Below are 55758 nucleotides of genomic sequence, written 5' to 3' on the forward strand. Positions count from 1 at the left end.
ACGATGCTGAAGATCTCCCGCAGCCCGTCGGCGTCCACGACCGCCTCGGCCTCCGGGTGGCACAGGATCGCCTTGGGCTCGGACCCGAACAGGATGCCGTCGTCCGTCTCGTAGTAGTAGAGCGGTTTGACGCCCATCCGGTCGCGGACCAGGAGCAGTTGCTCGGTGCGTGGGTCCCACAGCGCGAACGCGTACATGCCGTTGAGCCGCGCGGCGAAGTCCTCTCCCCACTCCAGGTAGGCGTGCAACAGCACCTCGGTGTCGCTCACCGTACGGAACCGGTGACCGAGCCGCTCCAACTCCCCGCGCAGCTCGCGGAAGTTGTAGATCTCGCCGGTGTAGACGACGACCGGAGCGTCGGGTACGTCCGGGACCGCGCTCATCGGCTGTGCCCCGCCCTCCAGGTCGATGATGCTGAGCCGTTGGTGGCCGAGGAGTGCGTGTTCGGACGCCCACACCCCGTGCGCGTCCGGGCCCCGGCACTCCAGGGTGCGTGTCATCTCCGACGCAATGCCGGTGTGCCACGTCAGATCACGCCCGAGACTCACCCATCCCGCGAGACCGCACATCGTCGATCGGTTCCTTTCATTAGGGTCCACGGGCAGCATGTGCGGGCGACGGGACATGGGACCACCGGTCCGTGCGTACCTCGTCAGGTCCCGGGCGCAGGAGCGCCGCGCACGCTGCCTGACCTGACGAAGTGGTGCCCGCGCGGGCGCCCGGCGGCTGCCGGCTGCCTAGAGTTGTCCTTCTGACGACGAGGGAGAGGCCGCGCGATGAACGCCCGCGACACCACTGGCCGGCACCTCAAGCGACTGCGTGCCGAGGGTGTCTCCGTCTGGCTGCGCGGCTGCCCGGAGCCCGGCGAGGACGGGGCGTTGGCGCGGCTCGCCGCGGACTGGGATCTGAGGGGGGTGACCTGGACCGTCGAGGACGTTCTGGCGGCGGGCGGCGGGACGCGGTTCGCGGCACTGCGCGAGCGGGGCCACGATCAGGCGCGCGCCCGCCGCGGACTGTCGGCGCTGCCCGCCCGGGCGGCCTGCGATGCGCTGCTGCCGCGCTACGAGGCGAGCCGCGGCCGGGTGGGCCTGGTGTCGGCGGACCTTGCTCCCACCGGTGCCCCGGAGCAGGAGGGGCTGGCGACCTGGTGGGCGGTGGACCGTCCGAACCTGCTGGTGAAGGTGCCCGGCACGCCCGCCCATCTGGACGCGGTCGCCGCCCTGGTCGCCGCCGGAGTCGGCGTCGACGTCACCCCGGTCTTCAGCGCCGCGCACCACGAGCGGGCCCTCGCGGCGCTGTCGACGGGACTTGAACGGGCTTGGGAGGCGAACCGTCCGCTGTCGGCCATCAGTACGGCGGTGACATTGCCGGTCGCCCCGATCGACCGGCTGGTGGACCGGCGACTGCGGGAGCGGGGACTGGCCGCCGGACGCTATCCCATCGGCGAGTCGGCACGGGCGCACGCGCGCCTCGTGTACCACCTCCACGAACAGGTCACGAGCGCCCCGCGCTGGCAGCGACTCGCCTCCCGCGGGGCGCAGTTCCCGCATCTGGTCTGGACGGAGATCGCCCCGACCGGCCACCCTGCCCCCTACGCGGACAGTCTCGTCGGCTGGGGCGTGGTGCACGCGTTCGGCCGCGCCGAACTCGCGTCGATCGGCACCGGTTCCGCCCTGGTCGGCGACGCCCTGTCGGGCCGCCACATCACCGCGCGTCAGGACCTCGAAGCCCTCTACGCGTTCGGCCTCTCCTACGAGGAGTTGGCGGCGGAACTGGAACGGGCGTGGCTGGCGGCCGACGCGCGGCGCTGGCAGCAGGTGTGGGAGGGTACGCCGGGACACCGGTCCGCCTCCTGCCCGGCCTCGTGACGCGGGCGTCCGCCAGTCAGACGAAGAAGGCGTTCATTGCGCGCGTCGGCGCCGGCGAGGATCCGGCCTCCCCGGCGGAAGATGTCGAGGACCTGGCGGACCTGAAGTGGTGCCGATGTCGTCGCCCGCTCCTGGGTCGGAGAAGGCGAGGGGATTCTGAGCGGCGTAGCCGCACCCGTTCAGGGTCTGGGCCCTGTCGGTCTGTCAGCGGTGCATGGCGAGGTCGCCGAAGAGTCCTGCCACGAGGAAACCGGCTCCGAAGATCGTGAAGCTGACGACAGTCATGAGGAGGAGCTGGGTGCGGCTCGCGGTGGGTTGCATGTGGTGGTGCTCGTGGCCGGTGAGTGCGGCGCCGGCGAGGGCGACCGCGGCGGCCTGGGGGACGGGGGCGTCGTCGTGGCGGACGGTCATCATGCCGTGCTTGAGGCCGTGGTCGACGAGCCACCAGTTCATCGGCAACGCGACGAGGAAGCCGGCACAGAGGGAGATCGACATGACGAACTCAAAGGCGACGGCGTCCACCATGCGATCCTCGGCATCGCCCGCCTCCACAACCTCGCGCTCACCGGATAGGTCAACGGACGGCACCGCGGTCGACCCTGCCCTCACCAGGTCCAAGATCAGTTACGGGACAAGCCTTACGAGCTCGTGCATGGTTGGCGGTGGCGCGTCGAGACAGCGATCGTTGATCATGGTCCGTGTGGTGGGGGAACCGGGCACGTGGTGCGATCGTTCGAAGCCAGCGGATCACGGGGCTGACGCCCGATGTGATCGCTGAACTCGTCGCCGGAGTCGGCCCGTTGTGGCACGAGCGGCACCAGGCCGCGCTGGCGTCACGCCCTCGCCGCCGGGCCGTTGGTGCCGGGGCGAAACACAAGCTGGTCTTCGTCGACCGCCTGTTGGCCACCCTCGTCCACCTCCGACACGGTGCTACCCACGACGTACTGGCCTGCTGGTTCGGTGTGGACCGCTCAACCATTACGCGCGCAATCGGCGAAGTACGGCCGCTGCTGGCGAGTCGGGGCTGCACCGTTGCGCCCGACATCCGACTGCGCACACTCGCCGAGGTCGTCGACCATCTCGGTGCGAGCGGGCAAACCGGAATCATCGACGGCACCGAGATCCGGGTACGCCGCCCGGCCGCCGGGCGCAAGGACCGGGAGAAGTTCATCTCCGGCAAGAACAAGCAGAACTCCGTCAAATCCATGGTCGTCACGGACGCTGACGGACGCCTGCTCTTCTGCAGCCCGGCCGAGCCGGCCAGCTGCGCGGACATCACGCACGCCCGGAAGTTGGGCCTGGTCGAGCTCCTGGTCGACGGGCCCACCGTGGAGATCCTTGCCGATGCCGGCTACCAGGGCCTGGGTGCCCAGACCGGCGGTCGGGTGGTGACGCCACCGCACCGCAAGTTCAAGAAGAACCCGCCCGAGTGGTACGAGGAGATGTACGGGCGCCAGCGCAAGGCGCACTCCTCACGACGCATCCGGGTCGAGCACGGCATCGGCCATCTGAAGAACTGGCGGTCCCTCGCGCGGCACCACGGCCGCCGTGAGCACATGAGCGACATCATTCAAGCTGTCGCCGGACTACTCTCCCACCAGCAGGTCGCCACGATGGCCAGCGGTACGCGAACGTGAACACAACGGCCAACCCGCAGCCCGTGACGCGCCACCGCCAACCATGCACGAGCTCGTTAGACGACCGGGCGTTCGCCTCGCTTCCAGCGGATCCGGCCCCTACAGCTGATGTCTGGCGACCAGGAATCGGGCTCTCACAGAAGGGCAGGCCCCGCTCCTGCCGGCGTGTTGTCCGACTTCTGGTCGGTGACACCGTCTCCGTCGAACGGCCAACGGGTCACCGGCGCCAGCTGCTTCCGGTCAGCCGACGGAATCGGCCGCCGCGAGGTCGAGGGCGATGTCCGTGATCATGTCTTCCTGGCCGCCGACCATCTTGCGCCGGCCGACCTCGACGAGGATCGCGCGGGTGTCGAGGCCGTGGCGGCGAGCGGCGGCCTCGGCGTGGCGCAGGAAGCTGGAGTACACGCCCGCGTAGCCGAGGGTGAGGGTCTCGCGGTCGATGCGGACCTCGCGATCCTGCAGGGGACGTACGACGTCGTCGGCGGCGTCCATCAGGGGGAACAGGTCGCAGCCGTGTATCCAGCCCATCAGGTCGGCGACCGCGACGAACGCCTCCAGCGGGCAGTTTCCGGCTCCGGCGCCTTGGCCGGCGAGGGAGGCGTCGACGCGGGTGACGCCGTTCTCGACAGCGACGACGGAGTTGGCGACACCCAGGCCGAGGTTGTGGTGGGCGTGGATGCCGATGCCGGTGTCCGGGTCGAGGACGTCGCGGTAGGCGCGGACGCGGTCGCGGACGCCGTCCATGGTGAGCCGGCCGCCGGAGTCGGTGACGTAGACGCACCCGGCTCCGTAGGACTCCATCAGCTTGGCTTGGCGGGCCAGTTCGGCGGGTTCGGCCATGTGGGACATCATCAGGAACCCGGCCACGTCCATGCCCAGGTCGCGGGCGGCCGCGATGTGCTGGGCGGAGATGTCGGCCTCGGTGCAGTGGGTGGCGACGCGGACCGAGCGGATGCCGAGGGCGTGGGCCTGCCGCAGGTCGTGCAGGGTTCCGATGCCGGGCAGGAGCAGCGTGGTGGGCACCGCGTGGTGGACGCTGTCGCAGACGGCTTCGATCCACTCCCAGTCGGTGTGGGCACCGACGCCGTAGGTGATGCTGGAGCCGGACAGGCCGTCGCCGTGGGCGATCTCGATCGCTGCGACCCCGGCGTGGTCCAGTGCGGCGGCGATGGTACTGGCCTGGTCGACGGTGTAGCGGTGGCGTACGGCGTGCATGCCGTCCCGCAGGGTCACGTCCTGCACGTACAGGGCGGGGGACTGGTTCGCGGTCATCGGGAGAGCACCTCCGTGAAGGGCTGCGCGGCGGCCATGCGTTCGGCGGTGCGCAGGGCGGCCGAGGTCATGATGTCGAGGTTGCCGGCGTAAGCGGGCAGGTAGTGGGCGGCGCCCTCGACCTCCAGGAAGACCGAGACCTTCGCGGCGCCGGTGGATGGCGTGCCGGCGGGCAGCAGCGTGCGCAGGGGGTCGTCGGCGGCGACGCGCTCAAACTGAACCTTCTGCTTGAGGCGGTATCCGGGCACGTACGCCTGGACGCGGGCCACCATGTCTTCCACCGACGCGGTCACCGCGGCGTCGTCGCACTCGCCGACCAGGCAGTACACGGTGTCGCGCATGATCAGCGGCGGTTCGGCCGGGTTCAGGACGATGATCGCCTTGCCTCGGGTGGCGCCACCCACCTTTTCGATGGCCGAGGAGGTCGTCTCGGTGAACTCGTCGATGTTGGCCCGGGTGCCGGGACCGGCCGAGCGGGAGGAGATCGAGGCGACGATCTCGCCGTAGTGGACGGGTGTCACGGCCGCGACGGCGGCCACGATCGGAATGGTGGCCTGCCCGCCGCAGGTGACCATGTTGACGTTCGGTGCGCCGAGGTGGTCGTCGCCGTTGACCGGCGGGACGACGTACGGGCCGAGCGCGGCGGGCGTCAGATCCACCACCCTGCGCCCCAGCGAGCGCAGCACCTCGTCGTGGCGGCGGTGCGCACCGGCCGAGGTGGCATCGAAGACGATCTCGACGTCCGCGAACTCGTCCAGCTTCACCAAGCCGTCGACGCCCTCGTGGGTGGTGGCGACCTTCAGGCGGCGGGCGCGGGCCAGGCCGTCGGAGTCGGGATCGATCCCGGCCATCGCGGCGATCTCCAGGGAGTCGGAGAGCCGCAGAACTTTGATCATCAGATCGGTGCCGATGTTGCCCGACCCGATGACGGCGGCCTTCGTGCTCATGCTCCGGCTCCTTCCGTGGCGGCGGACGCGAACGTGGTCGTGACCGTGCCGAGCCCTTCGATGCGCGCGGTGAACTCGTCGCCCGCGGCTGCGACGGCCATCGGGCCGAGCGCACCGGTCAGGACGATGTCGCCGGCCCGCAAAGGGTCGCCGAGCCCGGCGAGGGTGGAGGCGAGCCAGAGGGCGGCGGTGAGCGGGCTGCCCAGGCAGTCGGCGCCGGTGCCCTCGGAGACCGTCTCGCCGTTCTTGGCGAGGGTCATCGTCACGGCCCGCAGGTCGACGCGGTCCAAGGGGACGGGGGTTCCACCGAGGACGTACAGGCCGCAGGAGGCGTTGTCGGCGACGGTGTCGACGATGGTGATGTCCCAGTCGGCGATGCGGCTGTCGACGATCTCCAGTGCGGGCAGCGCGAACGCCGTGGCGCGCAAGAGGTCGGCGACGGTCGGGTCGCGATGCGGCAGGTCCGTGCCCAGCACCAGGGCGACCTCGGCCTCGACCTTCGGCTGGAGGAGCCGGCCGGGGGCGATCGGCTGTCCCTCGGGCACCGCCATGTCGGCGAACAGCACACCGAAGTCCGGCTGGTCCACGCCGAGCTGCCGTTGCACGGCGGGGGAGGTCAGGCCGATCTTGCGGCCCACCGGCCGCCGACCGGCACTGATCCCGCGCTCCACGTGCAGGCGCTGCACGGCGTACGCGGCTTCGATGTCCGCCTCGGGCAGGAGCGAGCGCACCGGGGCGCACGGGACGCCCGCGCGGGCGGCCTCCTCCAGGACGGCCGCCACCTCGGTGACGGCGTCAGCGGTCTCGTGGGCGCTCACGGCCGCTCCCCGCGGGGACGGGGGCGGCGGTGTGGAACGAACATGCGGGTTACCTCCGGACGGAGAATGGCGGGGCTGTCGGAGAGGCGGCGGTGGCCGTCCGTCGATCCACGACAGGTATAGGCGTACGGTTCGAGCGGCGGCAAAATATGTTCCATGACACGGAACAGCGCGCAGGGGAACATGCTCGACAAGGCGACTGCCGTCCTCGACTGCTTCCGCCCGGACGGCGGTACGTTCCGTCTAACGGAAATCGCCGCCCGCACGGGGCTGGCCAAGACGACCGCGTTCCGCCTCTGCGCCGACCTGGTGCGCCTCGGTCTGCTCGAACGCGACGGCGAGACTTACCGGCTCGGCGGCAAGCTCTTCGAGCTGGGCTCGCTGGTGCCGCGCCGGCTCGACCTGCGGGAGGCGGCGCTGCCGTTCCTGCAGGATCTCTTCGAGGCCACTCACGAGACCGTGCATCTCGGCATCCGGGCGGGGCACGACGTGGTCTACATCGAGCGGATCCACGGCCACCAGACCCTGACGCTGCCCTCACGTATCGGGGGACGGCTTCCCCTGACCTGCACGGGTGTAGGCAAGGCGCTGCTGGCCTTCTCCGCTTCCGAGCTGGCGGACGAGGTGCTGGCCGGCCCTCTGCCGCGTCTCACCCCGCACTCGGTCACCGATCCCGCGCGACTGCGTACCGTCGTGGAGCAGATCCGGGTCTCCGGGCTCGCCTACGAGGAGCAGGAAGCCGCCCTCGGCGTCAGCTGCATCGCCTCGCCCGTCTTCGACGGGCCGACGGCGGTGGCCGCCCTGTCCGTGGCCGTGCCACGCGGCCGGTTCCACCCCGCCCAGCTGGCGCCGGCCGTGCGGACAGCCGCCCTGGGCCTGTCCCGCGTGCTGCGCTCGGGCAGCGGATCGGTGGGCGGCGGCAACTCTGCCTGAGCCGGCACCGGGCCACCGACCCGTGGGCGGTAGCGAACCCGACAGGCCCGCACCTCCATGAACTCACCACTGCCGCGAATCTTGACGCCCACCCCCGCCCCTCTTACCGTAGCGGTCATTCCAGCCACTGTAGTGAACACTACAAGAACGTCAGTTGTCGGTCTGCTACCTCTGCGCCGGCCACTTGTGGCTGCCCGGTGTCCGCGTGCCCCCAGCGGACGTACCTTCCCCCTTTCGCTCCTTCGGTGAGGTGTTTGCATGGCTGCTACAGGACAGACCGACTCACGCGGTATGCGGCGGCGCAGGCTGCTGAAGGCGGCGTTGCCGCTGGGAGCCGGCGCGACGGCCCTCGGCACCGGGCCGGCGGCCGCGACCGGCAACGCCCGCTCCGAGGCTCCGGCGCGCCGCGGCCGGGACCGCATCGACGTGCACTGCCATCTGATCCCGGACTTCTACCGCCGATCCCTGGCGGCGCACGGCATCACCGAGGTCGGCGGCGTACCGGTCCCTGCATGGAGCCCGAACCTCGCGGTCAACTTCATGAACCGCTATGGCATCCAGACCCAGGTGGTCTCCGTCTCCGAGCCTGGCGTCACCTACCTGCCCTCCGCGAAGGACCGGGTGGCGATGGCACAGCGACTCAACACCTACACGAGCCGGGACCTGGTCCACGCCACGTCCGCACGCCTGAAGGGCCGCTTCGGCGGATTCGCCGTCATGCCCCTGGGCAGCACCCCCGACGAACAGGACGTCTCCTACGCCGTCACTGAGGCCAGACGGGCCGTGCGAGAGCTGAAGATGGACGGCGTGGGCATCTTCAGCAGCTACGGCGGAAAGTACCTGGGCGATCCCGTGTTCGCGCCGTTGATGAAGGCACTTGACGACATGGGCGCCATGGTGTTCATCCACCCCGTGACCCCGCAGGGCTATCCGGATCTCGGGTTGCCGCCGTTCCTGTACGAGTTCACGTTCGACACCACCCGCGCCCTGGTCAACATGCTCTACAAGTGCGTATACCAGCGGTACCCACACATCCGGTGGCTGGCCGCGCACGCCGGCGGCACCCTGCCGTACATCTCCTACCGCACCAGCCTGCTGACGCTGACCCCGGCGATCGCACAGCAGGTGGGAGCCGCAGGTCTGGACGACAGCAGCCCGCACTTCCGCAAGCTCTTCTACGACACCGCTTTGTCCCCGGCGCCCCAGACGATGAAGTCCGTGCGCGAACTGGCCGGGACCGAACACGTCCTCTTCGCCACCGACTGGCCGTTCGCCAGTGCCCTGTTCCTCGGCGCCGGAGACCCCGCACCACAGCTGGACGAGACCTTCTCTCCCGCCGAGCGACTGGCCGTCGAACGGTCCAACGCGCTGGCGCAGTTCCCCGCACTGGCCGCCAGGATCGGGGCCGAGTCGGCCTGAGCCGGGCCCGACGGCCGTGAGCCTCCTCTGTTGCCGTGAGTGAGTCCGCGGCATGTGCCGCGGCCCGGCTGAACCGCCGGGCCGCTGCAGGGTCATTCCTCTCGCGCTCCGACGAGCACCCGTTCGCGCCATCGGGCCTCCGTTCCGGTTGCTTGCGTGGGATGTGCGCGCTGTCCCGCGACGCTGCCCGCCCACCCGAGCAGGAATCCCGCGGGAACGGCCAGCACAGCGGTCGACTGCAACCCGATGAGGTGGAAGTCGTGTCCCGGCAGGAGCGAGGCGGGGGTGCCCGAGAAGGAGAGGGAGCAGACGTACAGGGCGGTGGTGCAGGCAACACCGCCGTACACCGTCCACAGCAGACCGGTCCGGTTGTACCGGCTCCAGAACAGTCCGTACAGACAGGCGGGCAGGACCGTGGAGGCGGCGAGGGTGAGTGCCAGATAGGTCAGGGACTGAAGGTTCCGTCCCTGGGCCATGACCGCCAGCAGGATGCCGAGCCCGCCGACGGCTCCTACGGCCCATCTGGCCGACCGGACTTCCCGGCGCTCGGACAGGCGCCCCCTGCGTGCCGCGTGCGCGTGCAGGTCGTGCGCCAGGGCGGCCGCGGCGCTCAGTGCGATGCCGGCAACCACCGCCAGTACGGTGACGAAGACGGAGCACGCGACAGCGGTGTACAGCACGCTGCCCGGAAGGCCCGAGGTGCTGCCGCCCAGCTCCCCGGCGAGGAGGAGCAGGGCCATCTGGCCGCTGCTGTCGGCGGCACGGATCTTCTGGCCTCCCACGACACCGGCGGCACCGAGTCCCGCGATGACGACGCAGAGGAAGAAGACCGCCATGATGGCGACGGCGTAGCGGGTCGCCCGGCGTGCGGTGGCTCCGTCGGCGGCGGAGTTGATCCTCATCAGGACGTGCGGCATGCACGCGCCGCCCAGGACGACGGACAGTTGCAGGCTCAGAAAGTCGAGACGGCCGAGCGCGCTGTCTCCCACGGCGTGGCCCGGTTCGAAGTACCGGTCGTGAAGTCCGCTCCCCTGCTCGGCCGCGGTCAGCAGGGCTCCCGGGTCGAAGTGGTGGTGCCGCAGGACCAGAACGGCGAGAAGCAGCATGGTGGTGAACACCACGGCCACCTTGACGATCTGGACCAGGCTCGTCCCTCTCATGCCGCCGAGCACCGTATAGCAGATCATCAGCACTCCGACGAAGGCGGTGCACAGCTGTTCGCCCCCCAGACTGGTCAGTCCGAGCAGGAGTGCCGTGGCGCTGCCGGCTCCGGCCAGTTGCAGGACGAGAAAGGGAAGGCAGACGACCAAGGTGGCCGTGGCGGCCGCGATACGGGACGACGGACCCGGCGAACGCGGCGCGAGGATGTCGCCCAGGGTGTAGCGGCCCGCATTGCGCAGTGGACCGGCGAGGAGCAGGAACAGTCCGACGGCCAGGCAGCTGCTGACGGCCAGGGAGATGCCGTCGTATCCGGCCACGGCCACCAGACCGGACACGCCCAGGAGTGTGGCGGCCGATATGTAGTCCCCGGTGAGCGCCAGCGCGTTCTGCACCGGCGTCAGTGACCGGTTGCCGGTGTAGAAGTCGGCCGTGGTGTCCCCCTCGGGACCGGCCAGAATGCAGAGCAACAGGGACAGGACGACGAACGCCATGAAGGCGGCCAGCACCATCGCCCGGTCGTCGGAACCGCCCGGGACCGACGTGAGCCCTGCGGCGAGCGACAGCCCGATCATCTTTGCCCCCCTTCCGACGAGTACGGCCGTCGGGGCCCGGCCTGTGCCGGGTCCGGCCGCGACGATGCCGGGTGCGCGCATCCGGCATGGCGTCGTATCAGGTCGACGAGTGGATCGGCGTGGCGGCGCAGGGTTCGGTCGTACCACCACGAGGTCAGCAGCAGAACGGTCAGCTGCAGGGCGCCGAGCGCGACGGCCAGAGGCATACTGCCGGCGGGCCGGATGGCGAACAGCTCGCCTGCCGTGCCGGCGAGCAGTGCGGTGAGCAGGAAGGCTGCGCCGTTGATCATCAGGAACCGCTGATGCGCGTCAGCGAGCGTGCGAGGCAGTCGTTGCGCGGCGCTCGCGGCAGGCCCGTGGGGGCGCTCGGCTGGCGGAGGCCCGCTACCGGGCCTGGAGGGCGGGACGGACACGAGTTGGGGTCCTCTCGCAAGGTGGTTGGTCACTCACTCACGGAACCGCGGTCCTCCGGGATTGCCGGGCCCGAGCGAGTACGGTCACCCGCCGGGCTGCGGAGTGACCGTCCCGGGTCAGTCGTCGGGGATGCCGGCGCCGCTGAGGGCGGGGACGGTTCTCTCCGGCCGGACGAGGGAACGGGCGCCGAGCCGGAACTGGTCGAGCTTGTCGACGATCGTCTGGCCGACGGGCCTGTGGCCCCAGATGCTGATGCCCTGGTGGGTGGAGGGCTCCCAGGTGCTCTCGTCGATGACGACGGGGTCCCAGCCGACCTCCCACTCGAAGCCCGAGGGGGTGCGGGCGTAGTAGGAGAGTTCCTTGTCGTTGGTGTGCTGGCCCACCGACAGGGCCATGTCGAAGCCGAGTTCGTGCACGCGCTCGTAGCTCTGTGCCAGGTCGTCCAGGCTGTCGGTCTGGATGTTGAGGTGCTGGACGCGGGTGCGGATCGGGTCGATCGGCAGGCCGCGGACGGCGGCGATCGCGATGGAGTGGTGGCGTTCGTTGACGCGCAGGAAGCGGATCTTGAGCTTGACGCCGCTGATCGTCTCGTCGATGTAGTCGGTCAGGCGGGCGTCAAAGACCGTGTTGTAGTAGCCGCGCATCAGGGTGGGTTTGGCGGAGGTGATCGCGACATGGCCCATGCCCGAGTCGCCGGTGACCCAGCCGGAGGAGAGCATCCGCAGCGGCTCGGGCGAGAGGACCGGGGTGGTGTAGATCTCCTGCACGATGCCCTTAGGGCCGGGGATGCACAGCATGCGTTCCACGCCGCGCAGGGCCGCCTCCTCGTCGGAGCTCCGTACGACGGGGACACCGTGGGCTCGGATACGGGCCTCGATCTGCTCGAAGGAGGCGTGGTCGTCGACGTGCCAGCCGATCGCCACCACGTCCTCGGCGGGACCGCGCCGGATCAGGAAGCGGCACTCGTGCTCGTCGAGGCGGAAGCGCATCAGGTCACGGGAGACGTCGTCGTGGTGCATGCCGATGGCGTCGGTGCCGAACCGGCGCCAGTCGGCGAAGCGGTTGGACTCGATGACGATGTAGCCGAGGTGGACGGAGCCGAAGACCGTGGGCGTGGTGTTCATCGGCGGCCTGCCAGGAAGTCGGCGCAGAGCCGGTTGAACAGGTCGGCGCGCTCCCACTGGACCCAGTGTCCCGTGTTGGCGACCTCGTACAGGTCGCAGTTGGGCATGCGCTCGGCCAGCATCCGGCCACCCGAGGGCCGGTTGACCTTGTCCGCGGCACCCCACAGCACCAGGGTGGGCACGGCCAGCCGGTTCAGGCGCTTGTCGCGGGTGAGGTCCATCTTCCACAGCGCGCGCAGCGACTTCGGGCGCCTGAGCGGCGGGTCGGCGACGACCTCGGGGTCGAGGCTGTCCCGGTAGCGCGCGTCGATGATCGAGTCGGGTATGTGGGCGGCGTTGAAGACGAGGTAGTCGCGGATGAACTTCTCCAGCTTCTGCCGTGAGGGCCCTTCCCCCGTGTAGTAGTTCAGGAGGCTGTTCAGGCCCGGCGTGGGCAGCGCGCGGGTGGTGCCAATGCCGCCGGGGCCCATGAGCACCATGCGGTCGACCCGCTGGGGGGTGTCCAGCGCGAGGCGCAGGGCGCAGGCACCACCGTAGGAGTTGCCGACAAAGTGAGCGTTTTCCAGGTCGAGTTGGTCGAGCACGCCGCGGATCCCGACGGCCAGGGCACCGAAGGGGTCGGTGGGATCGATGCCCTTGCTGCTGCGGCCGTAGCCAGGCAGGTCGGGCACGATGACCCGGAACTCCTTGGCCAGCTCCGCGATGTTGCGACTGTAGTTGGAAGCGCCGGAAGCGCCGGGACCGCCGCCGTGCAGCAGCAGGACGGGCGCTCCCTGTCCCACCTCGGCGACGAAGATCTTCTTGCCGTCGACGTCGAGCAGACGCTCGTGCATCGCGGGGATTTCGGCGGCTGTGGTCATGGCGGTCCTCACTGAGTGGTGGTCGTGGCAGCCCGTGATGCTGGGGCGAATCCAGCGGGAGGCGGCGGGAGTTGTGCACCGGCAGGGGCGGCGGCGTAGATATAGGCGTCGGGACGCAGGGCAAGGGTGGCCACGCGCTGCTCGGCCAGCCAGGGCAGCAGAACGCCGTCGCTGTCGACGACCGCGCCCTCGGCGGGGCGCGAGCCCACCGGCAGAACGGCCAGCGACTCGACACCGAGGCGCTCCCACGCGTGCTGCGTGGTGGGCAGCCCTCGATGCAGCAGCAGCCAGCGGCCACCGAGCACGTCGTCCAGCCGTGCTCGTTCGCCGTCGGGCCCGGTCACCCAGGGCTGCGGAACCTGGCGCCCGGACGCCTTGGTGCGGGGGCGCGCCTGCAGACCGGCTTCGTAGCGGGCCACGGGGATCCAGTTCGAGTCCTGCAGCCAGTCGCCGAAGCCCGGTATGCGGTCCAGGGCGCGCAGGGCGCCATTGCGGACGCGGGCGACCGGGCGTCGGCGTTCAGTGATCATGCGGCCGACGAACACCGCGCGCTTGGTGACCTCTCTGACGTGCGGTTTGCGTTCGGTCTCGTAGCTGTCGAGGACGCTTTCGGGCAGTTCACCGTGGATGACGGAGTTCAGTTTCCAGCAGAGGTTGGCCACGTCCCGCACGCCGGCGGCCATGCCCTGGCCGATCCACGGCGGCATGGCGTGCGCGGCGTCACCGGCGAGGAAGACCCGGCCGACGCGGAAGCGTGAGGCGAAGCGGACGTGGTGGCTGTAGACGGTGGCGCGCAGGACCTTGATGCTGTCGCGGCCGATCCCGTACCGGGAGATCAACCGGTACACGGCGTCCTCGGTGACCAGCTGCGTCTCGTCGTCCCCGGGCAGCAGGGGGAACTCGTAGCGATGATGGTCCAGCGGGGTCGGGCAGTCGACGGCCGGGCGCGCCGGGTCGCAGTGGAAGCGCAGCTTGTCGTGGCCGGGCCAGGGCTTGAGCATCTTGGTGTCGATGACGATCCAGCGGTCCTCGTACGTCCGCCCCTCGTACCCGATGTTCAGCTGCGCGCGGGTGAGGCTGGAGCCGCCGTCGGCTGCGATCACGTAGGAGGCGCGCAGTCGGTGGACCGAGTCGTCGGCCGTGCCGACCACGGTCAGGTCCACCCCGTCGGCGTCCTGGCGCAGACGCAGACACTCGTGGCGCAAAAGGATCTTCACGTTCGGGTAGCGGTCGACACCGTCACGCAGGACCTGCTCCAGCGCCGGCTGGTAGATGAACATCTGGGGCGGGTGACCGTGGCCGCGCGGAATGGGGGCCGCGCTGAGGAACGTACGTCCCTGGGCGTCGACGAAGTCCACCGGCCGCTCGGTCAGCATGTCCTGCTTGAGGCGCTCGGCCAGGCCGATCCGCTGCCAGATGCGAACGACCTCCTCGTCGGTGGAGATGGCCCGTGCGCGCGTGAAGATCTCGGCGTCCCGCTCCAGGACGACGACGCGCAGCCCCATCGCACCCAGCAGGTTCGTCGCGGTCACGCCCGTGGGCCCGTAACCGATCACCGCCACGTCGTAGGCGCTGTCCTCGGTCTCTGCCCCGGCCCTGGTCTCGCTCATCAGGCCACCTCACTGTCGATCATGCGCGACTCTTGCTGTAGCATCCACTCCAATTGGAGCGAGTGCTACAGTAGCCTGGTCGCCGGATAGGGTCAAGCAGCCGGCGAGAAGCGCACACCAAGAGGGGCACCTGCCATGACGAAGCCGCAGACGACCCGCAAGAAGCGCGCCAACGGAGTGGAGTCACGGCAGCGCATCCTCGACGCCGCCGTGGAGATCGCGGGCGAGCGGGGGTACGAGGGCACGTCGATCGCGGCCGTCAGCGCCAAGTGCGGACTGCCCGCCAGCTCGATCTACTGGCACTTCAAGGACAAGGACGACTTGATCGCCGCGGTCATCGAGCGCAGCTTCGAAACGTGGCTCGCCGCTCTCGAGCTTCCGAGCGAAGAGGCGGGCACCCCGCTGGAACGGGTCACCGCCTTGGCGGGGAACGTGGCGAAGTCACTGATCGACGCCCCCGACTTCCTCCGCCTCGGTCTGATGCTCGCGCTGGAGCGGCGTCCCGCCGAACCCCGCGGCCGGACAGTGTTCCTCCAGGTCCGCGACATCGCCCGTACGAAGATCGCCGAGGTGGCCCGGACGCTCGTCCCGGACCTCGACGAGGAGTCCGTGCACGCCCTGACGACCTACGCCGTCGCGGGCGCCGACGGGCTGTTCGTCCAACGGGAGATCAACGGTGACGCCGTCGACCTCGTGGCGATGTTCGAACTGCACGCCCGACTGGTCTACGAGGCGGCGACACACATGGCGGCGAGGAGTACCTCATGAGGCCGGCGGCTGCCCGGCGACGCGGGGAAGCCGCCCGGCTGCCGCGCGAGGCCGAACGCCGCACAACACCGGCCGAACCGCCCTCCTCGGCGTGGCCCGATCTCGATCCCGCCGACGCCTATTCCTACGCCTACGCCATTCAGCAGGACAACGTCGTCCGCCGCCTGACCGCCGGGTCGACAGGGACCGGCCACAAGCTCGGCCTCACCTCGGCCCCGACGCGGGAACTGCTCGGCGTGTCCGACCCGGACTTCGGGCATCTGCTGGACGACATGGTCCAGCGCGACGGCGGGGACGATACGCGCCGGCCGTTCGCCTGAAGACCTTTCACCTAAAGCCCCCGGATCGCTTCTTCCCGTCGCCCAACGGCCCTGCGCCGACGCCGAGCTGGGCCTCTTCGCCGCCCCGGACGCCAATGGCCAGAGCGTCGGACGGGGCGGCGGCGCACGGCCGATGACCGGAAGGGCAGGACTTTCCCGCCGTACCCTCCCCAGACCGCATGAAAGGCCGCTTCATGTCCCCTTCGGCACAGCGCATCGACGTCCACCAGCATGTGGTGCCCGACTTCTACCGCGACGAGCTCGCCAGGGCCGGCATCGCCGACGCCGGCGGCCGCGCTCTTCCCGGCTGGAGCCCCGAGTCCGCCCTGGAACTGATGGACCTGCTCGGCACCACCACGTCGATCGTCTCCGTCTCCACGCCCGGCACCGGCTTCCTCACCGAACCCGCCGAGGCCGCCGACCTGGCCCGGCGCCTCAACGACCACTCCGCGACCCTGGTCTCCGACCACCCCGGCCGCTTCGGCTTCTTCGCCACCCTGCCCATGCCCGACACCGACGCCTCGACCACCGAGGCCGCGCGCGCACTGGACGACCTGCACGCCGACGGCGTCACCCTGCTCGCCAACAACCGGGGAACCTACCTGGGCGTGGACGGCCAGGACGCGCTGTGGCAGACGCTGAACGACCGCGGCGCGGTGGTCTTCGTCCACCCGGCCGAGCTGCCCGCTGCCCCGGTCGACGGCATTCCCGCCTTCGCCGCCGACTTCCTTCTGGACACCACCCGCGCCGCCTACCTCCTGGTCCGCAACGGCATCCCGCGTCGCTACCCGAACGTGCGGTTCATCCTGAGCCACGCCGGCGGCTTCGTGCCGTACTCCTCGCACCGCATGGCTCTCACCATCGCCAACGACACCGCGCACAGCCCGCTCGACGTACTGGACGACTTCCGCTCCTTCTACTTCGACACCGCCCTGTCCTCCAGCCCCGCCGCCCTGCCCACATTGCTCGCCTTCGCCCGCCCCGGGCACGTGCTCTTCGGCAGTGACTGGCCCTTCGCCCCCACTCCCGCAGGGCAGTACTTCGCGGGCGGTCTCGACAGCAACGTCGATGCGGGCACACTCAAGGCCGTCAACCGCACCAACGCCGAAGCGCTCTTCCCTCGTCTGGCCACTGCTCCCCCGACGCCGACCCAGGTCCCGCCGGCCCCGGTGCGCCTGCGTCACGCGGCGCAGCGCACCGGCGCACGCCTGGTCTTCAAACTCCTCCAGCCCGGCACCGACTGAGACAGGTTCGTCATGTCCGCCAGCCCCCGCCGCACGTCCGACAATCAGCCCGAAGACCGGCAGGATGCCGTCGCGACCGGCCGGGCCGGCCACAACGGCGTGCTCTTCGCCATGTGCCTGTCCCTGGTCCTCGTCGTTGCCTCCGTCTCCGCACTCAACCTCGCCCTGCCCGACCTCGCCATCGACCTGTCGGCCACCAACGGCTCGCTGACCTGGATCGCCGACGGCTACACCGTCGCCCTGGCCGCTCTCGTCCTCCCTCTCGGTGCCATCGGCGACCGCATCGGGCGCCGCAACGTCCTCATCGCGGGCACCGTCGTCTTCGGCATCGCCTCCCTGGCCGCTTCCTTCGCCGACTCCACCACCACGCTCATTGTCTGGCGAGTCGTCATGGGCCTGGGAGCTGCGATGATCATGCCGGGCACCCTGTCCACGATCACCGCTGCCTTCCCTCCCGAGCAGCGCGCCAAGGGCGTGGCCACCTGGTCCGGATTCGCCGCCGCCGGAGCCATCCTCGGCATGCTCGCCGCGGGTGCCCTACTGGAGTGGTTCTCATGGCGGTCGATCTTCATCACCAGTGCCGCGGTCGCCGTCGCGGCTGCGGTCACCGCCCTCCTGCTGGCGCCCAACACCAAGGACGAACACCCCTCCCCACCCGACGTGTCCGGGGCCGTCTGCACCGCGGTCGGGATCGGCACCCTGGTCTTCGCCATCATCGAAGGCAACGAGCAGGGCTGGACGGAGCCCGTCGTGATCGCCGCCCTCGTGGTCACGGTGCTGGCCTTCACCGCGTACGCCTGGCTCGGCCTGCGGCGTGAGCACCCCCTGCTCGATCCCGCCCTGTTCGGCATCCGCGGCTTCCGGGCGGGGGCGATCACCGTGCTCGTGCAGTTCATGGCAGTCTTCGGGTTCTTCTTCGTCGGCCTGCAGTACCTGCAGCTGATTCTCGGCTACAGCCCGCTCAAGGCCGCCGCCGCCCTCGTACCCGTCGCCGTCGTCGTCCTGCCCGTCTCCCAGGCCACCCCTCACCTGGTGCGACGGACCGGAATGAAGGCCACCATGACCGTCGGCCTGCTGCTGCTCAGCGCCGGCCTGTTCGTCATCTCCCGGCTCGATGCCGGCTCCGGTTACCTGCCGTTCCTCGGCGGACTCGTCCTGGCAGGCTTCGGCATCGGCCTGTCCGGAGCCGTGGGCACCTCTGCCATCACCGGCTCACTCGGCCGCGGCCAGCAGGGAGTCGCCTCCGCGATGAACGACACCACACGCGAGGTCGGCTCGGCCGTCGGCATCGCACTCATGGGGTCCGTCTACGGCAGCCACTACCGCTCCAGCCTGCCCGACTCCCTCGACCGGCTTCCCGCCGAGGCCGCCGAAGCCGCACGCGACTCCGCCGCGGCGGGGCTGCATGTCGCCGATCAGCTCGGTGCCGGGGGCTCGGCCCTGGCAGACGGTGTCAAGTCCGCCTTCATGGACGGCCTGTCGGCCTCGCTCGTCGCCGTCGGCGTCATCGTTCTCGCCGCCGCGATCGGCTGCCTGTTCCGCGCACCGAAGGCACCGCCGGGATCCGACTGAGGTCCGCGCTCGCCCGGAAGCGACCGAGGTGCCGGTGAACTCCGGCCGCGATCACGACAGCAGGCCGGGCACGCCGAGATCAGCGACGAGGGACTGTTCGGTCCAGATGGTCTTTCCGCTCCGGGCGTAGCGGCTGCCCCAGCGGGTGGTGAGCTGGGCGATCAGGAACAGACCTCGGCCGCCTTCGTCGGACCAACGGGCCCGGCGCAGCCGTGGCTGGGTGTTGCTGGGGTCGTGAACCTCGCAGACGAGCACGTTCTCTCGGATGAGGCGCAGGCCGATGGGACCGCCCGCGTAGCGGACGGCGTTGGTGACGAGTTCACTGACGACCAGCTCGGTGGTGAAGGACACCTCGTCCAGTCCCCACGCGGCCAGCTGCCCCGCCGCCGCCTGGCGGGCAGCGGCGACGGCGGACGGGTCTGCGGGGAATTCCCAGGTCGCAATGTTCGCCGGAGCGATGGCACGCGTGCGCGCCAGGAGCAGTGCCATATCATCGCGGGCCGGAGCATCGCCGAGGCTCCGGAGAAGCTCGTGTCCCACACCGTCCAGACCGCGGCCGGGGCCGGGGCCGGCGAACCGTGCGAGACAGTCGGTCAGCCGCCACAGACCGGCGTCGGGATCGTGGTCGTCGCGGTAGATGACGCCCTTGGTGTACACCGCGATGGTGCTGCCGGGTTCGAGGTCGAACGTGGTCGTCTCGAACGGCATCCCGCCCACACCGAGCAACGGTCCGGGTGACATCTCGACGGCTTCGACGGTGCCGTCGGGCCGGACCACGACGGGCGGTGGGTGTCCGGCACTGGCCAGGGTGCACTGGCAGGTGACGGGGTCGTAGACGGCGTACAGGCAGCTGGCGCCGACGGTGTCCCCCTGGTGGGGCGCCTCGTCCTGGAGCTGCTGGACGAGGTCGTCGAGGTGGGTGAGGAGTTCGTCCGGGTCCAGTTCCAGATCGGCCAGCGTGTCGACGGCCGTGCGCAGCCGGCCCATGGTGGCGGTGGCGGGCAGACCGTGTCCCGTGACGTCACCCGCGACGAGGGCGACGCGGAATGACGGGAGGGCGATGACGTCGTACCAGTCGCCGCCGATCTCCGCTCCGCCTCCCGCGGGCACGTAGCACCCCACGGTCTCCGCCGCGGGGGTGTCGGTGGTGGCCGCGGGGAGCAGGCGCTGCTGGAGGGCGACGGCCGCCCGGTGCTCGCGCGTGTAACGGCGGGCGTTGTCCACGCCGAGTGCGGCCCGGGACGCTATCTCCGTCAGCAGGTCGGCGTCCTCCTGGCCGAAGGGGGCGGGGCGGCGGGTGCGCCAGACGACGACGGTGCCGAGGACGAGGCCGCGGGCGAACAACGGAGCGGCGATCACCGAGTGGCCGTGCTCGGGGACGAACAGATGTGCCAGCTCGGCGTGCTCCTCGGCTGCGGCGATCACGCTGTCCAGGCCGGGCAGAAGGACGGTCTCACCCTGCCCGATTCTCTGGAGAAGCGGATGGTCCGGCAGCGCGGGCGGAACCGCGCCCGCGGCCGGGAGGCCGGTCGGCCAGCCTTCCCCCGGCGGGGCCGCGCCGATCCGGCGCAGATTCCACCGCCCCGGTCCGGACATCTTCGGAGGCTCGTCCCCCTCCAGCACGGCCTCGGACAGGGCCACCCAGGCCACGTCACCGAGGGCCGGAACGAGGACGTCCGCCAGCTCCTGCGCGGTGCGTGCCACGTCCAGCGTGGCCCCGATGCCCGCTCCGGCGTTGGTCAGAAGTTCCAGGCGCCGCTCGGCCCGGTACCCGTCCGTGATGTCGGCGTACGTCTGGCACGTGCCGAGGAGACGGCCGGTCGGGTCGGTCAGGCGGAACGTGGACAGCGACCACATCCGGTCGCTGTCCGGGTCGGGCGGGGGACTCCCGCGCACCGGAAGGTTGAGGACGGGCTCACCGGTTTCCCGCACCTGCCGCAGAACCCGGTCGACTGTTCCGGATTCGATGTGGGAGGTGTCCTCGCCGCCGTGCCGGCCGATGAGCTGGTTCCCGGCACGGGTGAGGACCTGCTCCGCCGCTCCGTTCAGCAGCCGGTACCGTAACTCGCCATCCATGATGGCGATGGGGGCGGGATGCTGCTCGAACAGGGCTCGCATCATCGCCCGGTCGATGTCCTCCCGCTCGATCCGCCGAGCGTCCTCTGCGGAGACCCACCATCCCGCTCGGCCCTCCCGGTCCATGAGCGGGCGCACGCGCAGTGCGACCCTCACCTGGTGCCCGTCACGGTGACGCAGGGCGAGCTCGCCGTCCCAGCTCTGGCCGGCCTCAGGCCGGTCACGCACGGCCAGCGCTGCTTCGCGGTCCCCACACCCGGTCAGCAGTTCCACCGCCGGTGTGCCGCAGATTTCCTTCGCCGGGTATCCGAGGAGGGCTTCCGCCTCAGCGCTCCACAGCTGGACGGTACCCACCCGGTCCACCCAGGCAGTGGCGGCATACGGCTCCGGCCGCGGGCCTTCCTCTCTCCCGCCGGCCCCCTCGGCGTTCACGGGTCCGCTCATCGGCATCAGCCCATCCCTGGCTCGCCCCCCGGCCATCATATGGAAAGCGGATATTCCGCACACCTTGCCCCGTGGGGCGAGGTCTCCGAGCATGCCTCGACGGATTCCTCCCGCACCGCACCCAGCGCCGGCCCGCCGTCACGACAGCAGCGGTCGTCACGGCGTCGTCTGCGCTCCGGCGACCTCCCGTGTTTCGCGGACGGCCCGCGCGACCTGGTGGTTCAGAGCGTCCGCCAGCATGTCCGACAGCCCCTGGAAGTCCCAGTCGTCGCCTGCCGCCGCGGCGATGAAGACTCCGTCGGAGGCGGCCAGCGCGAACTGTGCGAGACGGCGGGCCAGGCCCTCGTCCCGGGCGGTCACCTCGCCGGGGAGGACGTCGGTCCACCAACGAACCAGCACGTCCAGCATGCGGCGGCGAATCTCCAGGAAACGCTGTCGCGCCACCGAGTCGGCCATACGCCGCTCCAGTGACAGCAGCAGCCCCAGCCGCCAGAACCCATGACTGAAGTCGTCGGCGGTCAGACGGTCACGCATGAAGTCGATGAGCCGCCGATGCGAGGAGGGGCCCGAATCGCCGTCCCAACCGGTCTGCCGCGCCCATTCCTCGAAGCTCTGCTCGATGAGCGCCGCGAAGAGGCTGTCCTTGTTGTCGAAGTGCCAGTAGACGGAACCCGACGGCAGCCCGGACCGCTTGGTGACCAGCGCGATCGTGGTGCCTTCGTAGCCGCGCTCCGCCGCCAGTTCGAGGGTCGCCTCCAGGATGCGACGCCGGGTCTCTTCGCTCTGCCGGTGCTGCACGCCGGCCTTCTTCGCCATGACCCCTTGCTACCACACGCGTGCGGAGCTACCGTTTCGAGCACTCTAGAACGAGCAATCTAGATTAAGCGTTCGTCATCAAGCTCCTTGATCGGCAGGTCACCGTGATCCAGTCCCTCGCCTACCTGGGCATCACCACCCCCTCCTACGAGCAGTGGGCCACCTTCGGACCCGACATCCTGGGCCTCGAACTCGCCCCTCGACGTGACGACGGCACCGTCCTGCTGCGCATGGACGACGCCGCCTGGCGTCTCGCCCTGCACCCGGGCGAGAAGGACGACGTCGCGTACATCGGATGGAACGTTGCCGACGAGCGGACGGCCCGGGCGACGGCGAAGCGGCTGACCGATCACGACGTGGAGGTCACGGACGGCACACCGGAGCTGGCCGCCGAGCGTGCGGTGGAGAACCTGCTGTGGTTCACCGACCCGTTCGGTCTGCGGCACGAGCTGTCCTGGGGCCGCGACCACCGTCCCGCCACCTTCCGGCCCGGCCGGCCCCTCAGCGGCTTCAAGACCGGTGAGCAGGGCATGGGGCACATCGTGCTGCTCGTGCCGGACCTGGCCCGGGCCGACGCCTTCTTCAACGGTGTGCTCGGCTTCAAGCTGTCCGACCGGATCGTCATCGACGGCAAGCTGCAGATCCGCTTCTACCACGTCAACGGGCGCCACCACACGCTCGCCATCGGCGAAGTGCCCGGGGTGACCGGCTTGCAGCACCTGATGCTGGAGGTCGACTCCATCGACGACGTCGGCACCGCGCTGGACCTGTGCGAGCGCCACGAGGTACCGCTCGCGCTGACCCTGGGCCGCCACGTGAACGATCTGATGACCTCCTTCTACCTCCACACGCCGGCCGCCTTCCAGATCGAGTACGGCTGGGGCGGTATCGCGGTGGGCGACCTCACCTGGGAGTCGCGGACCTTCGACCGGTTCAGCATCTGGGGGCACCACCAGCCCGAGGCGTCCAAGGCACTGCCGCCCGCCCTCATCACCCGGATCGAGCAGGCGTGAGCCCCGTGCCGCGCGCGACACAGGAACCACCTGGAAAGGACCCGCGGTGACACTCGTCGATCACCACGACCCGGCAGCCTTCCGCAGTGTGCTCGGGCACTACCCCACCGGAGTCGCGGTCGTCACGGCCATGACGGGAGACGGTCCGGTCGGCATGGCCGTCGGCACCTTCACGTCCATCTCGCTGAGTCCGCCGCTGGTGGGCTTCTTCCCCGACCGCAACTCCTCGACCTGTGCGCGAATCCGCACCGCGGGCGCCTTCTGCGCCAACATCCTCGGCGAGGACCACCAGGACGTCTGCCGGGTCTTCGCCACCCGCGGCGTCGACCGCTTCGGCGCCGTCGACTGGGTGCCCGGACCGACCGGCTCCCCCGTACTGACCGACGCGATCGCCTGGGCCGACTGCGAGCTCGTGGACGACCATCCGGTCGGCGACCACCGGCTCGCCGTCGGGCGCGTCACCGCCCTCTCCCTGCACGACGACGAGCACGCCCAGCGTCCCCTCGTCTTCCATCGCGGCCGGTACGGAACCGCCACCACCGTGGCCGCCGCCCTCGCCCCCACACCCCTGGAAGGAGCCTGGCTGTGACAGCCACCGCCGCCCTCACCGAAGAGAGCACCAGCCGGACCGTCACCACCGAGGACTGGACCCTGCACTACAACGAAGCGGGCGAGGGTCATCCCGTTGTCTTCTTTCACGGCAGCGGCCCCGGCGCCACCGGCTGGAGCAACTTCTCCCCCAATATCCCGACCCTCGCCGAGCAGTACCGGGTGATCGCCGTCGACATGCCCGGCTGGGGCAAGTCGGACACCGTTTCCGGCGGGGAACGCGACCACGCCGCCGCGGCGGTTCAGCTCCTGGACGCTCTCGGCATCGAGAAGGCCGCCCTCGTCGGCAACTCCATGGGCGGCATGACCGCGCTGCGCCTGGCCGCCCTCCACCCAGACCGTGTCTCGCACGTCGTCACCATGGGCGCTCCGGCCGGCAGGGGCGGCCCTGGCCTGTTCGGCCCCGGTGACGGTCCCAGTGAGGGACTCAAGATCCTCATCCGCGGTTACGCCGACCCGTCCGAGGCCACCATGGCTGAGCTGGTCGACGTCATGACCTTCCGCCCCGGCCCGGACCGCGAAGCACTCGCCCGCGCCCGGGCCGCTGCCGCGCGGTCACGGCCCGACCACCTGAAGAACTTCCTGGAGCACCTTCAGCGGACCAGGCAGGTCGGCAGCTCGGCCACCGACGCGGAGATCTCCCGGATCACCGCGCCCAGCCTGATCGTCCACGGCCGCGACGACCGGGTGGTGCACTTCGAGAACTCCCTGCGCCTGGTCTCCACGATCCGCGACTCCCGCCTGGTGCTCTTCAACCGCTGCGGTCACTGGGCCCAACTGGAGCACGCCGCCGAATTCAACCGGCTGGTTGCCGAGTTCATCGCCCACCACTGATCACCACCGACAACCCCAGGAACAAGGACTTCACTCCATGCACGAGGTGAACGAACGCGTCGAGGAACTCGCCGCGCAGTTCGAGCAGCAGGCCGTCCAGGACGACGACGCCGGCCGGCTGACGGACGAGACCGCCGCGCTGATGCGCTCCGCCGGTGTCGTACGGCTGCTGCAGCCGCGCGAGTTCGGCGGCTACGAGGCAACGCCCGGTGAGTTCTACCGGACGGTGATGGCACTGGCCGCCCGCAATCCGGCCGCCGGCTGGGTGGGCGGCGTGGTCGGCATCCACCCCTGGGAGCTGGCCTTCTCCGACCCGAGGCTGCAGCGGGAGCTCTGGGGAGACTACGGCGAGAAGGCGGACACCTGGATCTCCTCGCCGTACGCGCCCAACGGCCGGGCCCGGAAGGTGGACGGCGGCTTCCTTTTCTCCGGACGCTGGCCCTTCGGCTCCGGCAGCGACCACTGCAACTGGGCCGTCCTGGGCGGCATCGTCACCGACGACGCAGGCAACATCAGCATGCCTCCGGACATGTGGCACTTCGTCCTGCCCCGCGCGGACTACGACATCCTGCAGGACAGCTGGCAAGTCGTCGGCCTCGCCGGCACCGGCAGCAAGGACATCGTCGTCGAAAACGCCTTCGTCCCGGACCACCGCACCCTGGACGCCCATGAGGTCGGCGAAGGCATCCTCGCCGAGCGCAACCGGCCCGGGAACCCGCTATACGCGATGCCGTTCGGCGTCATGTTCTCCAGCGCCATCAGCGCCGCCACCCTCGGCATCGCCGAGGGAGCACTCGCCGCCTTCCTGACTTACACCCGCCAGCGCATCACCATCGTCGGCAGCCGTGCCGCCGAGGACCCGCACCAGCTCACCGGCCTGGGCGAAGCCGCCGCCGACCTGGACGCCAGCCGCACCCACCTGCTGGCCACCATGGACCGGATGTACGAGGACGTCCTCGCGGGCCGGGCCATCAGTCTCGAGACCCGGGCCGAGGCCCGCCGCAACCAGGTCCGCGCCTCCCGCCGCGCCACCGACGCCGTCGACACACTCTTCCGCAGCGCCGGCGGCGGCTCCCTCCGCCTTGACCAGCCCCTCCAGCGCCACTGGCGCGACGTCCACGCGGCGATGAACCACCTGTGCAACGTCGCCGACAGCATCTACGAAGGCTGGTCCCGTGACCAGTTCGGCCTGCCGGCCGGCGTACGCGTCCTGGTCTGACCCTCCCCTGAGCACTCCTGCCGCGACCTACCGCACCGGTGGCGGCAGGAGTCCTGACACGACCCCGGTCCCACCTCTGGCCGGGGTCGTTGTCGTCACCCGGGCGGCATGGACGCCGAAGGCCGCACCGGCCGACGGCAGTGTCAGGACGCCGGACCGGACGGGACGGTGCCGGCCGGCGTCGGGGCAGTTTCCGGAAGGTCTCCTGATGTACCGATCTCCGCCCGGTGGGTTTCACGCGTGAGAGCGATCGCCACCGCGCTGACCAGACACACCACTGCGATGAAGAGTGAGACGGTACCCGTGTTGCGGCCTCCGCCGGCGGCCGTCAGCAGGCTGGTCGCGACCAGCGGCGCGAGTCCCGCACCGAGCGTCGTGGCGAGCTGGTAGCCGAGCGAGGCGCCGGTGTAGCGAGCCCGGGTGCCGAACATCTCGCTGATGAAGGCCGCCATCGGGCCGTACATCGATGCCTGGAGTATCGGGTTGCCCAGGACGTAGGCGAGGGTGAGCAGTGTGGCAGAGCCGCTGTTGACGAGCCAGAAGAGCGGGAAGGCCGCGAGCGCCGAGGCCAGGGCGCCGCAGATCATGACCGGCTTGCGGCCGACCCGGTCGGACAGCGCGGCGAAGGCCGGGATGGTGGCGATGTGCAGAGCCGACGCAGCAGGAAGGTCGCCAGCAGCGACTGGAGGACCAGCGCGCCACAGCCACCGAGGGCCGCGAGAGCGATGTTGCGGGGGTAGCGGCGCAGGACGGTGAGCAGCGGGGCTTCCGTGGTTCCGCCGGTGTCCTTCCGGGTGGCGGCGGCCTGTCGTGCCTCCTCGAACAGCGGGCTTTCGGTGACCTTCACGCGGACGAACAGGCCGATGCCGAGCAGGACGACGCTGAGCAGGAACGGTACGCGCCAGCCCCGGGAGAGGAAGTCGTCTTCCGGCAGGGCCGAGAAGGCGGCGAACACGGCGGTGGCCAGGACGGCGCCGGCGGGTCCGCCCATGTTGGCGAAGCTGGCGGCCAGTCCGCGCCGTTCGGTCCGGGCGTGCTCCAGCGCCATCAGTGCGGCACCACCCCATTCCCCGCCGACGGCGATGCCCTGGAGCAGCCGTGCGGCGATCAGCAGGACCGGGGCCCAGCTGCCGATCTGTTCGTAGGTGGGCAGCACGCCGATGACGAAGCTGGCCACGCCCATCAGCGTCATGGTCAGCACCAGCATGGACTTGCGGCCCACCCGGTCGCCGAAGTGGCCGAACACGATGCCGCCGAACGGCCGGGCGATGGTGCCGGCGAGCGGATCGAGGTCGGTGAAGAAGAGCGGGGCTACGAGCCCGAGGTCCAGGACGCCACTCCGACCAGTAGCCACCCCGGAAGGGACTCACTGACCCTGCGCCATCTACCCGAGGGCGTCCCACCAGCCCACTGAACCGGTCAGATCCTCACACGGAATCAGCCATCAACTCACCCGAACATACGTCCACTGATTACGTGTACGAAGACCACGCAAGCACCGCAGCATGCGGCAAGAGGGGACTTCATGAAGATCGGCATGGTGAGACGTATGCGGGGCAGGTCGCTGCTTCTGCTCCCACTGCTGGCCGCCTCACTCGCACTGCCCGCAGGACCAGCGAGAGCGGACAGCGTCCCTGTCCGGACGATCGAGACTCATGTGCTGCCGATCGGGCAGTACACGCTGGGCACGATCACCAAACAGGGCGTCGCCGCCTTGAGGACAGTCCGTACGCGCGCCGTCGAGGATGACGGTGCCCAGGTCGCGCTGGAGACCGTGGGCCCCGCCGCCCGGTTCGCGAAGAAGGCATCCGTGGCCTCGGCGACCGCGCAACCAGCATCCCGCCTGGCGGCCGGCCAGCGGGCTGCCGCAGCGGTGACCTACCCGGCCCCTGCGCGAACGATGACCGCAGCCGAGTGCCGGACCGCGCTCGGCTCGTCGAACAAGTTCTTCCTCAAGTCGCGGTTCGCCGTCTGCTCCGGCGCGTCGTTTCTGCAGACGTGGCTCCAGAACGGCAGGCCCGTCGGCGAGAGCATGTTCAACGTGATGACGGTGGGGACCATCGCGGAGAACACCCGGCAGATCCAGTTCGAAATACCGGCGTGACCGGCTTGCAGATCACCCTCGATGGGAAGATCGCCCAGAGCTGGCCCTCACCTGTGAAGTACACCCCCAGCGGAACGGCCCTGCCCGTCACGAAGACGTGGGCGCAGTTCGCCGCCGCCAGCAGCGTCCAGACCGCCTTCACCGCCGCCAACGGCGTCGGCAGCAACGGCTCCACCGAGAGCATCTTCGCGGTCTACCAGCCCTCCGTGAAGATCAAGGCACCCGCCCCCTGGACTCTGCGCAGTTCCACCGGCGGCAACCTGTTCATGCTCGCCCCCCGCTGGGACAAGGCCAGCTACCTCGCCAACTCCGCCAAGGGGGGCGCCGCCACCTTCAGCTACCTCGGCACGCTGTACTACAGCAAGGCCGAAGGAGCCCCCGAGCGCGCCGTCGCCCTCCACATCGAGAAGGCGTTCAAGTCCCCCGGCCAGACCCAGCCGCCCAGCTCCACCAAGAAGATCCCGGGGCAGACAGCGGACGAACCCCTCACCCGCCTCTACACGGACACCGCCCGCCGCGACCGCAACCGCGCCGTCGCCATCAGCAACTGCCGCAAGTACTTCGGTCCCGACTACGCCACCGGCGGGAAGGAGTGCGACGAATTCCCCTTCGCCTCCACCTACCAGGGGGCCGCAGGATCTGAGTACGACCCCTACCAGCTCCCCAACAACTTCAGCGTGCAAGCCCTCGACGGCACCCAGAACGGGAACGCCGGCAACCTCCTGGGCCAGTTCGTCTCGAAGTACCGGCTCCTCGACGGCCCCGACGACGGCTACCTCGTACAGATCACCGGCTGACCACAACCACCGCCCGGGGTGAGCCCCAAACGGCTCACCCCGCTCCCTCCACCGGCCAGAACTGCACCACGTACTGCTCCACCCCGTCCGGCACACCATCCCTGGTCGCCGCAGCGGCTTCTTGACGTCCAGTACAGAAGATCCGAGCGTTCCACGTCGCCGGAGCGGACGGCAGTGCGATGTCCTCCAGACCGGGGCCGCCCATCGACCACAGCCGCAACGTTCCGGACCGGCACTCAATCCGAGCCGTCGCCGTTTTGTCCCACGGGCCCTCAAGAAGTTGCGGCTCGTGTTCCCAGACCTCCGCGGTGACCGCGACGTGCTGCGTGTGACCCGCCGACGTCAAATCGATCCGTCCAGGCCGTTCCGTACCGAAGTCCCCGGCAGCGAAGCCTTCCGGAAACATCGCAGGAAGCCACGCGTCATCAGCGTCCTGAAGGCACAGCCCGTAATAGTCGACCAGAACCCTGACACGCTGGACACTCAACGGCTCCATGCCAGGAATTCTATCGAGCAGCGCTGGCCTGGGCTGACCTGCAGACAGCACAGGGGCCCCGAACGGTTCGCCATCCGGGGCCCTTGTGCTGTGTCTCCTCGCTGCTCGGGGTGAGCCCTACCGGTGGTGAGTGGCCGGGACCGATGCCGAATGCGACGGCGTGGTACCGGCCGGTGCCTTGCTGCCGGTTCCCGGTCCGCTGGCCAGAGCCAGCAGTAACAGAAGCAGCATCAGACCTCCGCCCCCGGTGCCCGCTACGACGGCGATGGTGCGCGGGCTGATGGACCGGCGGTGCCCGCGCACGCGGGTGCCGTCGGTCCGGTAGTAAGGGCGGACGTAGGCCGTCGGCCCGGCGGGGACCGGGCGGGGCCGCTGGGCGGTACGTCGGGGTGCCGTACGGGGCTGTGCGGTGCGCGGCCGGGTGCGGCGGTTGTGGCCTTTGACGTAGGTGCCGTCACGGCGGTAGTGGGGGCGTACATAGGTCACGGGCGGTCCTCGGCGGTGAAAGGGGGCATCGCCCCCAGGCGGGGCCGGGTGTTCCTCGGCGCAACATTCGACGGTAGCGACTGGCACTGACATTCCAGGGCGACCAACTCCTCGACTGTGCATACCCGTTGGGTAGTAGACAGCGTTTTTCGGACGGGTGATCCCGACGGCGGGCCGACTGTCAGTGCCGGGTGCTGTCATGAAGGCGGCGGGGAGCTGTGGACGAGGGGGAAACGTGCCCGGGAACAGGGAATACGAAGACGCCGATCACACCGGCCGGGATGCCCGCACGGCGCTGCGTACCGTAGCGGCGGGGGTCCTCCGGTGAGCCCGCGTCGGCGGCGGCGCAAGTGCGACGACGATCTGCTCGTCGCGCTGGGCGGGCTCGTGGTCGTCGGGTTGGTGCTGGTCAAGGTCGGACAGTGGGTGTGGGCGCACTGGTGGGTGCTGGTCGTGCTCGGCCTGATGGCGCTTCTCGCCCTCGCGGGCTGGGCCTACCGGCAGGTTGACCAGATGCGGTCCGCTCAGCTGAGGGTGGGGGGCCTGACCTACTCACTCGGTCAGCTGGACGCGATGCACCACAGCGCCTTCGAGGACGCCGTACGTGACCTGCTGGCCCGGGACGGTTCCCTCGACGCGCTGCGCTGCGGCGGCCGGGGCGACCTCGGCGCCGACGTGAAGGGGCATGATCCGCTCGGTCGGCTGTGGGTGATCCAGTGCAAGCACCGCAGGAAGGGGCTGGACGGGGCGGCTGTCGGGACGCCGGAGCTGCAGACGCTCAACGGCACCGGCCGGCCGGTACACGGCGGCGACGTCGTCGTGATGGTGACCAACGGAAGGATCTCCGGGCCTGCCCGCGACTTCGCCCGGCAGCAGCGCCTGCACGTGGTCGACCGGCGGGTGCTGGAGCAGCGGGCCCGGGGCGGGCGACCACTATGGGAGATCCTTCCGGCTGTTCCCCCGCCCCGGACGCCTCCACAGCTTCGCTGAGCTTCATCGCACTGGTGGGCGGGACCGGTTGGACCCGCCCACCGTCATGTCGTGTTCAGGCGTCGGGGCCGCCCCACCCGTACTCCGCCACGTACTCGGCGAACGCCTCGTCGTCGAAGTCCACAGGCAGCAGCTCCGGCTGAAACAGATCGGTGTCCGGGTCGAGCGCTTCGGAGTGCGCCACCAGCTGGACCAGGAATGTCTGCGCGGCTTCCAGGGCCTGCAGGTCGTCGAGCCACATCCCGAACTCCAGGCTGCTCCTGGACCGGTGCGTGGCGTTCGCGCTGCCCACCCACAGCCGCTCCGGGCGGAAGCCGAGGACATCGGCGACGCCGCCCAGGGCATCCTCGTCGTGCCACCACATCTCGCCGAGCAACAGCCGAGCTTGACGGCGTCCCAAGCCCGCAGCGCCGCTTTCTGCTCGTCGGTGTGGCCGCCGCCCGCCTGCCACCCGCCGCGCAGCCGCCGGATCCAGGGCTTCGCCGTGCTCGTCGTGCTGCGGCTGCGTGCCTGGTCGAGCTCGTCGAGGTCTCTCAGCAGGGACTGTGTGTCGGCGTGGATCTGCGTGCACAGCTTCCGCGCCCGGGCGAATGTCTTGTGGGTGACCACCGCGGCGGCCACCACGAGCGTCAGGCCGGTGGAAATCAGAGGCACCGGGTGCGTGGCGACGAACCGTGCCCCCAGGAAGGCCACCACGGCGAAGATGCCGGTCACGTTCGCCAGCGCCCGGAAGACAGCCGCTCGCTGGATGCGGCTCGCGAGCCGCTCCAGGACGTGGTCCTTTGGCTCGGCGATCCGAGACAGGATCGTCAGCGCGATGTAGATCAGTGCCAGCGAGAGCGCGGCCTGCCGGTAGTTGACCGGCTGCGCCGTGCCGTCGAAGACCTTGACCAGACTGACGATCGGGCCGGGGACCGCGAAGCTCCCGACGATAAACAGGATCACGAAGATTTTGAGGATGCCCTCACTGAGATGGTTCGCCTTCAGGTAGCGGTTCAGGGCTGGCATCCCGGAAAGTACCACCACCCATCCGCTGATGAAGAGGAACTTACCCAGCCCCCGCTGGCCGTCCCGGAAGAGCAGGTCGCCGTACATGATGCTCGCGAACCCGAGGGGAAGCAGGGCGAGTTGCCCGTAGGTGCGCACGGTGCGGACCGTTGTCATGGGTCCACTGTGTGAGACCGCACCGGTCGGCCGTGCTGATTTGAGGTAGGCCAGAGAGTTCCGGCGCCGTACGATGGTTGTTGTTCGCTTACCTGCCCGCGCCGCGCTCGGATTGCGCCTGCCGTCAGCCGCTGCTCGGAGACATGCCTGCCCCGACCCGCCCGCGCGTGTCAGGCTTTTCGAAGCGCAGGAAGCGGCATGGCGCCACGCGACCCGACTGGCCGAATACGTGAGCGCCGCACGCACACGAGTCGAGACCCTGCCCCCAGGCCAGACCAGAACCGAAGCCGAGGCATGGATCACCTGGGCAGTAGCCACCGCCGAGCGCCTCGACCCACTGAACACGCCACCCCGGATGCCCGACATCCCCGAACCACGAGCCGACAACCTGAAGCCCTCCCTCAGACACTGGAGCCCCTATGGCCCCTGACGCAAAACCCGTCTGGGCCCCACCCAGCCTCACGGAACGACACCACGCGAAGCGAAGCGGATTCAGCATCGACGGCGGCCACTACGTGACTCACCCACGGGCATCCGGCATACCGCTTGGCCTGCCCGAGCAGGGCACAGCGCATCAACCCTCCAGTCGACAGAGCCCGCCCAGTTGCCTGGCGGGCCACATCGTCCGTCATGGCTACGATCGCAAATCCAGCGTCCCCGAGAACAGCGCTGGAAGACAACCCGCATGACGAGCCGAACGTGTCACGCGTGCACGCACAGTCAACTTCACGGTGATGCCCCACCGGAGCGCTCCGGTGGGGCTTCGTCTCATGGGTCCAGGCAGAGGCCCGCCAAGGATGTCCCCCGGCGGGGCCTCGGTCTATCACCGGCGCTGTCACGCGGCTGTCACCAACTACGCCGACGCCACCGGACCGCAAAGCGCTGACCTGCTACAACGCACACACCATGGACTGGCGTGGACGCCCATAGACGGTCTCTACAACCTGTGCCATGTGGTACCCCGGTGACCCTCGTCAGCACGCCGGACAGCACGCCAAGATCCGGGCCAGACGCGAACCAACTCGACTTCACACCATCCGATTTCGCCCACAGCTGCAGGTCAGAAGCGATTGGGGGCGTGTACTACCAGCAGACGAAGAACCTCCTGGGACCAGGATGTACCGCGCCCAGACACAGCGCGCGCCTTGCCCACGCCTACGGCAGCTGAGGGGCAAAGCCGGACTCGGTCTCTCAGTCCGGTCGCCTGCCATGCAACGACTCTGAGGCGATCAATCCCAGATGCCCGAGTCCAACGGAGCGTAGTCAGCACCAAGTCAGCACGGGACAGGTGAAAACGGGTGATGACGTGGGATTTTAGTCAGCACCAAACCAGCACGGGAGTCAGCACGGCACCGTCAAATCGTGCTGAACTACGCGTCCCGGACGGCACTCGTTTCGACCACCATCGATCACCCGAACCGCCTTCCATGAGCCGGCATGGTGGTCGCGCGCATAGCCCGCCCTCGAACTATGTTGCCCCGCCACATGTGCGCCTGACCTGCGGATTCCTACGGTATTGCGACACGCAACCGTCCCCGCAGATCCCCAGGAAGTGGTGCCGATGTCGTCGCCCGCAACCGCTCCACCAGCCCCGAACAACCTCAAGCGCATCGTCGCCGCGTCCCTCATCGGCACCACCATCGAGTGGTATGACTTCTTCCTCTACGGTTCCGCCGCCGCGCTCGTGTTCAACGAGTTGTTCTTCCCGGACTCCGACCCGTTGGTCGGGACGCTGCTGTCGTTCCTGACCTATGCCGTCGGGTTCGCCGCGCGGCCGGTCGGGGCCCTGGTGTTCGGGCACTACGGTGACCGGCTCGGGCGTAAGAAGTTGCTGGTGCTGAGCCTGTTGATGATGGGCGGGGCGACGTTCGCGATCGGGTTGCTCCCCACCCACGCGACCGTCGGCACGGCCGCTCCCGTGCTGCTGACCGTGCTGCGGCTCGTCCAGGGTTTCGCCCTCGGCGGTGAGTGGGGCGGGGCCGTGCTGCTGGTGTCGGAGCACGGGGACGCGCGGCGGCGCGGGTTCTGGGCGTCGTGGCCGCAGACCGGGGCGCCGGCCGGGCAACTGCTCGCGACCGGTGTGCTGTCGCTGCTCACGGCCGTGCTGTCGGACGCCTCGTTCAACAGCTGGGGCTGGCGGATCCCGTTCCTGCTTTCCGGGGTCCTGGTCATGGTCGGTCTGTGGATTCGTCTGTCTGTCGACGAATCACCGGTCTTCAAGCAGGCCTTGGCGCAGGCGGAGTCGCGGAAGGCGAAGGCCGAGCCGCTTCCGCTGGTCTCCGTGATGCGGCACCACTGGCGCGACGTGCTGATCGCCATGGGCGCGCGGATGGCGGAGAACATCAGCTACTACGTCATCACGGCCTTCATCCTCGTCTACGCCACGTCCGCGGCCGACGTCTCCAAGCAGACCGCGCTCAACGCGGTGCTGATCGCCTCGGCCGTGCACTTCGCGGTCATCCCGGCCTGGGGCGCGCTGTCGGACCGGATCGGCCGGCGCCCCGTGTACCTGCTGGGTGCGGCCGGTGTCGGGCTGTGGATGTTCCCCTTCTTCATGCTGATCGACTCCGGTCGCTTCGGCGGTCTGCTGCTCGCGGTGACCGTGGGGCTGGTGCTGCACGGCGCCATGTACGCGCCCCAGGCGGCCTTCTTCTCCGAGATGTTCGCGACCCGGATGCGCTATTCGGGTGCTTCGATCGGCGCCCAGTTCGCCTCCGTGGCGGCGGGGGCTCCGGCGCCGCTGATCGCCACCGCGCTGCTGGCCGAGTACGACAGCTCGACGCCGATCTCCCTCTATGTCATCGCGGCGGCCGTGCTGACGCTGTTCGCGGTGGGGGTGGCCCGGGAGACCCGGCACCGGGACCTCGCGGAAGTGGACTCCATCGCCGGCGACGCGGACGAGGACGGGCCGGTGTCCGACTCCCGTGCGCAGCAGGCGCGCACCGTCTGAGCCGCCCCCGTCACCGGCCCCCGTGCGCCCGTGCGTGCGGGGGTCAGTGCCGTGCCGGGGCCGACAACCGGTGGAGTCTGAGGGCCAGTTGTATCTCCAGCGCGCGGTCCGGGCTCTGCCAGTCGTCGCCCAGGAGCCGGCCGACGCGCTCGAGGCGCTGGGCGACGGTGTTCACATGGACGTGCAGGGCCTCCTTGGTGCGGGCCGGGCTCATCCCGCAGGCGAAGTACGCGTCGAGGGTGCGGACGAGTTCCGTGCCGCGCCGCTCGTCGTAGGCGACGACCTGGCCGATGGTGCGCTCGACGAACCCGGGCACGTTCCGGTCCCCGGCCAGCAGCAGGCCCAGGAAGCCGAAGTCCTCGGCCGCCGCGCCGTCCCCGCCCCGGCCCAGCAGGCGCAGGGCGTCCAGGCAGCGTCCGGCCTCGGTGTAGGCGGCGGCCACGGCCTCGGGACGGGCGGCAAGATCCCGTACGGGCGCGGAGGCGCCGACGGTGACGGCCTCGTGGACCGCGCGGCCCAGGTGCCGGGCGGTGCGGCGGGCCAGACCGGTGGCACTGTCGCCGTCCGTCAGCGGCAGCAGCAGTACGGTGCCGCCGTCCCGGGCGGCGGCCAGGCCGTGCCGGGTCGCGGCGAGGTGGGAGGCCGCGGCCCACAGGCGCCGGCGCGCGTCCGCCTCCTGGTCGGCGTCGGCCTCGGTGGCGTCGAGGCGGGCGGCGAGGACGACGTGTGCGGCGGACAGGTCGGCGTGCAGCCGCCGGGCCCGGTCGTCCAGCAGGCGCGGATCGCGGTCGCGGGCGTCGAGCAGGTCGTCCAGGAGCTCGCCGCGGACCCGCTGTTCGGCCTCGGCGGCGGAGCGGCGGGCGAGCAGCAGCAGGGAGGTGACCATCGCCGCGCGTTCGAGGGTGAGCTGGTCGACGGGGTCGAGCCCGGGGTGGCCGCGCAGGACGAGGGCGCCGAACAGCTCGTCACCGGCGGCGACGGCGGCGATCCAGTCGTCCTTGTGCCGCACCACGTGGCCGTCGGCGCGGGACGCCTCCAGCGCGTACTCCGGTGCCGCGGTGGCCTCGGTGAACTCGACGGTGCCGTCCAGCACCTGCGAGACGGCGGCCGCCACGTCGTGCACCCCGCCGCCGCGCAGGACGAGCTCGGCGAGCCGGTCGTGGACGTCGGAGGCGCGCTCGATGACGCCGCTGCGGTCCCGGATGATCTCGTTGGCCCGCTCCAGGCCCGCGAGGGCCGCGCGGGTCTCGGCGAGCAGGTTGGCGGTGTCGATGGCGGCGGCCGCGAGGGCGGCGAAGGATCCGAGCAGGGCGATCTGCTCGCGTTCGAAGACCCTGGCGCGCCGGTCCGCGGCGAAGAGCACGCCGATGACGTGGTGGCCGAGCATGAGGGGTACGCCGAGGATGGCGACCAGGCCCTCGTCGCGCACGCCCGCGTCGATGGTGCCGGTGTGCTGGAAGCGGGCGTCCTTGAAGTAGTCGTCGGTGACGTAGGGCCGGGCGGTCTGGGCGACGAGGCCGCCGAGGCCCTCCCCCATGCCGAGCCGAAGCTGCTGGAAGCGGGCGGCGACCGAGCCCTCGGTGACCCGCATGTAGGTGTCGCCGCGGTCGAGGTCGTTGAGGCTGAGGTAGGTGACGTCGGTGCCGAGCAGGGAGCGGGCGCGCTGCACGATCGCGCGCAGTACCGCGTCCAGGTCCCGCAGGCCGGCGAGGTCGTGGGCGGTCTCGAACAGCGCGGAAAGCTCGGCCTCGCGCCTGCGCCGGCCCTCCAGCTCCGAGCGCACCCGCAGCGCGAGGTGCTTGGCCCGTTCGAGCGCGTCGGTCCGCACGGCCGGTCCGCCCTCGGCGCGGGCGAGCAGCACCGGCTGCTCGTAGGCGTCGGCGGACGCGCCGCGGGCCAGCAGCTCGAGGAACGGCGTCTCGGCGGACTGCGCGTGATCACGGGACATGCTCACAGGATTCCCCATCACCCGCTCGTCCCGGCAGCCCTGTGGAAAACCCCGGCTCAGTGCGCGGTCCAGCCGCCGTCCAGGACGAGTGAGGTGCCGGTGAGGCCGGCCGTGTACGGGCCGCACAGGTACGCCACCGCTTCGGCGACCTCGTCGGGTTCGATCAGCCGCCGCAGGGCGCTGTCGCGCAGCAGGACGTCGGAGAGCACCTGCTCCTCGGGGACCCCGTGGGCCCGGGCCTGGTCGGCGATCTGCCGCTCCACCAGCGGGGTGCGGACGTAGGCGGGGTTCACGCAGTTGGAGGTGACGCCGTGGGCGGCGCCTTCGAGGGCGGCGGTCTTGGACAGGCCCTCCAGTCCGTGCTTGGCGGACACGTAGGCGGCCTTGTAGGCGGAGGCCCGCAGGCCGTGGACGGAGGAGATGTTGACGATGCGGCCCCAGCCCTGCCCGTACATGTGGGGCAGGGCGCCGCGGATCAGCCGGAAGGGGGCCTCCAGCATCACGGTGAGCACGGTGTGGAAGACGTCCGGCGGGAACTCCTCCAGAGGTCGCACCAGTTGCAGCCCGGCGTTGTTGACGAGGACGTCGGTGCCGGCCGCGGCGCGCTCGGCGGCGTCCAGGTCGGTCAGGTCGAGGACCTGCGGCTCGACGCTGCCCGCGAGGTCCCCGCAGCTTCCGGTGAGCGCCTCGAGACCGGCGGCGTCCCGGTCGACCGCTCTGACCTCGGCCCCGGCCGCGGCCAGCCGCAGTGCGCAGGCACGGCCGATGCCGCCGGCGGCGCCGGTGACGAGGGCGGTGCGGCCGTGCAGGTCGAGCGAGGAGGCGTGGGCGGCCGGGAGGACGCTGGGCGAGGTCATGCCCCGACCCTAGGCAGCGTCCACCCCGTCCCCCATGTGGGCACGCCCCATACTTCAGAAGGAACCAGTGGGTTCGAACCATGTGGGGGCGTCGGACAGGGCCTGCTTGACCCTGGTCTGCCCGAACTCCTTGATGTCCGGCAGCGCGTCCACCGCGAACCAGCCCACCTCGAGCGACTCGTCGTCGTTGACCCGGGCCTCGCCGCCCACGGCCCGGCAGCGGAAGGTGATGTCCATGAACTGGCAGACGTCACCGTTGTCGTAGGTGACCGGCTTCAGCGCCTGCACGAGGACCAGCCGCTCGACGACGCACTGGACGGCGGTCTCCTCCTCGACCTCGCGCACCGCGCAGGCGGCGGGCTGCTCCCCCGGCTCCGGAATGCCTCCGATCAACGACCAGCGCCCGTTGTCGGACCGGCGGCCGAGCAGCACTCTGCCCTCGTCGTCGAAGACGACGGCGGTGACTCCGGGGAGCCACAGGAGCTGGTGTCCGGCCGTGGCGCGCAGGTCGCGGATGAAATCGGGAGTAGTCATGCGTCCGACCCTAACGGGGCGGCCGGACCGCTCCCGCCGTCGTCACGGGGCGTGCACCGGGCGTACGGCTACACGTCGCGGGCGCGTCGACCGCGCACACCGGCGCCGACGGCCCAGCCGAGCCCACCGGCGGCGACCAGCACCAGGGCGATCTCGGGTGCGATGCCGAGCCGGGTGGCGGGCGTCTCCGAGGAGCGCAGGGGCACCTCCTGCACCAGGGAGTCGGCCACGAACATTCCGGTCTTCTGGGTGATCCGGCCGTCCGGCATGATGATCGCGCTGACGCCGCTGGTCACCGGGACGGTCACGGTCCGGCTGTGCTCGACCGCGCGGATCCGGGACATGGCGAGCTGCTGGTAGGTCATCTCGCTGCGGTCGAAGGTCGCGTTGTTGCTGGGCACGGAGATGATCTGGGCGCCGTCGGTGACCTCGGAGCGCACGGCCCAGTCGAAGGCCGCCTCGTAGCAGGTCACCAGGCCCACCTTGGTCCCGGCCATGGTGAACACGCCGGGTTCGGTGCCCCTGCTGAAGTCCCGGCTGACCATGGAGGTCCAGTCGTCGTTGATCGCCCCGATGAGCGAGCGCAGCGGCAGGTACTCTCCGAAGGGCTGGATCTGCCGCTTGTCATAGGTGTCGACGGGCCCCTTGTCCGGGTCCCACAGGATCTGCTCGTTGAGCAGCTTGCCGTCGCGGTCCACGACGCCGCCGACCGAGATGGGCGCACCGATCGCCTTGGCCGCCCGGTCGATGACGAGGCGGGCGTCGGCGTTGGCGAAGGGGTCGATGTCCGAGGAGTTCTCCGGCCAGAGGACGAAGTCGGGGCGGGCCACCTTGCCCGCCTTCACCTCGTCGGCCAGCCGCAGAGTCTCGCGCGCGTGGTAGTCGAGTACGGCCCGGCGCTGGGCGTTGAAGCCGAGTCCGGCGCGCGGCACGTTGCCCTGGATCACGGCGACGGTCGCGGTGCCGTCCTCCGCCGTGTCGCTGACCAGCGGCCGGGCGGCCACGGCGCCCACCACGGGTACGGCCACGCCGAGGAGTGCCACCGCCGCGGCACCGCGCCGCACCTCGTCGCCGCGGCGGGCCCGGACGGCCAGGCGCACGGCCTCGTGGAGGGCGAAGCCGCACAGGACGACCGCGAAGCCGAGAACCGGCGTGCCGCCGACCGCGGCGAGCGGCAGGAACACGCCGTCCGCCTGTCCGAACGCGATCTTGCCCCACGGGAAGCCCTCGAAGGGCACACGCGCGCGTGCCGCCTCCCCGGCGATCCACAGCGCCGCCGCCCACACCGGCCACCCCGGCAGCTTCGACACGGCGGCGACGCCCGCACCGACGGCCGCCACGAAGAGCGCTTCGATCGCGACCAGCGCGAGCCAGGGGCCGGGTCCGACCTCCACGCCGGTCCACACCAGCAGGGGCAGCAGGAAGCCGAGGCCGAAGAGGTAGCCGAGGCCGAGGCCCGCCTTCCAGCTTCGGCCGCGCAGCACCCAGCCGAAGACGGCGAAGGCGGGCAGCGCCAGCCACCACAGGGTGCGCGGCGGGAAGCTGATGTAGAGGAGCACTCCGGAGAGCGCCGCGGCGGCGGCCGGGAGGAGGCGCGCGAGCCGCGAGACGGCCCGGGAGGCGGGCGTGGTCTGCGGTTGCGTCCGGTCCGGCTCGCCGACGGTGGTTGCGGTGGCTGTCACCCCCCGGAGTGTACGGCGGGTGACCTGGCCGTGGACAGGACGGTCCGGGGGCGTCGACGGGCTGTGGGCGGCCTGTGCCGCATCGTTTCGCCACAACCGGGCGCCGACCGGTCCACAATCCGCCGACCAGCCGTTACGGTGTGGCCGAGCCCCGGTCGCCGGTCCGATTCCGCCGGTCGGCGGGGCCCGTCAGGTCGGGGGCGACGTGGGCGGGGGACACGGTGGGTTCGAGGGGGACGGCGTCTGCGGCCGGTGCGGTCGCGGACGGCCCGAGACACGGCGGGGTCGACATGGCGGGGCTGGTGATCCTCGCCGCCTGCGCCTCCTGGTCGCTGATCACCGCGGCCGCGCGCGACGGGCGCCCGGAGGGTGTGCTGCTCGCGGTGCTGGCCGTGACCGCCGGTTACGCGGCGGGGCGGATCGGCGGGGCGGTGCTGCCCGTTGGGGCTCCCTGTGCCGTCGCGCTGGCCGGGGTCGTCCTGGCGGTCGCCGTGCCGCACCTCGAGCCGGGGCCGCGGCTCACCGCACCGCTCGGGCACGCCGGTGCGACCGCCGCCCTGCTCGCGCTGTCGGCGGGCGCCGCGTGCTGCGGGGCCTGGGCGGCCGGGGTGCAGGCCGTGCGGGTCGCGTTACGGCTGCTGGCCGCCGGGATCGCCGTGATCGCGGCCGTACTGGGCTCGGTCGCCGGATGTGTCGCCTGTGCCGTGGTGCTGCTGTGCTCACTCACCGCCGGCCGAGTGCGCCGCCGCGGGGCGGGGATCGCCGGGCTCGGTCTCGGCGCGGGTCTGGTGAGCGGCCTGGGCTGGGCGGTGCCCGGCGGCTTCGTGCCGGACGGGCTCGCCGCGGCCCTCGAGGGACAGCTGACCTCCCATCGCGTCCGGCTGTGGGCCGACGCGCGGGAGTTGCTGCGCGGGGACCCGGCCCTCGGCGTCGGACCGGGACGGTTCGGGGCGTCGAGCCCGACGGCCGCGGTGTCGCCGGTGCCGGACGGCCGCCCGCACTCCGCGGTGTGGCAGCAGGCGGCCGAACAGGGGCTGGTGGGGGTGGCACTGCTGGCCGCGGCCTTCTGCTGGGTGCTGTACGCGCTGTGGCGCTCCCCGCGGCCCACTCCGGTCGTGCTCACCGCGGGCGCGGCACTCACCGGGCTCGCGGCCATCGCGGTGGTCGGCAACGCGCTGAGCTTCACCGCGGTCCCGCTGGGCGCGGGGCTCCTCGCGGGACTGGCCACGGCCCGCCCCTTCGCAGCCGAGTCGCCGGCGCGGGGCGTGGACATAAGGCCGCGGAAGGGCCGACTGCCCCGCTGAGGCACTGTGGCTCGGCCTCCCGTGCCGCTGGCTCGGCGCGCCGGGCCCGCCCGGCCTCAGTGTGCCGGGCCAGGTGCCTTCGGGCGCAGACGGTCCTTGATGACCTGGACGGCCGCCTCCGCGTCGTCCACGGTGATCGTGAAGGTGTGCCCGTCCAGCAGCCGCAGGATCAGGCCCTCCCCGCGCCGTACGACGACGGCCGTGCCCATCTCCGGCCGCCACCGGTAGCCCCAGCCGCCCCAGTGGCGCGGGGTGACGTGCGGCGCGAACTCGGCGCCCGCGACGAGGGAGAGGGGGATGCGGCGGCGGGGCAGGCCGATGTGGCCGCAGCGCACTTCGAGGCAGTCCTCGTCGACTCTCAGGGCGACGTGTACGAAGGCGAGTGTGCCGAACAGGACCAGCAGTCCGGCCGCGATGCAGCCGACGACGGCCATGGCGAGCGGGGCGACGCCGGACTCCCAGGCAGATTCGACGGCCAGGGCGATGCCGAGCGCCATGCAGGCGGCTCCGATGAGCGCCAGGAACCACTGGACCCGGCTGGTGGCACGGCCGGTCCAGACATTGGGCTGGGGGACGGTCTCGCCGTGGCGATGCCTCATGGCTATGAGGTTACTCATGTTTCGCTGCGCGGGTACCTCGTCGCGCAGGGTGACTGGGCCGACCGGGCGGGAAGGGCCCGTCAGCCGGCCGGCGTGACCGCGCGCAGGAGCCGGCCCTCGTCGTAGGCCAGCGCGGGCGCGGGCAGGGTGCCCTCGCGTCCGCTCAGCAGCACGGTCAGGGTGCCCGTCGCCGGGGCGCCCGGGTCGGGGCGGGCGCCGATCCGGCGCAGCGCCTGGGCGGCCACGGCTCCGGCGGAGCCGTGCAGCACGAGCCGCGGGGCGCCGGGGCGCTGCACGGCGGCGCGGATGCGTTCGGCGACCAGTTCGTAGTGGGTGCAGCCCAGGACGACGGTCGTCACGTCGTCGGGGGTGAGGGCGGCCGCGGCGGCGACGGCCTCGGTGATCGCGGTCTCGTCCGCGTGCTCGACTGCGTCGGCGAGGCCCGGACACGGCACCTCGGTAACCGGCGCGTCCCCCGCGAAGTCCTCGATCAGGCCCCGCTGGTAGGGGCTGCCCGTGGTGGCCGGCGTCGCCCAGATCGCCACCGGGCCGCCGCCGGCCGCGGCGGGCTTGATCGCCGGCACGGTGCCGATGACGGGCACCTCGGGCTCGAGCCGGGCGCGCAGCGCGGGCAGCGCGTGCACCGTGGCGGTGTTGCAGCCGACGATCAGGGCGTCCGGGCGGTGCGCCGCGGCGGCCTCGGCCACGGCGAGGGCGCGCCCGGTCAGGTCTTCCGAGGTCCGCGGACCCCAGGGCATCCCGTCGGGGTCCAGGGAGAGGATGAGATCGGCGTCCGGTCGCAGCCGCCGTACCGCGGCGGTGGCCGCCAGCAGACCGATTCCGGAGTCCATGAGCGCGATCTTCACCCGGCCACCATAGACGATGCGCCGCCACCGGCCGGTGCCGTGCGGCAGACTGCGCACGTGAGCGCCGATGCGTGGACTTCCGTCGTGACCGTCGTGACCTTGGTGTCAGCCCTCTCTCTCGCCGCCTGGCTGTGGCTGCTGTTCGCCCGGGGTTTCTTCTGGCGTACCGACGTCAGACTTCCGGCCCGGGACGAGCCCGGCGCCTGGCCCTCGGTGTGCGTGGTCGTCCCGGCGCGCGACGAGGCGGCGGTGCTGCCCGCGAGCCTGCCGTCGCTGCTCGCCCAGGACTATCCGGGGCGGGCCGAGGTCTTCCTGATCGACGACGGCAGCACGGACGGCACGGGTGAGCTGGCGTGCGAGCTGGCCCGGCGGCACGAGGGGCTGCCGCTCACCGTGGCCTCGCCCGGGGAGCCGCCCGCCGGCTGGACGGGGAAGCTGTGGGCGGTGCGGCACGGCATCGGCCTGGCACGCGCGCGTGAGCCCGAGTACCTGCTGCTGACGGACGCCGACATCGCGCACGCTCCGGACAGTCTGCGCGCGTTGGTGTCCGCGGCCGGCACCGGAGGTTTCGACGTCGTCTCCCAGATGGCCCGGCTGCGGGTGGAGAGCGGCTGGGAGCGGCTCGTGGTCCCGGCCTTCGTCTACTTCTTCGCCCAGCTGTACCCGTTCCGGTGGATCGGCGGTGGGCGCGCCGGGAGCGGGCGGCAGAGGGCGACGCGCACGGCGGCCGCGGCGGGCGGTTGCGTGCTGCTCCGGGCCGACGCCGCCGAGCGGGCGCGGATCCCGGACGCCATCCGGCACGCGGTCATCGACGACGTGGCGCTCGCCCGCGCGGTGAAGGGCACCGGCGGCCGGGTCTGGCTGGGCCTGGCCGACCGGGTGGACAGCGTGCGCCCCTATCCGCGGCTGCACGACCTGTGGCGGATGGTCTCGCGCAGCGCCTACGCGCAACTGCGGCACAACCCCCTGGTGCTGGCCGGAACGGTGCTCGGCCTGGCCCTGGTGTATCTGGTGCCGCCCGCGGCGGTGCTCGTCGGAGCGGCGACGGGGCGGGGCGCGACGGCCGGCCTGGGCGCCGCCGCCTGGCTGGTGATGGCGGGGACGTATCTGCCGATGCTGCGCTACTACCGGCAGCCCCTGTGGCTCGCGCCGCTGCTGCCGTTCACCGCGTTCCTCTATCTGCTGATGACGGTCGACTCGGCGGTGCAGCACTACCGGGGGCGCGGCGCGGCCTGGAAGGGCCGCACCTACGCCCGTCCGGACGCGGTGCCCGAGGAGGGCTGAACACCCGCTCCGGGGCGGTCACTTGCGGCCGGGGGTCCAGTTCATGCCCCAGTCGTAGGCGTGGTCGACCGTCCGCTGCGGGCTCACCCCGCGCTCGGGCACCAGGTAGCGGGCCTCGCGCTGGACGACGAGGTCGTTTCCGGTGTTGGTGATCAGGGCGAGGGCGCAGACCGTCGAGGGCACGGTGCACTCGTCGAGCGAGAAGTCGACGGCGGCGCCGTACTGCGGCTGGAGGGTGACCGTGGCGTGCAGGTCGGCGAAGGAGCGGGCGCCTTCGTAGATGGTCACGAAGACGAGGATGCGCCGGAAGTACCGCTGGTGGTCGAGGCTGATGGTGAGGTTCTCGCCGCTCGACACGGCGCCGGTGCGGTCGTCGCCGTCGAGGTGGATGAACGGCGGCTGGTGCAGCGCCCCGAAGGCGTTGCCGAGCGCCTGGACGACGCCCTTGCTGCCGTCGCTCAGTTCGTACAGGCAGCACAGGTCGAGGTCGAGGTCGTCGTGCATGGCGACCGGGCGGCCGAGCTTTCGGGCCCAGCCCGAGAACTGCTTGCGCACCTGCCAGTTGAGGTTGACGCGCATGGCGCCGGAGGTGCCGCCCTGCTTGGTGAGCGAGACGGAGGGCGCGGCCTTGGTGAGCGTGACCTTGGTCAGCCGGACCGGCGCGGCGGCGGGCGCGGCCGGGGGCGGCGGGGGCGCGGCGGCCGGCCGTGCCACGGGAGGCGCGGAAGGCGCCGGCGGGGACGTCGCGGCGTCGGGGGCGGGCGGGACCGTCGGCGCCGGCTGGGCGGGCGGGGGCGGGGCGTGCTGCGGCTCGTCCACCGAAATGCCGTAGTCCGTGGCCAGGCCCTCGAGTCCGCTGTCGTATCCCTGTCCGACGGCGCGGAACTTCCAGGCGCCCTGGCGGCGGTAGAACTCGCCGAGCACGAAGGCGGTCTCGACGCCGGCGCCCGGGCTGTCGAAACGGGCCACGACGGTGTTCCGCGCGGTGTCGCGCACCTCGATGTACAGATCGGGGACCTGCCCGAACGCTCCGCCGTCCGAGGAGGCGGCGAGGATCACCGTCTCGATCGCGGGCTCCACGCGCGTGAGGTCGACGAGCAGGCTGTCGGTCACCCGGCCGCCGGCGTCCCGCTTGCCCTCGTGGCGGACCGAGCCGGAGGCGTGGGCCGGCTGGTTGTAGAAGACGAAGTCCGCGTCGGAACGGACCTTGCCGCCGACCAGCAGGAGGGCGGAGGCGTCCGCGTCGGGCACGCCGGGGCCGGATCGCCAGCCCAGTTCGACCCGCAGCGCCGTCGTCGGCACCGGGGTGTTCGATCCTTTCGACATTGACATGTCCGCCCCCATCACGTGTCACCGAGCCGAGTCTTGTCCCGGCGAATCGTCGAGTTCCTGACGCACAACCTATTCTCCGGGCCGCCCGTCCCTGAACGAAGAGTCCGGCAGAAGGTTCGGCCAACCGCCGGTAACCCGCCCGGAACTCGGCCTTTACCGCAAAATCGCGTGGCGTGACGCCCTATTTTGCCAAGTTCGCTCGCATTGGGGATGCCCGGTCACTGCGGACACGGAAAACAACCCTCTTATCGGTCTCCCCAACCAGCACATCGTGGGCTTAACTTATGGCCATGACCTCCCCCCGCTCCACTTATGGCGGCGGCTACTACTCCGCCTCCTTCCCGGACACCCCGATCTACGACTCGCTCGTGGCCGAACGGGGCACACCGCAGATCGCCCCGATCCGGGTCCCCGCCGCGTACGACATGCCGAGCAGCAGCCATCTGCCCGCGCTGCCGTCCGCCCTGCCCGCCCTCCCGGCGGGCCCCTCGCAGCCCTCCTACGGATACCCGCAGCAGGCCCCGCAGCCCGCCCCGCTGCAGCAGGCGCCCGCCGCGTACATCCCGCACCAGGCGACCGCGCCTCGCGGCTACCCCGGCCCCCAGCAGCCGCAGCCGCCCCGCCCGGGAGCGCCCGGCCCCGCGGGGTACGAGGCGATGCGGCCCGCGGCTCCCCGGCCGGCGCCCGCGCCGTACCAGGATCCGTACAACCAGCAGCAGTACCGCGGCTACTGAGCCGTCCTCCTGGTTGTCGGTGCCACCTGGCACGATGACCTCATGGGGTACGCGCGACTGCAGTCGATCCACGTCCATCCGGTCAAGGCGTTCCGGAGCCAGTCGCTCCAGGAGGCCGTCGTGGAGCCCTGGGGGCCGACCGGAGACCGACGCTGGATGCTGATCGACGACGGGGGAAAGGTCGTCACGCAACGCCGGCAGCCGCGCCTCGCCCTGGCCGCCGCCGAGCTTCTGCCCGGCGGCGGCGTACGGCTGTCCGCGCCCGGCATGGCGCCGCTCGCGGTACCGGTCCCGCGCGCGGTGGGCGCCGTGGTGGTGCAGATCTTCCGGGACAAGGTCGAGGCGCTCCCGGCCGAGGACGCGGCCGCGCACGCCTGGTGCAGCGCGCTGCTCGGAGCCGACGTCCGGCTGGTGTATCTGGACGATCCCGCCACCCGCAGGCCCGTTGACCCGGCGTACGCGCTGCCGGGCGAGACCGTCTCCTTCGCGGACGGCTTTCCGCTGCTGCTGACCACCACCGCCTCGCTCGACGCCCTCAACTGCCTGATCGCGCGGGGCGAGCACGCGCACGAGGGCCCCCTGCCCATGGACCGCTTCCGGCCGAACCTGGTCGTCTCCGGCACCGAGCCCTGGGCCGAGGACCGCTGGTCCCGCCTCGCCGTCGGCGAGGTCGTGCTGCGGGTCGCCAAGCCGTGCGGGCGGTGCGTCGTGACGACCACCGACCAGGGCACCGCGGACCGCGGCGCCGAGCCCCTGCACAGCCTCGGCCGGCACCGCCGCGTCGACGGCAAGCTGGTCTTCGGGCAGAACCTGGTCCCCCTCGGCCCGGGCACGGTCCGGGTCGGCGACCCGGTGCGGATCGTCGAGTGAGGAGCCCGCGCTCGCCCGGACCGTGCCCGAGTTCCGGACAAACAGCCCGGTAACGGGAACCCGGTGCGGGGTCCGCGCGTTGGGGTTCATGAGAGGTTCATGAGAACCCGGCCGTGACGGGCCACCGAGCGGGGACGGCGTACCCCCCTCGGTCCGGTCCGCCCGGGATCCGCGTGAACGGCTCGACGGGGGTGGAGCGGAGCGGGAAGGGGGTCCGTGTGTGCGGGCGATCAGAGGTCTGTGGCGTTGGAGGGGCAATCCGCTGCGCCGCGGGACCGACCTGGCCGAGGCCTGGGTGGCCCTGACGGCACTGCTGTTGATCCTGTCCGTGGCGCCCCTGATCGGCGTGCTCGCTGGCGGTGCGGCGCAGAACGCCCTGCAGCGGTCGGTGCGCGAGCAGCACGAGTCCCGGCACCGGGTGACGGCCACCGTGCTCCGCGCCCTGGAGCGTTCGCCCCTGGCCGTCGACCCGGAGGGTGCCGCCTCCGGCGAGGAGCTGCGCAGCCGTGTCCTCGCCGCCTGGACCGGGCCGGACGGTTCGCGGCACCAGGGCCCCGTCCTGGTGGGCATCGACCGCCCGGACGGCGGCGACCGGTTCGCGATGTGGACGGACGCGCGGGGCCGTGAGGTCGCCCGCCCGCTGGACGCCGAGACCGCGACCACCCACGCGGTGCTCGCCGGGACGGGCACCGCGGTGGCGGTGGCGGCCCTCGTGGAGGCCGTCCGGCGCACAGTGGTCCGGCGCCTGGTCCGCCGCCGGTACGCGCGCCTGGAGCAGGAGTGGGAGCGGGCGGGGCCGGACTGGGGCAGGACCGGCGCGGGCAGTTGACGGGCTTGTGCCTCCGGTCAACTCACCACCTGCGCGCACGCTACGGTGGACCGGCCGAACCGAATCGGCGACGACCCGCGTACGACGAGGTGGGGGCACAGCAACGCCATGGCACAGGGCACGGTCCAGGTGACGCACACCGGCACCTCGCGGTGGCGGCGCCGCACGGGTGAGTACGCATCGCTCGCCGCCGCCCTGGAGGCCGCGGCCGACGGTGACGTCCTCACCGTCGCCCCCGGGACCTACCGGGAGAACCTCGTCGTCCAGCGGGCGGTGACCCTGCGCGGGCCCGACGGCGCCCAGGGTTCGGTGCGCATCGCGCCGGCCGACGGCGTCCCGCTGACCGTGCGCGCCTCGGCGGTGATCCAGGACCTGCACGTCGAGGGCCAGGACGCGGCGGCGCCCGCGGTCCTGGTGGAGGACGGTACGCCGGAGCTGCTGGGCCTCAGGGTCGTCGCGCGTTCCGCCTCCGGGATAGAGGTGCGCGGCGGCGCGCGTCCCACGGTGCGGCGCTGCACCGTCGACAATCCGGCCGGTGTCGGCATCGCCGTCCTGGACGGCGGGGGCGGCGTGTTCGAGGAGTGCGAGGTGGTCGCGGCCGGCCAGGCGGGCGTCGCGGTGCGCTCCGGAGCCCATCCCCGGCTGGAGCGCTGCCGGGTGCACCACGCGGCGGGTTCGGGACTGACGGCGACGGGCGAGGGCTCCGCCCTGGAGGCCGTGGGCTGCGAGGTCTACGAGGTCCGCGGCAGCGGCGTGCAGGTGACCGCCCGGGCCACGGCCCACCTGACCGACTGCGACGTGCACCGCACCACCGGCGACGGTGTCACGCTGGACACGGACGCGGTGCTCACCCTCGCCGACTGCCGTATCCACGACATCCCGGAGAACGCGGTCGACCTCAGGTCCCGCTCGGTCCTCACCCTGACCCGCACCAGCGTGCGGCAGTTCGGGCGCAACGGCCTGTCGGTGTGGGACCCGGGCACGCGGGTCGACGCCAACCAGTGCGAGATCTTCGACAGCACCGGCGACTACCCGGCGGTCTGGGTCAGTGACGGCGCCACCGCGGTGCTCGACTCCTGCCGGGTGCACGACGTGCCGGACGCGCTGTTCGTCCTGGACCGCGGCTCGCGCGTGGACGTCGTCGACAGCGACCTCTCCCAGGTGCGCAACACCGCCGTGTCGGTGAGCGACGGCGCCACCGCGCAGCTCGACGACTGCCGCATCCGGGACGCCGCCACGGGCGCCTGGTTCCGCGACCACGGCAGCGGCGGCACCCTGAACAACTGCACCCTGGACGGCAATCGCACCGGTGTGATCGTCACCAAGGGCGCCGACCCCACCATCGAGCGCTGCACGGTCGACTCACCGTCCGAGGCGGGCGTGTACGTGTCGGCCGGAGGCCGCGGCAGCTTCCTGAACTGCCGGGTGACCGGCAGCGCCGGTTACGGCTTCCACGTGATCGACGGCTGTCGTACGACGCTGCGGAAGTGCCGCACGGAGCGGTGCGCGCGCGGCGGTTACGAGTTCGCGGACGGCGGCCCCGACACGGCGTACGACTCCGGGCCGCTCGTCGAGGACTGCACCGGCGACGAGAGCACCGGCCTGACGGCGCCCGCCGCGCCCGAGCCGGTGGTGCAGACAGCGGCCCAGTCCCCGGGTCTGCTGGGCTCGATCCCCGGGCAGCGCACCACCGAGCAGGAGCCGCTGATCGCGGCCGCCGCCGCGCCGGACCCTGCCCGGACCTCCAAGGCCGTCCTGGGCGAGCTGGACGCCCTGGTGGGCCTGGACAGCGTCAAGCGCGAGGTACGGGCGCTGACCGACATGATCGAGGTGGGCCGGCGCCGGCAGCGGGCGGGCCTGAAGGCCGCGTCGGTCAAGCGGCACCTGGTCTTCACCGGCTCCCCCGGCACCGGCAAGACGACGGTCGCCCGGCTGTACGGCGAGATCCTCGCCTCGCTCGGCGTGCTGGACAAGGGTCACCTGGTCGAGGTGTCCCGGGTGGACCTGGTGGGCGAGCACATCGGGTCCACGGCGATCCGCACCCAGGAGGCGTTCCAGCGGGCGCACGGCGGCGTGCTGTTCATCGACGAGGCGTACGCGCTCTCCCCCGAGGACGCGGGCCGGGACTTCGGCAAGGAGGCCATCGACACGCTGGTCAAGCTGATGGAGGACCAGCGGGAGTCCGTCGTCGTGATCGTCGCGGGGTACACGGCGGAGATGGAGCGCTTCCTGTCCGTCAACCCCGGCGTGGCGTCCCGTTTCTCACGCACCATCACCTTCGGCGACTACGGCCCCGGGGAGCTGCTGCGGATCGTGGAGCAGCAGGCCGACGAGCACGAGTACCGGCTGGCGCCGGGCACGCCCGAGGCGCTGACGAAGTACTTCACGGAGATCCCCAAGGGTCCCGCCTTCGGCAACGGCCGCACCGCCCGCCAGACCTTCGAGGCGATGGTGGAGCGGCACGCGAGCCGGGTCGCCCAGCTGGCCGACCCCAGCACGGACGACCTGACGCTGCTGTACCCCGAGGACCTGCCCGGGCTGCCGTAGCGGAGCCGGGGCGGGGCGCCGGGCCGGGTCCTGGCAGTCCCCCGCGTACTAGCAGTCCCCCGCCGTGCCGTCGGCCGCCGGGACGGGGGCGGCGGCGCCCCCGGTGTGGCGCGGTGCCGGCAGCTCCGGGTGCAACCGGGCCAGCAGCCGTCCGCGTTCCTCGGCGAAGACCGGGTCGGCCTGGTAGTCGGAGTGGCCGAGGATCGGCGCCGGCAGCGGGTGGAGTTCGGTCCGGCCGTACGTCAGCGGGTCCCTGAGGGGTGCGCGGTCCACGGCGGGGCCCGCGTCGCCCGGCAGCCGCATCGGGCCGCCGATGGGGTCGGTGCGCCGGTAGAGGTTGCGCCAGCAGTCGACCTCCTCGTGCAGCGAGGCGAGCGCGTCGGGTCCGAAGTGGGCCGGGAACCAGCGGCCGTACAGCCGCTCCAGCGGGGAGCCGTAGGTGAGCAGGGCGACGCGTCCGCGGGCGGACGGTTCGAGCTGCCAGGACGCGGCGGCGGCGAGGACGCTGCCCTGCGAGTGCCCGGAGATGACCAGCCGGCCGCCGGTGGCGCGGGTCCAGGTCGCCATCCGCCAGGTCAGGTCGGGCACCGCGCGCTCGGCGTAGCAGGGCGGTGCGAAGGGGTGCGCGGCGCGCGGCCAGAAGGTGCCGACGTCCCACAGGATGCCGATGGTGCGCCGCGCGGAGGCGTCCTTGTAGGCGCGCCTGCCCCAGGTGACGAACAGTATGAAGCCGAGGCCGATCAGCCAGGACCCCAGATCCTGCGCGGTCTGCGCGGCCCCTTGGACCACGGCGTACGTGCCGCGCGCGGCCTCGCCGGGCACCCGGCCGGTCGTCAGGGCGCCCACCAGGGCTCCGGCGCCCAGGAGCAGGGTGGCGGCGGAGGTGATGGCGACGAGGAGGGGCGCCCGGTCGGTGAGGGTGGCCATGGCGCGGGCGAGGGCGATGCGCCGGGTGCGCCCCGGGTCCCCGGCCTCCCCCGGGTGGTCGCCTTCCACGGCGTCCCGTTCCGCGCGGGCCAGGCGCAGGGTGTGCAGGGCGAGCGCGGCGCACATCAGCAGGACGACGACGAGCAGCGGCGGGATGACGGAGGCCTGCCAGGTCAGCAGGACGGGCGGGCCGTCGAGGGAGGTGCCGGTGCCGTCCATCCAGTCGGCGACGCGCTGGGCGACGCCGCCGGACATCACGCCGCCCAGCGCGCAGGCCAGCATGGCGACGGCGGGGCCGCCGAGGCCGCGGATCGCGGCGCGGACGTCGGGGCGGCTGCGGTGGAGCAGGTGGGCGACCACGGCCAGGGCGACGACCAGCAGTCCCTGGACCAGGGCGATGCCGCCGAAGGCGGTGTTCCCGGACAGCCGGCCGTCCGAGGTCCAGTCCGGGCGGGACCAGCCGCCGTAGAGCAGGGCGAGGAGGAACAGGAGGAGGGCGGCGAGCGGCAGGCGGCGGACGAGGTGCTCGTCGAGTGTCCGGTCGATGAGCCGCTCGCTGCGGCCGCGGCGGCACACCACCGCGACCACGGCGACCGCCCCCGCGGCCATCACCGCAAGCAGCGCCCATCCGAGCGTGTCGAGCAGCGCGGGCCCGCCCGGCCGGTGGTCGAAGCGGGCGGCCGGGGCGGCCACCCCCACGGCGACGGTCAGCAGACCGGCGGCGGTGTGCGCGGCGCGCAGCCGGGCCACCAGGCGGCGCCCGTACCAGAACCCGGGGCGGCTCAGCGCGGCGCGGCGGGGTTCCTCCTCGGAGCCGGCCTCGCGGTCCATCGGCTGCTGGGACTCGTACGCCCGCCAGGTGCGCAGCGAGAGGTACCACAGCAGCCCGGTCAGGGCGGAGGGCACCGCGGCCGCGAGGGCGAGCCTGCGGCCGGGCGTGCTCCACCAGCCGCCGTCCGACAGCGCCGGCGACAGGAAGCCCAGCCAGGAGTGCCGCTCGGCGCACGCGCGCGTGCCCGCGCACTGCCAGGCCACGAGGTCGAGGGCGACCTCGCAGGCGGCGGCGACCAGCAGCACCGTCAGGGTCAGGCCCGCGAGCCGCAGCAGCAGTCCGTAGAGGCGGACCGTGCGGATCCGGCCGTGGGCGGCGGGCCGCATCCAGTGGGCGATGTTGACCACCATGAAGGGCAGGAGCAGCAGCCACAGGGCTCGGGCGCCGTTGCCGGAGGTCAGGTTGCACCAGACGTAGGCCTCGGGGACCGGCCGGCCCCGGTAGTCCTCGGGCCGGGACTCGGCGTCGGCGTCCTCGGTGCGCCGGAAGACGGCCGCGACGTGGTCGCCGGTGATCCGCACGGTCCGCGGGTCGTCCAGCATCTCGGTGGGTGTCGTACCGCCCACTCCGTGGACCAGGAGTTCCAGGGCGGTGCCGCTTCTCGCGTCGCGCCCGCCCGTCCCGGCCCGTTCCTGCGCCTTCTTCACTGTCCGCACTCCCCCGTGACGTGCCGTCGGCTCTGTCCGTGCGGGCACAAGGATCTCCCGTCCGCGGACGTCGTACACCCTTCGGCACGGAATCTCCCCGATCCGGGTGCCCGAGGGCGCCCGGGACGGGCGGTGGCGCGGGCCGCGGCGGGGCGTGCGAGGATGGGACATCCGCGCACGGGTGCGGGGAGAAGTCCTCATCAGAGCGCGTGCGGCGGCGTGTCGGACGGTTTTGCGGCGAAAGGACCGGGGCGTACGTGAGTGAGAATCCGAACCTCCTCGCGGAGCAGCGGCGCGCCCTGATCCTGGACGAGGTGCGCCGCCGGGGCGGGGTCCGGGTCAACGAGCTGACCCGCAAGCTCGGCGTGTCGGACATGACGGTCCGCCGCGACCTGGACGCGCTCTCCCGGCAGGGTGTGCTGGAGAAGGTGCACGGCGGCGCGGTCCCGGTGGCCGAGGCGAGCACGCACGAGCCGGGGTTCGAGGCCAAGTCGGGGCTGGAGCCGACCGCCAAGGAGGACATCGCGCGGGCCGCGGCGGAGCTGGTCGCGCCGGGCGCCGCGATCGCCCTGTCGGGCGGTACGACGACGTACGCGCTGGCGCACCGGCTGGTGGACGTGCCGGAGCTGACGGTGGTCACCAACTCGGTGCGGGTGGCCGACGTGTTCCACGTGGCGCAGCGTACTTCGGGGGCGCGGCAGGGCGGGGCGACGGTGGTGCTCACCGGCGGTGTGCGCACGCCCTCCGACTCGCTGGTGGGCCCGGTCGCCGACCAGGCGATCGCGACGCTCCACTTCGACGTGCTGTTCCTGGGCGTGCACGGCATATCGGCCGAGGCCGGCCTGTCCACGCCGAACCTCGCGGAGGCCGAGACGAACCGGCGGCTGGTGCAGTCGGCACGGCGTGTCGTGGTGGTCGCGGACCACACCAAGTGGGGTGTCGTGGGTTTGAGTTCCTTCGCAGCGCTGGAGCAGGTGGACACGCTCGTCACCGACTCCGGCCTGGCGGCGGATGCCCGCGCGGAGGTCGCCGAGCACCTCGGGCTGGTCGTGGCGGGCGAGCCGGAGCCCGAGGCCGACTGACGTCGGCGTCGGCCGTGCGCGGGCCTGCCGTCGGGCGCCCGCCCCGCTGACACCCGGCGCGCCCGGGTCTATCGTGGCGCCACCCAGCCGATCGTCCGCCGCGCGCGGCTTCGCACCAGGGGGTGGTCCATGGCTCGCCGTCTGCGTCCGGTGGGTCTCGACTTCGTCGAGACGGCACCGGTACGCCTGGTCTTCGCGCGCGAGGTCGCCGCCGCTCCGGACGCCGTCTTCCGCGCCCTGGCCGAGGACGTGCCGGGCTGGACCGCGTGGTTCTCGGCGGTGACGTTCGCCCGGCCCATCGGTGAGGGCGCGGGGCGCGAGATCCGGCTCAGGGGCGGTGCGCGCTTCGTGGAGACGGTGCTGGCGGCCGAGCGGTCCGACGTGTACGCCTACCGCGTCGACGTCACCAACGTGCCGGGGGCCCGGGCCATGCTCGAGGAGTGGCGCCTGACACCGGCCGGGACCGGGACCCGGGTGCGCTGGACGTTCGCGGCGGACGGTACGGCGCCGTTCCGTTTCGTGCTCGACCGGGCGCGGCCGGGGCTGGGGCGGGCGTTCCGGAGCGCGGTCACCTCGCTGGACCGGCGACTGCGGCGGCCGTAGCCCGGCAACCGGCGACCGGCGACCGGCGACCGGCTCAGTCGAGCAGGCTGCCGGTGCGCAGCAGGGACTCGATCGCCGCCGTGTACGGCTCGATGTCGAGGCCCTGTTCGGCGAGCCAGGCGTCCGAGTAGTACTTGTCGAGGTACCGGTCCCCCGGATCGCACAGCAGTGTCACGACGCTGCCCCGCTCCCCCGCCGCCACCATCTCCGCGACGATCTTCAACGCGCTCCACAGCCCGGTGCCGGTGGAGCCGCCCGCCTTGCGGCCGATGGCCCGCTCCAGCGACCGGACGGCCGCGACGCTGGCCGCGTCCGGCACCTTCATCATGCGGTCGATCGCGCCGGGTACGAAGCTCGGTTCCATCCGGGGCCGGCCGATGCCCTCGATGCGGGAGCCGCGGTCGCAGGCCACGTCGGGGTCGCCGGTGGTCCAGCCCTCGAAGAAACAGGAGTTGTCCGGGTCGGCGACGCAGACGCGGGTGTCGTACTGCATGTAGTGGACGTAGCGGGCGAGGGTCGCCGAGGTGCCGCCGGTGCCGGCCGTGGCGACGATCCAGGACGGCTCGGGATACCGTTCCAGCCGCAGCTGACGGAAGATCGACTCGGCGATGTTGTTGTTGCCGCGCCAGTCGGTGGCGCGTTCGGCGTAGGTGAACTGGTCCATGTAGTGGCCGCCGGTCTCCGCCGCGAGGCGGGCCGACTCCTCGTACATCCGCCGGGAGTCGTCCACGAAGTGGCACCGTCCGCCGTGGAACTCGATCAGCCGGATCTTCTCGGTGCTCGTCGTCCGGGGCATGACGGCGATGAAGGGGACGCCGATCAGGCTCGCGAAGTAGGCCTCGGAGACGGCCGTCGAGCCGCTGGACGCCTCGATCACCGGGCGGTCCGGCCGGATCCAGCCGTTGCACAGGCCGTAGAGGAACAGGGAGCGGGCGAGCCGGTGCTTGAGGCTGCCGGTCGGGTGGGTCGACTCGTCCTTCAGATACAGGTCGATGCCCCAGTGCTCGGGGAGCGGGAACAGGAGCAGGTGGGTGTCGGCCGAGCGGTTGGCGTCGGCCTGCACCTTGCGGACGGCCTCTTTCAGCCAGGCACGGTAGGAGGCGTCGCTGTGGTCGACGTCGAGGGTGGTGCCGGTGCCGGTGCCGGTCTGTCGGTCAGTGCTCACTTCGGGGCTCCTTACGCTGCGCGCCGACGGCGGACAGCGCGGCCGACACCTGGATCATAAACATCTTGCACACGCTTCTCACCTGCATAAACGCCCCTTTGGGGGCCTCAAAGGCACCCCTGGGGTACGGGGGTCGACGCGGCGGGGGGCGCGACGGGGGGCGCATTCGCGCGAGTGCTCCGGTCGCCTCCGGAAAGGACCGGCGCGTACTGGTGCTCGGAGCGTGGTGCGGGCAGACTGCCAGCGGCGGAACCGACGCGCACGAGGGGGCGACGGCCATGACGGAGCCGGAGTTCAGGGCCACGGGGGTGCGGATCGGCAAGCGGCTGCGTTCGCTCACCCGGGCCGGGACGGTCCGGATCAGCGGTGGCCGGGTGGAGTTGCTGACCAGCTACGGCAGCGAGATAGACAGCGCGCCGGTGCAGGCGGTGCGCGTCTCCCGCCCGTGGTTCGCCCCGCAGGACCGGGCGCTGGCCGACCTCGACGGGAAGCGGTACCTGCTGACCCTCGGCGAGCGCGACCCGGCCCCCGGGGAACCGGGGCCTCCCGCGGCCGGCCGCTTCATCGAGGCGGTGCGCA

51 protein-coding genes and 1 pseudogene (2 of these 52 cut by a window edge) are annotated in these 55758 nt (G+C 71.6%); 26 read left to right on the top strand and 26 right to left on the bottom strand.

Annotated elements, in window-relative coordinates:
• Positions 1-569: the 5' portion of an asparagine synthase (glutamine-hydrolyzing) gene (gene asnB, locus ACFV9J_RS06145; RefSeq protein ID WP_385350534.1), read on the bottom strand. The gene continues 1285 nt to the left of window position 1, outside the view; the window shows 569 of its 1854 coding nt (coding positions 1-569); it begins with the start codon at positions 567-569; its stop codon lies off the left edge, out of view.
• A gap of 207 nt (positions 570-776) precedes the next feature.
• Between asnB and ACFV9J_RS06150 the strand changes: the two genes are divergently transcribed.
• On the top strand, positions 777-1868 hold the full coding sequence (locus ACFV9J_RS06150) for a transaldolase family protein (RefSeq protein WP_385350537.1): 1092 nt from the start codon (positions 777-779) through the stop codon (positions 1866-1868).
• A gap of 204 nt (positions 1869-2072) precedes the next feature.
• Here the strand turns inward: ACFV9J_RS06150 and ACFV9J_RS06155 are convergent, their stop codons facing one another.
• The gene (locus tag ACFV9J_RS06155) at positions 2073-2393 is read right to left on the bottom strand and encodes a DUF4396 domain-containing protein (RefSeq protein WP_385350540.1); all 321 of its coding nucleotides are present in this window, start codon (positions 2391-2393) and stop codon (positions 2073-2075) included.
• Here ACFV9J_RS06155 and ACFV9J_RS06160 point away from each other — a divergent pair.
• Both ACFV9J_RS06160 and ACFV9J_RS06165 read left to right on the top strand, forming a co-directional pair.
• Positions 2358-2441, top strand: a pseudogene (locus tag ACFV9J_RS06160) (IS5/IS1182 family transposase); the annotation flags it as partial. The gene ACFV9J_RS06155 and the pseudogene ACFV9J_RS06160 sit on opposite strands and share 36 nt — an antisense overlap.
• Positions 2442-2635: 194 nt before the next feature.
• The gene (locus tag ACFV9J_RS06165) at positions 2636-3505 is read left to right on the top strand and encodes a transposase family protein (RefSeq protein ID WP_385350543.1); all 870 of its coding nucleotides are present in this window, start codon (positions 2636-2638) and stop codon (positions 3503-3505) included.
• A gap of 240 nt (positions 3506-3745) precedes the next feature.
• Here ACFV9J_RS06165 and dmpG read toward each other — a convergent pair whose 3' ends face one another.
• Genes dmpG through mhpD form a run of 3 tightly spaced genes read right to left on the bottom strand, consistent with a single transcriptional unit; the run spans position 3746 to position 6542 of the window.
• The gene (gene dmpG, locus ACFV9J_RS06170) at positions 3746-4777 is read right to left on the bottom strand and encodes a 4-hydroxy-2-oxovalerate aldolase (protein ID WP_385350546.1); all 1032 of its coding nucleotides are present in this window, start codon (positions 4775-4777) and stop codon (positions 3746-3748) included.
• On the bottom strand, positions 4774-5724 hold the full coding sequence (locus tag ACFV9J_RS06175) for an acetaldehyde dehydrogenase (acetylating) (protein ID WP_385350548.1): 951 nt from the start codon (positions 5722-5724) through the stop codon (positions 4774-4776). The genes dmpG and ACFV9J_RS06175 overlap by 4 nt, the downstream gene beginning before the upstream one ends.
• Positions 5721-6542 (bottom strand): 2-keto-4-pentenoate hydratase, encoded by an 822-nt coding sequence (gene mhpD / locus ACFV9J_RS06180; protein ID WP_385350551.1) that lies wholly within the window; start codon positions 6540-6542, stop codon positions 5721-5723. The genes ACFV9J_RS06175 and mhpD overlap by 4 nt, the downstream gene beginning before the upstream one ends.
• Positions 6543-6725: 183 nt before the next feature.
• On the opposite strand from mhpD, the gene ACFV9J_RS06185 reads away from it, so the two are divergent.
• Together ACFV9J_RS06185 and ACFV9J_RS06190 are read left to right on the top strand one after the other, a co-directional pair.
• Positions 6726-7475 carry an IclR family transcriptional regulator gene (locus tag ACFV9J_RS06185; RefSeq protein WP_385351316.1) on the top strand — a complete coding sequence of 250 codons (750 nt, stop codon included), beginning with the start codon at positions 6726-6728 and terminating at the stop codon, positions 7473-7475.
• Positions 7476-7733: 258 nt separating this feature from the next.
• A complete protein-coding gene (locus tag ACFV9J_RS06190; protein WP_385350554.1) occupies positions 7734-8894 on the top strand; it encodes an amidohydrolase family protein in 1161 nt (386 codons plus the stop codon).
• Between the two features lie 92 nt (positions 8895-8986).
• On the opposite strand, the gene ACFV9J_RS06195 is transcribed toward ACFV9J_RS06190, so the two are convergent.
• The 5 genes from ACFV9J_RS06195 to ACFV9J_RS06215 all read right to left on the bottom strand — a co-directional run bounded on the left by ACFV9J_RS06195 (position 8987) and on the right by ACFV9J_RS06215 (position 14635).
• Positions 8987-10627, bottom strand: coding sequence for a cation acetate symporter (locus tag ACFV9J_RS06195; protein WP_385350557.1), 1641 nt, complete (start codon positions 10625-10627; stop codon positions 8987-8989).
• Positions 10624-10917 carry a hypothetical protein gene (locus tag ACFV9J_RS06200; protein WP_385350560.1) on the bottom strand — a complete coding sequence of 98 codons (294 nt, stop codon included), beginning with the start codon at positions 10915-10917 and terminating at the stop codon, positions 10624-10626. Before ACFV9J_RS06200 ends, ACFV9J_RS06195 begins: the two co-directional genes overlap by 4 nt.
• Before the next feature lie 240 nt (positions 10918-11157).
• Positions 11158-12165, bottom strand: coding sequence for a VOC family protein (locus ACFV9J_RS06205; RefSeq protein ID WP_385350563.1), 1008 nt, complete (start codon positions 12163-12165; stop codon positions 11158-11160).
• Positions 12162-13025, bottom strand: a complete 864-nt coding sequence (locus ACFV9J_RS06210; protein ID WP_385350566.1) for an alpha/beta fold hydrolase — start codon at positions 13023-13025, stop codon at positions 12162-12164. Before ACFV9J_RS06210 ends, ACFV9J_RS06205 begins: the two co-directional genes overlap by 4 nt.
• A gap of 8 nt (positions 13026-13033) precedes the next feature.
• A complete protein-coding gene (locus ACFV9J_RS06215) occupies positions 13034-14635 on the bottom strand; it encodes a bifunctional 3-(3-hydroxy-phenyl)propionate/3-hydroxycinnamic acid hydroxylase (RefSeq protein ID WP_385350568.1) in 1602 nt (533 codons plus the stop codon).
• A gap of 135 nt (positions 14636-14770) precedes the next feature.
• Between ACFV9J_RS06215 and ACFV9J_RS06220 the strand changes: the two genes are divergently transcribed.
• From ACFV9J_RS06220 to ACFV9J_RS06235, 4 genes are all read left to right on the top strand, one after another.
• Complete coding sequence (locus tag ACFV9J_RS06220) at positions 14771-15403, top strand: TetR/AcrR family transcriptional regulator (RefSeq protein WP_385350571.1); 633 nt, start codon at positions 14771-14773, stop codon at positions 15401-15403.
• Entirely contained in the window at positions 15400-15723 is a 324-nt protein-coding gene (locus ACFV9J_RS06225) for a hypothetical protein (protein WP_385350574.1), read from the top strand. Before ACFV9J_RS06220 ends, ACFV9J_RS06225 begins: the two co-directional genes overlap by 4 nt.
• Positions 15724-15917: 194 nt before the next feature.
• Positions 15918-16967 carry an amidohydrolase family protein gene (locus tag ACFV9J_RS06230; RefSeq protein WP_385350578.1) on the top strand — a complete coding sequence of 350 codons (1050 nt, stop codon included), beginning with the start codon at positions 15918-15920 and terminating at the stop codon, positions 16965-16967.
• A 12-nt stretch (positions 16968-16979) separates the two neighbouring features.
• Entirely contained in the window at positions 16980-18539 is a 1560-nt protein-coding gene (locus ACFV9J_RS06235) for an MFS transporter (RefSeq protein WP_385350581.1), read from the top strand.
• Positions 18540-18590: 51 nt separating this feature from the next.
• Here ACFV9J_RS06235 and ACFV9J_RS06240 read toward each other — a convergent pair whose 3' ends face one another.
• Together ACFV9J_RS06240 and ACFV9J_RS06245 are read right to left on the bottom strand one after the other, a co-directional pair.
• Positions 18591-21059, bottom strand: a complete 2469-nt coding sequence (locus tag ACFV9J_RS06240; RefSeq protein WP_385350584.1) for a SpoIIE family protein phosphatase — start codon at positions 21057-21059, stop codon at positions 18591-18593.
• Positions 21060-21215: 156 nt separating this feature from the next.
• Positions 21216-21875, bottom strand: a complete 660-nt coding sequence (locus tag ACFV9J_RS06245) for a TetR/AcrR family transcriptional regulator (RefSeq protein WP_385350585.1) — start codon at positions 21873-21875, stop codon at positions 21216-21218.
• A gap of 104 nt (positions 21876-21979) precedes the next feature.
• Between ACFV9J_RS06245 and ACFV9J_RS06250 the strand changes: the two genes are divergently transcribed.
• The 4 genes from ACFV9J_RS06250 to ACFV9J_RS06265 are packed head-to-tail and all read left to right on the top strand — an operon-like array spanning position 21980 to position 25550.
• Positions 21980-22888 carry a VOC family protein gene (locus tag ACFV9J_RS06250; protein ID WP_385350587.1) on the top strand — a complete coding sequence of 303 codons (909 nt, stop codon included), beginning with the start codon at positions 21980-21982 and terminating at the stop codon, positions 22886-22888.
• 46 nt (positions 22889-22934) lie between these two features.
• Positions 22935-23477 carry a flavin reductase family protein gene (locus ACFV9J_RS06255; protein WP_385350589.1) on the top strand — a complete coding sequence of 181 codons (543 nt, stop codon included), beginning with the start codon at positions 22935-22937 and terminating at the stop codon, positions 23475-23477.
• Complete coding sequence (locus tag ACFV9J_RS06260; RefSeq protein ID WP_385350592.1) at positions 23474-24331, top strand: alpha/beta fold hydrolase; 858 nt, start codon at positions 23474-23476, stop codon at positions 24329-24331. Before ACFV9J_RS06255 ends, ACFV9J_RS06260 begins: the two co-directional genes overlap by 4 nt.
• 37 nt (positions 24332-24368) lie before the next feature.
• A complete protein-coding gene (locus ACFV9J_RS06265; RefSeq protein ID WP_385350596.1) occupies positions 24369-25550 on the top strand; it encodes an acyl-CoA dehydrogenase family protein in 1182 nt (393 codons plus the stop codon).
• A 143-nt stretch (positions 25551-25693) separates the two neighbouring features.
• On the opposite strand, the gene ACFV9J_RS06270 is transcribed toward ACFV9J_RS06265, so the two are convergent.
• Positions 25694-26200 (bottom strand): MFS transporter, encoded by a 507-nt coding sequence (locus tag ACFV9J_RS06270; RefSeq protein WP_385351319.1) that lies wholly within the window; start codon positions 26198-26200, stop codon positions 25694-25696.
• A complete protein-coding gene (locus ACFV9J_RS06275) occupies positions 26134-26904 on the bottom strand; it encodes an MFS transporter (protein WP_385350598.1) in 771 nt (256 codons plus the stop codon). The genes ACFV9J_RS06270 and ACFV9J_RS06275 overlap by 67 nt, the downstream gene beginning before the upstream one ends.
• A 171-nt stretch (positions 26905-27075) precedes the next feature.
• Between ACFV9J_RS06275 and ACFV9J_RS06280 the strand changes: the two genes are divergently transcribed.
• Complete coding sequence (locus ACFV9J_RS06280) at positions 27076-27654, top strand: hypothetical protein (protein WP_385350601.1); 579 nt, start codon at positions 27076-27078, stop codon at positions 27652-27654.
• A complete protein-coding gene (locus tag ACFV9J_RS06285) occupies positions 27651-28451 on the top strand; it encodes a hypothetical protein (protein WP_385350603.1) in 801 nt (266 codons plus the stop codon). Before ACFV9J_RS06280 ends, ACFV9J_RS06285 begins: the two co-directional genes overlap by 4 nt.
• A gap of 34 nt (positions 28452-28485) precedes the next feature.
• Here ACFV9J_RS06285 and ACFV9J_RS06290 read toward each other — a convergent pair whose 3' ends face one another.
• Both ACFV9J_RS06290 and ACFV9J_RS06295 read right to left on the bottom strand, forming a co-directional pair.
• Entirely contained in the window at positions 28486-28947 is a 462-nt protein-coding gene (locus ACFV9J_RS06290; protein WP_375911882.1) for a hypothetical protein, read from the bottom strand.
• Between the two features lie 117 nt (positions 28948-29064).
• Positions 29065-29433, bottom strand: coding sequence for a hypothetical protein (locus ACFV9J_RS06295; protein ID WP_385350606.1), 369 nt, complete (start codon positions 29431-29433; stop codon positions 29065-29067).
• A 324-nt stretch (positions 29434-29757) separates the two neighbouring features.
• Between ACFV9J_RS06295 and ACFV9J_RS06300 the strand changes: the two genes are divergently transcribed.
• Positions 29758-30423, top strand: a complete 666-nt coding sequence (locus tag ACFV9J_RS06300; protein WP_385350608.1) for a restriction endonuclease — start codon at positions 29758-29760, stop codon at positions 30421-30423.
• Between the two features lie 3 nt (positions 30424-30426).
• Here the strand turns inward: ACFV9J_RS06300 and ACFV9J_RS06305 are convergent, their stop codons facing one another.
• Positions 30427-31587 (bottom strand): hypothetical protein, encoded by a 1161-nt coding sequence (locus tag ACFV9J_RS06305; RefSeq protein WP_385350611.1) that lies wholly within the window; start codon positions 31585-31587, stop codon positions 30427-30429.
• A 1561-nt stretch (positions 31588-33148) separates the two neighbouring features.
• Between ACFV9J_RS06305 and ACFV9J_RS06310 the strand changes: the two genes are divergently transcribed.
• On the top strand, positions 33149-34537 hold the full coding sequence (locus ACFV9J_RS06310) for an MFS transporter (RefSeq protein ID WP_385350614.1): 1389 nt from the start codon (positions 33149-33151) through the stop codon (positions 34535-34537).
• 43 nt (positions 34538-34580) lie between these two features.
• Here ACFV9J_RS06310 and ACFV9J_RS06315 read toward each other — a convergent pair whose 3' ends face one another.
• The 4 genes from ACFV9J_RS06315 to lnt all read right to left on the bottom strand — a co-directional run bounded on the left by ACFV9J_RS06315 (position 34581) and on the right by lnt (position 39558).
• Positions 34581-36485 carry a helix-turn-helix domain-containing protein gene (locus tag ACFV9J_RS06315; RefSeq protein ID WP_385350616.1) on the bottom strand — a complete coding sequence of 635 codons (1905 nt, stop codon included), beginning with the start codon at positions 36483-36485 and terminating at the stop codon, positions 34581-34583.
• Between the two features lie 56 nt (positions 36486-36541).
• On the bottom strand, positions 36542-37342 hold the full coding sequence (locus ACFV9J_RS06320) for a 3-hydroxybutyrate dehydrogenase (RefSeq protein ID WP_385350619.1): 801 nt from the start codon (positions 37340-37342) through the stop codon (positions 36542-36544).
• Positions 37343-37396: 54 nt separating this feature from the next.
• Positions 37397-37876, bottom strand: coding sequence for an NUDIX domain-containing protein (locus ACFV9J_RS06325; protein WP_385350621.1), 480 nt, complete (start codon positions 37874-37876; stop codon positions 37397-37399).
• 68 nt (positions 37877-37944) lie between these two features.
• Positions 37945-39558 carry an apolipoprotein N-acyltransferase gene (gene lnt / locus ACFV9J_RS06330; RefSeq protein ID WP_385350624.1) on the bottom strand — a complete coding sequence of 538 codons (1614 nt, stop codon included), beginning with the start codon at positions 39556-39558 and terminating at the stop codon, positions 37945-37947.
• 290 nt (positions 39559-39848) lie between these two features.
• Here lnt and ACFV9J_RS06335 point away from each other — a divergent pair, with 290 nt between their 5' ends.
• Positions 39849-40862 carry an O-antigen ligase family protein gene (locus ACFV9J_RS06335; protein WP_385350627.1) on the top strand — a complete coding sequence of 338 codons (1014 nt, stop codon included), beginning with the start codon at positions 39849-39851 and terminating at the stop codon, positions 40860-40862.
• Positions 40863-40918: 56 nt separating this feature from the next.
• Here ACFV9J_RS06335 and ACFV9J_RS06340 read toward each other — a convergent pair whose 3' ends face one another.
• Together ACFV9J_RS06340 and ACFV9J_RS06345 are read right to left on the bottom strand one after the other, a co-directional pair.
• Positions 40919-41461: a hypothetical protein gene (locus ACFV9J_RS06340; protein WP_385350630.1), complete on the bottom strand. Its 543-nt coding sequence runs from the start codon at positions 41459-41461 to the stop codon at positions 40919-40921.
• Positions 41462-41541: 80 nt separating this feature from the next.
• Positions 41542-42327 (bottom strand): glutamate racemase, encoded by a 786-nt coding sequence (locus ACFV9J_RS06345; protein ID WP_385351322.1) that lies wholly within the window; start codon positions 42325-42327, stop codon positions 41542-41544.
• Between the two features lie 84 nt (positions 42328-42411).
• On the opposite strand from ACFV9J_RS06345, the gene ACFV9J_RS06350 reads away from it, so the two are divergent.
• Positions 42412-43611 carry a glycosyltransferase gene (locus ACFV9J_RS06350; RefSeq protein ID WP_385350633.1) on the top strand — a complete coding sequence of 400 codons (1200 nt, stop codon included), beginning with the start codon at positions 42412-42414 and terminating at the stop codon, positions 43609-43611.
• A gap of 18 nt (positions 43612-43629) precedes the next feature.
• Here ACFV9J_RS06350 and ACFV9J_RS06355 read toward each other — a convergent pair whose 3' ends face one another.
• Complete coding sequence (locus tag ACFV9J_RS06355; RefSeq protein ID WP_385350636.1) at positions 43630-44937, bottom strand: TerD family protein; 1308 nt, start codon at positions 44935-44937, stop codon at positions 43630-43632.
• A 296-nt stretch (positions 44938-45233) separates the two neighbouring features.
• On the opposite strand from ACFV9J_RS06355, the gene ACFV9J_RS06360 reads away from it, so the two are divergent.
• The 4 genes from ACFV9J_RS06360 (at position 45234) to ACFV9J_RS06375 (ending at position 49923) form a co-directional block, all read left to right on the top strand.
• Positions 45234-45677 carry a DUF6643 family protein gene (locus ACFV9J_RS06360; protein WP_385350639.1) on the top strand — a complete coding sequence of 148 codons (444 nt, stop codon included), beginning with the start codon at positions 45234-45236 and terminating at the stop codon, positions 45675-45677.
• Between the two features lie 42 nt (positions 45678-45719).
• Positions 45720-46547, top strand: a complete 828-nt coding sequence (locus tag ACFV9J_RS06365; protein ID WP_385350643.1) for an MOSC domain-containing protein — start codon at positions 45720-45722, stop codon at positions 46545-46547.
• Positions 46548-46767: 220 nt separating this feature from the next.
• Complete coding sequence (locus ACFV9J_RS06370; RefSeq protein WP_385350646.1) at positions 46768-47376, top strand: hypothetical protein; 609 nt, start codon at positions 46768-46770, stop codon at positions 47374-47376.
• Between the two features lie 108 nt (positions 47377-47484).
• Entirely contained in the window at positions 47485-49923 is a 2439-nt protein-coding gene (locus tag ACFV9J_RS06375; RefSeq protein WP_385350648.1) for a right-handed parallel beta-helix repeat-containing protein, read from the top strand.
• A gap of 48 nt (positions 49924-49971) precedes the next feature.
• On the opposite strand, the gene ACFV9J_RS06380 is transcribed toward ACFV9J_RS06375, so the two are convergent.
• Entirely contained in the window at positions 49972-52329 is a 2358-nt protein-coding gene (locus ACFV9J_RS06380; protein ID WP_385350650.1) for a hypothetical protein, read from the bottom strand.
• 257 nt (positions 52330-52586) lie between these two features.
• Between ACFV9J_RS06380 and ACFV9J_RS06385 the strand changes: the two genes are divergently transcribed.
• Both ACFV9J_RS06385 and ACFV9J_RS06390 read left to right on the top strand, forming a co-directional pair.
• On the top strand, positions 52587-53411 hold the full coding sequence (locus tag ACFV9J_RS06385; RefSeq protein WP_385350653.1) for a DeoR/GlpR family DNA-binding transcription regulator: 825 nt from the start codon (positions 52587-52589) through the stop codon (positions 53409-53411).
• A gap of 129 nt (positions 53412-53540) precedes the next feature.
• Positions 53541-54014, top strand: coding sequence for an SRPBCC family protein (locus ACFV9J_RS06390; RefSeq protein ID WP_164273906.1), 474 nt, complete (start codon positions 53541-53543; stop codon positions 54012-54014).
• A 34-nt stretch (positions 54015-54048) separates the two neighbouring features.
• Here ACFV9J_RS06390 and ACFV9J_RS06395 read toward each other — a convergent pair whose 3' ends face one another.
• Positions 54049-55179, bottom strand: a complete 1131-nt coding sequence (locus tag ACFV9J_RS06395) for a PLP-dependent cysteine synthase family protein (protein ID WP_385350657.1) — start codon at positions 55177-55179, stop codon at positions 54049-54051.
• Positions 55180-55457: 278 nt separating this feature from the next.
• Between ACFV9J_RS06395 and ACFV9J_RS06400 the strand changes: the two genes are divergently transcribed.
• Positions 55458-55758, top strand: the 5' portion of a protein-coding gene (locus tag ACFV9J_RS06400) for a hypothetical protein (protein ID WP_385350659.1). It continues 23 nt past the right edge of the window; 301 of the gene's 324 nt are visible here — the first part of the coding sequence; it begins with the start codon at positions 55458-55460; the stop codon falls past the right edge of the window.

This window comes from Streptomyces sp. NPDC059906 (assembly GCF_042730645.1).
GTDB lineage: Bacteria > Actinomycetota > Actinomycetes > Streptomycetales > Streptomycetaceae > Streptomyces > Streptomyces rubrogriseus.

What these genes read in the sequence shown, in the direction of transcription:
- ACFV9J_RS06155 (WP_385350540.1), bottom strand. Translation starts at nt 2,393, where the DNA reads ATGGTGGACGCCGTCGCCTTTGAGTTCGTCATGTCGATCTCCCTCTGT.
- ACFV9J_RS06310 (WP_385350614.1), top strand. Translation starts at nt 33,149, where the DNA reads ATGTCGTCGCCCGCAACCGCTCCACCAGCCCCGAACAACCTCAAGCGC.
- dmpG (WP_385350546.1), bottom strand. Translation starts at nt 4,777, where the DNA reads ATGACCGCGAACCAGTCCCCCGCCCTGTACGTGCAGGACGTGACCCTG.
- ACFV9J_RS06315 (WP_385350616.1), bottom strand. Translation starts at nt 36,485, where the DNA reads ATGTCCCGTGATCACGCGCAGTCCGCCGAGACGCCGTTCCTCGAGCTG.
- ACFV9J_RS06325 (WP_385350621.1), bottom strand. Translation starts at nt 37,876, where the DNA reads ATGACTACTCCCGATTTCATCCGCGACCTGCGCGCCACGGCCGGACAC.
- ACFV9J_RS06340 (WP_385350630.1), bottom strand. Translation starts at nt 41,461, where the DNA reads ATGAGGCATCGCCACGGCGAGACCGTCCCCCAGCCCAATGTCTGGACC.
- ACFV9J_RS06240 (WP_385350584.1), bottom strand. Translation starts at nt 21,059, where the DNA reads ATGAGCGGACCCGTGAACGCCGAGGGGGCCGGCGGGAGAGAGGAAGGC.
- ACFV9J_RS06365 (WP_385350643.1), top strand. Translation starts at nt 45,720, where the DNA reads ATGGGGTACGCGCGACTGCAGTCGATCCACGTCCATCCGGTCAAGGCG.
- ACFV9J_RS06190 (WP_385350554.1), top strand. Translation starts at nt 7,734, where the DNA reads ATGGCTGCTACAGGACAGACCGACTCACGCGGTATGCGGCGGCGCAGG.
- ACFV9J_RS06150 (WP_385350537.1), top strand. Translation starts at nt 777, where the DNA reads ATGAACGCCCGCGACACCACTGGCCGGCACCTCAAGCGACTGCGTGCC.
- ACFV9J_RS06230 (WP_385350578.1), top strand. Translation starts at nt 15,918, where the DNA reads ATGTCCCCTTCGGCACAGCGCATCGACGTCCACCAGCATGTGGTGCCC.
- ACFV9J_RS06235 (WP_385350581.1), top strand. Translation starts at nt 16,980, where the DNA reads ATGTCCGCCAGCCCCCGCCGCACGTCCGACAATCAGCCCGAAGACCGG.
- ACFV9J_RS06195 (WP_385350557.1), bottom strand. Translation starts at nt 10,627, where the DNA reads ATGATCGGGCTGTCGCTCGCCGCAGGGCTCACGTCGGTCCCGGGCGGT.
- ACFV9J_RS06245 (WP_385350585.1), bottom strand. Translation starts at nt 21,875, where the DNA reads ATGGCGAAGAAGGCCGGCGTGCAGCACCGGCAGAGCGAAGAGACCCGG.
- ACFV9J_RS06205 (WP_385350563.1), bottom strand. Translation starts at nt 12,165, where the DNA reads ATGAACACCACGCCCACGGTCTTCGGCTCCGTCCACCTCGGCTACATC.
- ACFV9J_RS06390 (WP_164273906.1), top strand. Translation starts at nt 53,541, where the DNA reads ATGGCTCGCCGTCTGCGTCCGGTGGGTCTCGACTTCGTCGAGACGGCA.
- ACFV9J_RS06290 (WP_375911882.1), bottom strand. Translation starts at nt 28,947, where the DNA reads ATGGAGCCGTTGAGTGTCCAGCGTGTCAGGGTTCTGGTCGACTATTAC.
- ACFV9J_RS06175 (WP_385350548.1), bottom strand. Translation starts at nt 5,724, where the DNA reads ATGAGCACGAAGGCCGCCGTCATCGGGTCGGGCAACATCGGCACCGAT.
- ACFV9J_RS06360 (WP_385350639.1), top strand. Translation starts at nt 45,234, where the DNA reads ATGACCTCCCCCCGCTCCACTTATGGCGGCGGCTACTACTCCGCCTCC.
- ACFV9J_RS06185 (WP_385351316.1), top strand. Translation starts at nt 6,726, where the DNA reads ATGCTCGACAAGGCGACTGCCGTCCTCGACTGCTTCCGCCCGGACGGC.
- ACFV9J_RS06375 (WP_385350648.1), top strand. Translation starts at nt 47,485, where the DNA reads ATGGCACAGGGCACGGTCCAGGTGACGCACACCGGCACCTCGCGGTGG.
- ACFV9J_RS06280 (WP_385350601.1), top strand. Translation starts at nt 27,076, where the DNA reads ATGAAGATCGGCATGGTGAGACGTATGCGGGGCAGGTCGCTGCTTCTG.
- ACFV9J_RS06335 (WP_385350627.1), top strand. Translation starts at nt 39,849, where the DNA reads ATGGCGGGGCTGGTGATCCTCGCCGCCTGCGCCTCCTGGTCGCTGATC.
- ACFV9J_RS06200 (WP_385350560.1), bottom strand. Translation starts at nt 10,917, where the DNA reads ATGATCAACGGCGCAGCCTTCCTGCTCACCGCACTGCTCGCCGGCACG.
- ACFV9J_RS06215 (WP_385350568.1), bottom strand. Translation starts at nt 14,635, where the DNA reads ATGAGCGAGACCAGGGCCGGGGCAGAGACCGAGGACAGCGCCTACGAC.
- ACFV9J_RS06320 (WP_385350619.1), bottom strand. Translation starts at nt 37,342, where the DNA reads ATGACCTCGCCCAGCGTCCTCCCGGCCGCCCACGCCTCCTCGCTCGAC.
- ACFV9J_RS06225 (WP_385350574.1), top strand. Translation starts at nt 15,400, where the DNA reads ATGAGGCCGGCGGCTGCCCGGCGACGCGGGGAAGCCGCCCGGCTGCCG.
- ACFV9J_RS06305 (WP_385350611.1), bottom strand. Translation starts at nt 31,587, where the DNA reads ATGACAACGGTCCGCACCGTGCGCACCTACGGGCAACTCGCCCTGCTT.
- ACFV9J_RS06265 (WP_385350596.1), top strand. Translation starts at nt 24,369, where the DNA reads ATGCACGAGGTGAACGAACGCGTCGAGGAACTCGCCGCGCAGTTCGAG.
- ACFV9J_RS06355 (WP_385350636.1), bottom strand. Translation starts at nt 44,937, where the DNA reads ATGTCGAAAGGATCGAACACCCCGGTGCCGACGACGGCGCTGCGGGTC.
- ACFV9J_RS06220 (WP_385350571.1), top strand. Translation starts at nt 14,771, where the DNA reads ATGACGAAGCCGCAGACGACCCGCAAGAAGCGCGCCAACGGAGTGGAG.
- ACFV9J_RS06210 (WP_385350566.1), bottom strand. Translation starts at nt 13,025, where the DNA reads ATGACCACAGCCGCCGAAATCCCCGCGATGCACGAGCGTCTGCTCGAC.